The 57,671-nt window shown below is 71.5% G+C and carries 42 protein-coding genes and 1 pseudogene (1 of these 43 running past the window's edge); 26 read left to right on the forward strand and 17 right to left on the reverse strand.

Annotation, left to right across the window (positions count from 1 at the left end; translation table 11 throughout):
- Window positions 1-195: 195 nt before the first annotated feature.
- The 4 genes from ACGFWI_RS35505 to ACGFWI_RS35520 form a co-directional block, all read right to left on the reverse strand.
- Entirely contained in the window at window positions 196-504 is a 309-nt protein-coding gene (locus ACGFWI_RS35505) for a hypothetical protein (protein ID WP_393910190.1), read from the reverse strand.
- Between the two features lie 144 nt (window positions 505-648).
- The gene (locus ACGFWI_RS35510) at window positions 649-1,410 is read right to left on the reverse strand and encodes a phosphatase PAP2 family protein (protein ID WP_393910191.1); all 762 of its coding nucleotides are present in this window, start codon (window positions 1,408-1,410) and stop codon (window positions 649-651) included.
- Window positions 1,407-2,012 (reverse strand): phosphatase PAP2 family protein, encoded by a 606-nt coding sequence (locus tag ACGFWI_RS35515; protein ID WP_393910192.1) that lies wholly within the window; start codon window positions 2,010-2,012, stop codon window positions 1,407-1,409. The genes ACGFWI_RS35510 and ACGFWI_RS35515 overlap by 4 nt, the downstream gene beginning before the upstream one ends.
- 81 nt (window positions 2,013-2,093) lie before the next feature.
- Window positions 2,094-2,789: a DedA family protein gene (locus ACGFWI_RS35520; RefSeq protein ID WP_393910193.1), complete on the reverse strand. Its 696-nt coding sequence runs from the start codon at window positions 2,787-2,789 to the stop codon at window positions 2,094-2,096.
- A 115-nt stretch (window positions 2,790-2,904) separates the two neighbouring features.
- Here ACGFWI_RS35520 and ACGFWI_RS35525 point away from each other — a divergent pair, with 115 nt between their 5' ends.
- Both ACGFWI_RS35525 and ACGFWI_RS35530 read left to right on the forward strand, forming a co-directional pair.
- Window positions 2,905-3,330 (forward strand): BlaI/MecI/CopY family transcriptional regulator, encoded by a 426-nt coding sequence (locus ACGFWI_RS35525; protein ID WP_393910194.1) that lies wholly within the window; start codon window positions 2,905-2,907, stop codon window positions 3,328-3,330.
- Window positions 3,327-4,286, forward strand: a complete 960-nt coding sequence (locus ACGFWI_RS35530) for a M56 family metallopeptidase (protein ID WP_393910195.1) — start codon at window positions 3,327-3,329, stop codon at window positions 4,284-4,286. The genes ACGFWI_RS35525 and ACGFWI_RS35530 overlap by 4 nt, the downstream gene beginning before the upstream one ends.
- 317 nt (window positions 4,287-4,603) lie before the next feature.
- Here ACGFWI_RS35530 and ACGFWI_RS35535 read toward each other — a convergent pair whose 3' ends face one another.
- Together ACGFWI_RS35535 and ACGFWI_RS35540 are read right to left on the reverse strand one after the other, a co-directional pair.
- Entirely contained in the window at window positions 4,604-6,157 is a 1,554-nt protein-coding gene (locus ACGFWI_RS35535; RefSeq protein WP_393910196.1) for an ATP-binding protein, read from the reverse strand.
- A 1-nt stretch (window position 6,158) separates the two neighbouring features.
- A complete protein-coding gene (locus ACGFWI_RS35540) occupies window positions 6,159-6,929 on the reverse strand; it encodes a response regulator transcription factor (protein ID WP_393910197.1) in 771 nt (256 codons plus the stop codon).
- 236 nt (window positions 6,930-7,165) lie between these two features.
- Between ACGFWI_RS35540 and ACGFWI_RS35545 the strand changes: the two genes are divergently transcribed.
- The 5 genes from ACGFWI_RS35545 to dgt all read left to right on the forward strand — a co-directional run bounded on the left by ACGFWI_RS35545 (window position 7,166) and on the right by dgt (window position 12,242).
- Window positions 7,166-8,386, forward strand: a complete 1,221-nt coding sequence (locus ACGFWI_RS35545; RefSeq protein WP_393910198.1) for a glycosyltransferase family 4 protein — start codon at window positions 7,166-7,168, stop codon at window positions 8,384-8,386.
- Window positions 8,387-8,671: 285 nt separating this feature from the next.
- The gene (locus ACGFWI_RS35550) at window positions 8,672-9,226 is read left to right on the forward strand and encodes a GH25 family lysozyme (RefSeq protein WP_340490737.1); all 555 of its coding nucleotides are present in this window, start codon (window positions 8,672-8,674) and stop codon (window positions 9,224-9,226) included.
- A 137-nt stretch (window positions 9,227-9,363) separates the two neighbouring features.
- A complete protein-coding gene (gene nadE, locus ACGFWI_RS35555) occupies window positions 9,364-10,194 on the forward strand; it encodes an ammonia-dependent NAD(+) synthetase (protein ID WP_393910199.1) in 831 nt (276 codons plus the stop codon).
- Window positions 10,195-10,504: 310 nt separating this feature from the next.
- The gene (locus ACGFWI_RS35560; RefSeq protein WP_393910200.1) at window positions 10,505-10,858 is read left to right on the forward strand and encodes a hypothetical protein; all 354 of its coding nucleotides are present in this window, start codon (window positions 10,505-10,507) and stop codon (window positions 10,856-10,858) included.
- 58 nt (window positions 10,859-10,916) lie between these two features.
- The gene (gene dgt, locus ACGFWI_RS35565; RefSeq protein ID WP_393910201.1) at window positions 10,917-12,242 is read left to right on the forward strand and encodes a dGTP triphosphohydrolase; all 1,326 of its coding nucleotides are present in this window, start codon (window positions 10,917-10,919) and stop codon (window positions 12,240-12,242) included.
- Window positions 12,243-12,364: 122 nt separating this feature from the next.
- Here dgt and ACGFWI_RS35570 read toward each other — a convergent pair whose 3' ends face one another.
- From ACGFWI_RS35570 to ACGFWI_RS35600, 7 genes are all read right to left on the reverse strand, one after another.
- Entirely contained in the window at window positions 12,365-13,267 is a 903-nt protein-coding gene (locus ACGFWI_RS35570) for a cytochrome c biogenesis CcdA family protein (RefSeq protein ID WP_393910202.1), read from the reverse strand.
- Window positions 13,264-14,049, reverse strand: a complete 786-nt coding sequence (locus tag ACGFWI_RS35575) for a DsbA family protein (RefSeq protein WP_393910203.1) — start codon at window positions 14,047-14,049, stop codon at window positions 13,264-13,266. The genes ACGFWI_RS35570 and ACGFWI_RS35575 overlap by 4 nt, the downstream gene beginning before the upstream one ends.
- Window positions 14,050-14,106: 57 nt before the next feature.
- Window positions 14,107-14,583: a hypothetical protein gene (locus tag ACGFWI_RS35580; RefSeq protein ID WP_393910204.1), complete on the reverse strand. Its 477-nt coding sequence runs from the start codon at window positions 14,581-14,583 to the stop codon at window positions 14,107-14,109.
- 131 nt (window positions 14,584-14,714) lie between these two features.
- On the reverse strand, window positions 14,715-15,242 hold the full coding sequence (locus ACGFWI_RS35585) for an ATP-binding protein (RefSeq protein WP_393910205.1): 528 nt from the start codon (window positions 15,240-15,242) through the stop codon (window positions 14,715-14,717).
- Between the two features lie 277 nt (window positions 15,243-15,519).
- Window positions 15,520-16,287, reverse strand: a complete 768-nt coding sequence (locus tag ACGFWI_RS35590; RefSeq protein ID WP_393910206.1) for an enoyl-CoA hydratase/isomerase family protein — start codon at window positions 16,285-16,287, stop codon at window positions 15,520-15,522.
- 83 nt (window positions 16,288-16,370) lie between these two features.
- Entirely contained in the window at window positions 16,371-17,609 is a 1,239-nt protein-coding gene (locus tag ACGFWI_RS35595; RefSeq protein ID WP_393910207.1) for an Ig-like domain-containing protein, read from the reverse strand.
- A 184-nt stretch (window positions 17,610-17,793) separates the two neighbouring features.
- Window positions 17,794-19,122: an Ig-like domain-containing protein gene (locus ACGFWI_RS35600; protein WP_393910208.1), complete on the reverse strand. Its 1,329-nt coding sequence runs from the start codon at window positions 19,120-19,122 to the stop codon at window positions 17,794-17,796.
- A gap of 245 nt (window positions 19,123-19,367) precedes the next feature.
- Here ACGFWI_RS35600 and glgX point away from each other — a divergent pair, with 245 nt between their 5' ends.
- From glgX to ACGFWI_RS35615, 3 genes are all read left to right on the forward strand, one after another.
- On the forward strand, window positions 19,368-21,623 hold the full coding sequence (glgX, locus tag ACGFWI_RS35605; protein ID WP_393910209.1) for a glycogen debranching protein GlgX: 2,256 nt from the start codon (window positions 19,368-19,370) through the stop codon (window positions 21,621-21,623).
- Window positions 21,624-21,805: 182 nt separating this feature from the next.
- Entirely contained in the window at window positions 21,806-23,818 is a 2,013-nt protein-coding gene (locus tag ACGFWI_RS35610; RefSeq protein WP_393910210.1) for an ABC transporter transmembrane domain-containing protein, read from the forward strand.
- Window positions 23,815-25,716, forward strand: coding sequence for an ABC transporter ATP-binding protein (locus ACGFWI_RS35615; protein ID WP_393910211.1), 1,902 nt, complete (start codon window positions 23,815-23,817; stop codon window positions 25,714-25,716). The genes ACGFWI_RS35610 and ACGFWI_RS35615 overlap by 4 nt, the downstream gene beginning before the upstream one ends.
- 207 nt (window positions 25,717-25,923) lie before the next feature.
- Here the strand turns inward: ACGFWI_RS35615 and ACGFWI_RS35620 are convergent.
- The 3 genes and pseudogenes from ACGFWI_RS35620 to ACGFWI_RS35630 all read right to left on the reverse strand — a co-directional run.
- A pseudogene (locus ACGFWI_RS35620) lies at window positions 25,924-26,100 on the reverse strand (VOC family protein); the annotation flags it as partial.
- Window positions 26,101-26,583: 483 nt separating this feature from the next.
- Window positions 26,584-29,010: an NACHT domain-containing protein gene (locus ACGFWI_RS35625; RefSeq protein ID WP_393910212.1), complete on the reverse strand. Its 2,427-nt coding sequence runs from the start codon at window positions 29,008-29,010 to the stop codon at window positions 26,584-26,586.
- A complete protein-coding gene (locus ACGFWI_RS35630) occupies window positions 28,994-29,164 on the reverse strand; it encodes a hypothetical protein (protein ID WP_393910213.1) in 171 nt (56 codons plus the stop codon). Before ACGFWI_RS35630 ends, ACGFWI_RS35625 begins: the two co-directional genes overlap by 17 nt.
- Window positions 29,165-29,570: 406 nt before the next feature.
- On the opposite strand from ACGFWI_RS35630, the gene ACGFWI_RS35635 reads away from it, so the two are divergent.
- The 8 genes from ACGFWI_RS35635 (at window position 29,571) to glgB (ending at window position 47,344) form a co-directional block, all read left to right on the forward strand.
- On the forward strand, window positions 29,571-31,457 hold the full coding sequence (locus ACGFWI_RS35635; RefSeq protein WP_393910214.1) for an ABC transporter transmembrane domain-containing protein: 1,887 nt from the start codon (window positions 29,571-29,573) through the stop codon (window positions 31,455-31,457).
- Window positions 31,454-33,316 carry an ABC transporter ATP-binding protein gene (locus tag ACGFWI_RS35640; protein WP_393910215.1) on the forward strand — a complete coding sequence of 621 codons (1,863 nt, stop codon included), beginning with the start codon at window positions 31,454-31,456 and terminating at the stop codon, window positions 33,314-33,316. Before ACGFWI_RS35635 ends, ACGFWI_RS35640 begins: the two co-directional genes overlap by 4 nt.
- A 514-nt stretch (window positions 33,317-33,830) precedes the next feature.
- Window positions 33,831-36,110 carry a M4 family metallopeptidase gene (locus ACGFWI_RS35645; protein WP_393910216.1) on the forward strand — a complete coding sequence of 760 codons (2,280 nt, stop codon included), beginning with the start codon at window positions 33,831-33,833 and terminating at the stop codon, window positions 36,108-36,110.
- Window positions 36,111-36,398: 288 nt separating this feature from the next.
- Window positions 36,399-38,030 (forward strand): M4 family metallopeptidase, encoded by a 1,632-nt coding sequence (locus ACGFWI_RS35650; RefSeq protein WP_393910217.1) that lies wholly within the window; start codon window positions 36,399-36,401, stop codon window positions 38,028-38,030.
- Between the two features lie 1,163 nt (window positions 38,031-39,193).
- Complete coding sequence (locus tag ACGFWI_RS35655; protein ID WP_393910218.1) at window positions 39,194-41,197, forward strand: maltotransferase domain-containing protein; 2,004 nt, start codon at window positions 39,194-39,196, stop codon at window positions 41,195-41,197.
- Entirely contained in the window at window positions 41,194-42,912 is a 1,719-nt protein-coding gene (treS, locus tag ACGFWI_RS35660) for a maltose alpha-D-glucosyltransferase (protein WP_393910219.1), read from the forward strand. The genes ACGFWI_RS35655 and treS overlap by 4 nt, the downstream gene beginning before the upstream one ends.
- Window positions 42,913-43,267: 355 nt before the next feature.
- A complete protein-coding gene (locus ACGFWI_RS35665) occupies window positions 43,268-44,794 on the forward strand; it encodes a maltokinase (RefSeq protein WP_393910220.1) in 1,527 nt (508 codons plus the stop codon).
- An 81-nt stretch (window positions 44,795-44,875) separates the two neighbouring features.
- Window positions 44,876-47,344: a 1,4-alpha-glucan branching enzyme gene (gene glgB, locus ACGFWI_RS35670; RefSeq protein WP_393910221.1), complete on the forward strand. Its 2,469-nt coding sequence runs from the start codon at window positions 44,876-44,878 to the stop codon at window positions 47,342-47,344.
- Between the two features lie 320 nt (window positions 47,345-47,664).
- Here the strand turns inward: glgB and ACGFWI_RS35675 are convergent, their stop codons facing one another.
- Window positions 47,665-49,071 (reverse strand): cation:dicarboxylate symporter family transporter, encoded by a 1,407-nt coding sequence (locus tag ACGFWI_RS35675; protein ID WP_393910222.1) that lies wholly within the window; start codon window positions 49,069-49,071, stop codon window positions 47,665-47,667.
- A gap of 166 nt (window positions 49,072-49,237) precedes the next feature.
- Between ACGFWI_RS35675 and ACGFWI_RS35680 the strand changes: the two genes are divergently transcribed.
- The 8 genes from ACGFWI_RS35680 to ACGFWI_RS35715 form a co-directional block, all read left to right on the forward strand.
- Window positions 49,238-50,899 carry an ATP-binding protein gene (locus ACGFWI_RS35680; protein WP_393910223.1) on the forward strand — a complete coding sequence of 554 codons (1,662 nt, stop codon included), beginning with the start codon at window positions 49,238-49,240 and terminating at the stop codon, window positions 50,897-50,899.
- A gap of 37 nt (window positions 50,900-50,936) precedes the next feature.
- On the forward strand, window positions 50,937-51,626 hold the full coding sequence (locus ACGFWI_RS35685) for a response regulator (protein WP_393910224.1): 690 nt from the start codon (window positions 50,937-50,939) through the stop codon (window positions 51,624-51,626).
- 63 nt (window positions 51,627-51,689) lie between these two features.
- Window positions 51,690-53,054 carry an extracellular solute-binding protein gene (locus ACGFWI_RS35690; protein ID WP_393910225.1) on the forward strand — a complete coding sequence of 455 codons (1,365 nt, stop codon included), beginning with the start codon at window positions 51,690-51,692 and terminating at the stop codon, window positions 53,052-53,054.
- On the forward strand, window positions 53,051-53,968 hold the full coding sequence (locus ACGFWI_RS35695) for a carbohydrate ABC transporter permease (RefSeq protein WP_393910226.1): 918 nt from the start codon (window positions 53,051-53,053) through the stop codon (window positions 53,966-53,968). Before ACGFWI_RS35690 ends, ACGFWI_RS35695 begins: the two co-directional genes overlap by 4 nt.
- Window positions 53,969-53,977: 9 nt before the next feature.
- Entirely contained in the window at window positions 53,978-54,841 is an 864-nt protein-coding gene (locus ACGFWI_RS35700; RefSeq protein ID WP_393910234.1) for a carbohydrate ABC transporter permease, read from the forward strand.
- Between the two features lie 122 nt (window positions 54,842-54,963).
- Window positions 54,964-55,674: a helix-turn-helix domain-containing protein gene (locus tag ACGFWI_RS35705; RefSeq protein ID WP_393910227.1), complete on the forward strand. Its 711-nt coding sequence runs from the start codon at window positions 54,964-54,966 to the stop codon at window positions 55,672-55,674.
- A 192-nt stretch (window positions 55,675-55,866) separates the two neighbouring features.
- Entirely contained in the window at window positions 55,867-56,661 is a 795-nt protein-coding gene (locus ACGFWI_RS35710) for an ABC transporter ATP-binding protein (protein ID WP_393910228.1), read from the forward strand.
- Window positions 56,662-56,735: 74 nt separating this feature from the next.
- Window positions 56,736-57,671: the beginning of an ABC transporter permease gene (locus ACGFWI_RS35715; RefSeq protein ID WP_393910229.1), read on the forward strand. 1,617 nt of this gene lie beyond the right edge of the window; only the first 936 of its 2,553 coding nucleotides appear in the window; its start codon is at window positions 56,736-56,738; the stop codon falls past the right edge of the window.

Here is a 57,671-nt window from a genome sequence, read left to right on the forward strand (position 1 = left end):
ATCAAGACCATGAAGGACACCGGCGCCGACATGAGCGTCAAATACAAGGAAACCGCACGCGGCGGACTCGCCGTCAACATCATCGAGTGCTGAGGCAGGGATAGCGGACGAGGTCCGGGGCGGCGCCCTCCGTCCGCCGAGGGTGACCGCCGAGGTGATCCGCCGGTCCGCGGACGCTCGCGCCCGACGGGTCGGCTATCGGCCGATCTCCCAGGCGAAGGGCGGGAGTTCACGGGCCCGGGAGTAGATGTCCAGGGCCTGGTTCGCGGGGACGAAGGGGTGGACGCGGGCGCCTTCGAGGCCGGCCAGCAGGCGGGCGCAGTGGTGGACGCAGCCGGCGGCCTCCCTGCCCTGGCGGTCGACGATGGTGGCGGCGTCCTGCGGGCCCTCGCACTGGGTGGGGTCCTTGGCGGCGGCGGCCGGGCAGCGGCCATGGGGGGCGGCGGACGCGGCGGTCCCCCCGGCTGACGGGCGCGGCGGCGAGGCGTCGAGTGGCTCGTTCATCGGTGTGTCCCCCTGGTGCCGCGGTGGTACGTGCCGTGAGGGCGCCCTGGTGGCATCGCTTCCGCCGTCCCGGCACCCAGGACAGTGCTGCTCGGCGCGGGACGCGTCCATGCCGCCTTGGGAAAGATCTGGTCCGATCGTCAGCTATTCATGGGAATGCGCGCTTTGGGGGCTCGCACCGGCCGGGGCCGGGCGGTCCCGGCCGGGGAGGGCGAACGGTTCCAGGAGCAGCGCGAGGGCGAGCAGGGTGGCCGCCAGCAGCCAGCCGCCGAGGACATCGCCCGGCCAGTGGACGCTCAGGTAGACGCGGGTGAGGCCGACCCCGACGGCCCAGAGGGCGAGCACCACGCACCAGGTGCGGGCCACGGCGGGGCGGGCGCGCCGGGCGATGCCCCAGGCCAGGATCCCGGCCGCCAGCGCCGAGGTGGTGGCATGGCCGGAGGGGAACGCATGGCCGGAGGCGTGCCCGGCCCAGTCGGCGGCCGGCGGGCGGGGGCGGGCGATCAGCTCCATCAGGCCGTAACGGATCGCCTGGCCGACGGCGAGGACGGCGACGGCGCAGATCACCGCGCGCAGCCGGCCCGCCGCACTCCGGCCGGCCAACAGGCCGGCGAGCACCGCCAGCAGATAGGGAACCGGGCCGCTGCCGGTGGCGGTCAGTGCGCGGGCCATGGAGCGCAGCGGCTCCCCGTGGTGTGCCGTGGACCAGTGGATGGCGGCCTGTTCGGGGGCGAGCGGGGCTCCGTGCCGTACGGACACGGTGACCAGCACGGCGGTGAAGAGCGCGGCGCAGACCGCGGCGACGGTGAGGAGGGGGACGGCAGCGGGACGTCGCCACGTCCCAAGGCGCGGGACCGGCTCCGGGTCCGGCCGTGGCCGCTGTGGTCCCGGCTCGGGCGCCGTCACCGCGCGGCCACCAGGGGGCGCAGCCGGGTGTCCCGGATCCGGTCGACGGCGGGGGCCGCGCGGCGGGCGAGCGGGGTGAGCCCCCGTGCCACGACGGCGCCGGCGATCAGGCCGACGGCGACGTCGTGCGGGTAGTGCGCACCGACCCAGACGCGTGAGGCCGCCATGAGGAACGCGGCCGCCACGGCGATCCGGCCCAGTTGCCGGTCGCACAGCAGCAGGGCGACCGCGGCCGCCGCGGCGATGGCGGAGTGGTTGCTGGGGAAGGACCAGTCGCCGGGCCCGGGACAGGCCTCGACGGTGACGGTGTGGAGCGTCTGGCAGGGCCGCTGTTCGTCGAAGAAGGTCTTGACGAGGTCGTTGACGAGGAAGGCGGCGACCACGACGACGGGGGTGGCCAGCGCCGTCGCCATGGCGCCGGAAGTGCCGTTCCGCGCCCGCCACCAGCCGATCAGCATCAGGGCGGCGAAGAGGGCGAGGCCGTAATCGGTCCAGTAGGAGAGGAGGGCGTTCAGGTCGTGCGGGGCACGCTGGGCGAGCGCGGTGATCCGGGTGTACAGGCCGCCGTCGATCGAGGCTCCCCCGAAGGCGAGGTGGTTCACAGGGTTCTCCTTGGCGGCTCGGGGCTCGACGGCCGGCGGCTGGGTGCGGTGGTGGCGGAGGGGGCGGACGGCTGGGGTGGTTCAGGCGCCGGGCGGCGGTGTGGGGCCGGGCGTCGTTTCCGGGCGCCTGCGGGAGCGGAGCAGTTCGACGGCGAGCGGGGCCAGCGACACCAGCACCACCAGGGCGACCAGCGGCAGCAGATAGCGGTCCACGTTCGGTACGGACGCCCCCAGTCCGTATCCGGCGAGGGTGAGGCCGAGCGTCCAGAGCAGGCCGCCGGTGATCTGCCAGAGGGCGAACGTGCGGGCGGGCACGCCGAGGGCGCCGGCCAGCGGGTTCAGTACGGTGCGGACGACGGGGACGAAGCGGGCGAGGACGATGGCCTTGCCGTGGCCGTAGCGGGTGAGGAACTCCTCGGCGCGGGCGGCGCCCTCGTGCAGCCGGCGGGCTCGGCTGCGGGCCAGCAGGGCGCGGCCACCGCGCCGGCCGATCCAGTAGCCGGTCTGGGATCCGGCGAGCGCACCGACGGCGGCGGCCGTGAGCACCTGCGGCAGCGCGAGGTGTACGGCGCCGCCGGTGCCCGGGGCGCACAGCAGCCCGGCGGTGAACAGCAGCGAGTCGCCGGGCAGGAAGAAGCCGACGAGCAGCCCGGTCTCGGCGAACAGCACGACGGCGACGCCCAGCGCGCCGAACGCGGCCAGCAGGGATCCGGCGTCGAGTACGTTCACAGCCTGGGTGACCGCTGTCACCTGCGGAAATGCGGCGGCTACAGACATGTCGGCGGCCCCTCCCATAATGGGTTGCGGGCCTGCCCTCCGGTCGGCCCGGCCGACTACAGTTACGTAGACGGTCTACGGAACTGTAGACGACGGAAAAGGTGAAGGGCGTTCCATGTCGGAGACCTCACCCGTGCAGCGGCGCCCCGCCGGCGAGCTGGAGGCGAGCGTGCTCGCGGCGCTCTGGGCGGCCGAGGGGGCACTGAGCCCCATCGAGGTGCAGAGCGCACTGGGCGGCAGGCTCGCGCGGACCACCGTCACCACGATCCTCACTCGCCTGCACGACAAGGGGGCGGTCTCCCGCTCCCGGGCCGGCCGCGGTTTCGTGTACTCCCCCATACAGGACTCCGCGGGGCTGACCGCCCGGCGGATGCGCAGCGAACTCGACAAGCAGGACGACCGCGGTACCGCGCTCGCCCGCTTCGTCTCGCAGCTGACCAACGAGGACGAGCAGTTGCTGCGGTCTCTTCTGGAGGGCGCGGACGACGCCCCCGAGGGACCGGGAGCCGACCCGCAGCCCGGCCCCGGGGCCGCACCATGATCTTCGCCGTATGGATTCCCCTGCTGATGCCGCTGCTCGCGGTGCCGGCCGCCCGCCGCCTGGCGGAGTCGCTGCCGCCGCGCGCCGCGGCCTGGCTGCTGACCGGCTGCGCGGTCGCGCTGGCCGCCTGTACGACCTCGGCGCTGGGCCTGCTGCTGACCGCCGGGGCGCTGCAACTGCCTCCGGTCGCCGCCCTGGGCCATCTCTCCCTGCCGCTGCTCGGCGACGATCCGGCCGTGTCGCTCCCCGCTGCCGCCGCCGCCGCCGGTCTGCTCACCGCCGGTGCCCTCGCCGTCGTCCACCGCGCCCGCCGCCACCACACCGAAATCCGCACCGCCCGGCTCACCTCCGATGCCCACCCCACCTCCGGCGATCTGTGCGTCCTGCCGGACTCCGCGCCCGATGCGTACGCCCTGCCGGGACGGCCGGGCCGGGTGGTGGTCACGGCCGGGATGCTGCGGGCGCTGCCCCCGGACGAGCGGGAGGCGCTGTTCGCCCATGAGCGCGCCCATCTCGCGGGCCGGCACCATCTCTTCCTGCTCACGGTCGCGCTGGCCGCAGTCTGCCATCCGCTGCTCCGGTCCCTGCGCGCACCCCTGGCGTACGCCCTGGAGCGCTGGGCCGACGAATCCGCCGCGTCCCGGGTGGGCGACCGCCGAGTGACGGCCCGCGCCATCGGCCGCGCCGCGCTGGCCGCCCGTCCCGCTGCCCCGGCGTCGCACCGCCCCGGCACCGTCCTCGCCGCGACGACCGGCCCGGTACCCCGCCGGGTCGCCGCCCTGCTGACCCCCGAGCGGTCCTCGGGCCACCCTCCGCCACGCACCGGCGTGCACGGCCGCCGGCTGATCGCCGCGGCCCTGCTCGCCTGTGTCACCTTCTCCGCGGCCGCCGCCCTGGACGCCGCGGCCGATCTGCACGAGACGGTGGAAGTGGCCCAGGGGGAGACCGCGCACTGACGGGCCGGAACCGGGAAGGGGCAGGTCCGCCCGGTAGGCGGCTGGGCGCCGGTGCGTACGGCGCGCGGGAGGGCGGGGAGAGCAGGTATCCCGCGGGCGGTGCATCGCCGGAGGACCGGGTGAGCAAGCGCCCCGCGGGCGGTACGCCGGGAAGCACCGGAGGGTAAACACCCTGCGGCTGGTACGCCGGGAAGCACGGGAGAGCAAACACTCGCCGCCCGTACGCCGGGAAGCACCGGAGACCAAACACCCCGCCGCCGGTGCACCCCAAGCCCCGGGAGGCCCGGAAGCGCAGGCCCTTAAGTCCCCTAAATCCCCTAAGCCCCCGACCCCGACCCCGACCCCGTATGTGCCCCGGCTCCCCTGCCGCCGTCCTTTCCCGTGCCGACCGCGAAGCCCAGGGTGGCGCCGCCGCCGGGGCGGCGGGTGGCGAAGGCATGGCCGCCGTGGGCGGTGGCGATCTCGCGGACGATGGCGAGGCCGAGGCCGGAGCCGGGCAGGCCACGGGCGGCCGCGGCCCGGTAGAAGCGGTCGAAGACCCGGGTCAGGTCGGCGTCCGCGATACCGGGGCCACGGTCGAGGACCTCGATGCGGGCACCGGTCACGACGACCTCGATCGGCGCCGTCCCGCCCGCGTCGAATTTGGCGGCGTTCTCCAGCAGATTGGTCAGCGCACGGTGCAGTGCGGCGGAGCGGCCCTCGACCACCGCCGGGCGAACGGTCCGTACGGTGATCTCCCGGCCGGTGCGGCGGCGGGCCGAGGCGGTCGCCTTCTCCGCGACATCGGCCAGGTTCACCTCGGAGAGCGGGTCGTCGTCGCGCTGCCCGGCCGCCAGATCCACCAGCTCATTGACCAGGTCGCTGAGTTCACGGGCCTCGCCCGCCAGATCGGTCAACAGCTCGTCGCGGGCGTCCGGCGGCAGTTCCTCGAACCGCTTCAGCAGCGAGATGTTCGTCCGGAGCGAGGTCAGCGGGGTGCGCAGCTCATGGCCGGCGTCCTGGACGAGGCGCTGCTGGTCCTGGACGGCGCTGGCCAGCCGGCCGAGCATGTCGTCGAAGGCCCGCCCCAGCCGGGCGACCTCGTCCCGCCCCACCACCGGGACCGGGACGTCCAGCCGTCCGTGCTCCGCCACGTTCTCGGCGACCGAGGTCAGCCGCACCAGCCGGCCGGTGATCCGGCGCGCCAGCCACCAGCCGCCCGCACCGGACAGCGCGATGACCGCGGCGGCCAGCAGGGCGGTGCGCTTCTGGAGCGCGGAGAGCAGATCCTCGGTCTCGCTGAACTTCTGCGCGACCTGCACGGCACCGCGGCCATCGCCGAGCGCCACGGTCGCGACGTGGTACTCCTCGTCGCCGACGTCCGCCTCCCGCTCGGCAAGGTGGCCGGCGCGCTCGTCGGCGGCCACCCGGCGCTCCTCGGTACCGGCCGGGAGGGCCGGGCGCCCCAGCTCCACGATCCGGCCGCCGGCGCCCAGGATCTGCACATCGGTACGGGTGGGCCGGGTGAGCTCGTCGCGCGGCCCGTCGTGGTCGGGGTCGGAGCTCGCGTAATCGGCGGGCATGAACGGCTTTTCCTGCACCTGGGTGCGCAGATCCCGTACGACCTGCGAGAACACCGACTTCTCGTCGACCCGTACCAGCCGGGCCGCCGCGTCGTAGCTGAGGAACCCGACGAGGACGGTCACCGCGGCGGCCCCGGTGGCGAACGCCACCGCGAAAGCGGTACGCAGGCTGGCGGGCCTACGGGTGCGCAGCCAGGCGGCGGACCCGCCGCTGCGCCAGGAGCTCGTCCAGGCCCGCAGCCGGGCGCGCAGCCGACGGCCGGGCCGGGTGCGCGGCCCGGTCCCGGCGCGGTCACGGGGCCTGGGCATCTCAGTCCTCCCGCAGTACGTAACCGACGCCACGCACCGTGTGGATCAGCGGGCGGCTGCCCGGGACATCGACCTTGCGCCGCAGATAGCCCACGTACACCGCGAGGTTCTTCGAGCCCGGCCCGAAGTCGTACCCCCAGATCCGGTCGTAGATCGTCGAATGGTCCAGGACGATCCCGGCGTTGCGGGCCAGCAGCTCCAGCAGCTCGAATTCGGTCCGGGTCAGCTCCAGTTCCCGCTCTCCGCGCCAGGCGCGGCGCGAGGGCCCGTCGATCCGCAGATCCGCCGCCTCGACGACGCCGCTGTCCGCCGCTCGGGCGTCGTACGCCCACTCGGCCCCGTCGGCCTCGTCCGTCACACCGGGACCGGCGCCCGCACCGCCCTCTTCCGACGCCGGCGCCTCCGACGTCGTCCGCCGCAGCAGCGCCCGCAGCCGGGCGAAGACCTCCTCGACCTCGAACGGCTTGACCACATAGTCGTCCGCACCGGCGTCCAGGCCGGCGATCCGGTCCGCCGTCTCGACCCGGGCGGTGAGCATCAGGATCGGGGTGCGGTCCTGCTCGGCCCGCAGCACCTGGCACACCTGCAGCCCGTCGATCCCCGGCATCATCACGTCCAGCAGGATCACATCGGGCCGCTCGCGGTGCGCGGCGGCGAGCGCCTGGATACCGTCGGCGACCGCGGTGACCTGGTACCCCTCCAGGGTCAGGGCACGCTCCAGCGCGGTGCGGATGGGACGGTCGTCCTCGGCGAGCAGTACGGAATGGGTCACCCGGCAAGTCTGCCAAGGGTCCGGAGGTGCTCCGGCGGGCGGCCGGTCCTGCGGTGGCTTTCTTACCCGGATCTCACCCGTGGTTCTTACCGGGCTCTCACCCTCGCCACGCCATCGGCTTACCCCTTACCGCCACGGTGGCCCGGTGCCGGACGGGCCGGTCGCGGTGACCGGGCCGCGAGCGTACCGGCCGGTCGGAACGACTCGGCACATCTCGGGGAAGAGCACGACACCGTATGAAGATCACCCTCCTGCTGCACAACGCCTACGCCATCGGCGGCACCATCCGCACCACCTTCAACCTCGCCGCCGCGCTCGCCGACCGGCATGACGTCGAGATCGTCTCGATGCTGCGGCACCGCGAGGTCCCACGGTTCACGGTGGACCCCCGGGTGCGGCTGGTGCCGCTGGTGGACACCCGCGTCGGCAGCGAGGACATGGCCGATCCGCTGTTCGGTGAGCCCGCGCAGGACTTCCCGCTCGCCGAGAAGCGGCACCACCAGTACAGCCGGCTGGTCGACGTCCGTGTCGCGGAGTTTCTGCGCACCACCGACGCGGATGTGCTGATCGGCACCCGGCCCGGCATCAATGTCTACCTGGCGCGGTTCGGCCCCCGCCGGGCGCTGCGGATCGCCCAGGAACACCTCCGGCACGACGCCCACAGCAAGCGGCTGCGGGCCGAACTCGCCCGCCATTACCGGACGCTGGACGCCCTGGTCACCACCACCGAGGCGGATGCGTCCGTCTACCGCGCGCGGATGCCGCTGCCCGGCGTACGGGTCCTGGCGGTGCCCAACATCGTGCCCGCACCGGCCGGGCCGCCGTCCCAGGGCACCGCGAAGGTGATCGCGGCGGCCGGCCGGCTGGTCCGCGGCAAGCGCTTCGACCTGCTGATCGAGGCGTTCTCCGCGGTCTCCGCCAAGCACCCCGACTGGCGGCTGCGGATACACGGCGGCGGCGCCGAGCGCGCCCAGCTCCAGGGGCTGATCGACGGGCTCGGGCTGAACGAGCGGGCGGAGCTGACCGGGCCGCGTTCCCCGATAGAGGCGGAGTTCGCCAAGGCGTCGATCGTCGCCTCGGCCTCGGACGCCGAGTCCTTCGGCATGACCCTCGTCGAGGCGATGCGCTGCGGCGTTCCGGTCGTCAGCACGGACTGCCCGCTGGGCCCGGCCGAGATCATTCACCACGGTACGGACGGGCTGCTGGTGCCGCGCGGCGACGGCCGGGCGCTGGCCACCGCTCTCCTGAGGCTCATCGAGGACCCGCAGCGCCGCCGCAAGATGGCCGAGACCGCGCTGGAGAGCTCGCACCGCTACGACCCGGAGCCGATCGCCGAACGCTATGAACTCCTCTTCAAGGAGCTGCGGTCGACGCGCACCGGCCGGGCCCTGCGCCGCGTCCTCGGCCGCGCCCGTGCCCGCGCGCGGCGGCTGGTGCGACGGGCCCGGCGGCGCTGAAGCCGACCCTCCCGGCCGGCGGGGCCGGTCCGGTCGGCGAAACCGGCCCCGCCTCAACTTGACCGCGGCACAAGGAACTTCCCCACCACGATCTGGCGTCCCCGGTAGCAAACATGCTGAACTGCTGGAACAAGACTGCCTCGCACGCGGGGAACGCGGGCTCGCAGGGACACCCGATCACCGGAACGCAGGAAACGCAGGAACGCCCGGAACCTCTGCAACGCAGTTGACGCTTCGAGCAGTTGACGCTTCGAATCCGCAGGTCCGATCGGCAGGAGGCCGTTCATGCTGCATGGTGTCGATGTCAGCTCCTACAACACCTCGTATTCCGCCGAGGGGCTGGACTTCGTTTTCGTCAAGGCCACCGAAGGCCGCTCCTACATCAATCCGCACCAGTCCGCGCAGGCATCAAAGGCCCGTAAAGCGGGCTGTGTCGTCGGTTTCTACCACTTTCTGTGGCCGGGAAATATCGCCGCCCAGGCGAAATACTTCGTCGAGAAATGCGCATCGGTCCAGGGCGACCTCCTCGCCTGCGACTGGGAGCGCACCGGCGAGGGGACCTATGCGAGCAATGCGCAGAAGGACCAGTTCCTGGTCGAGGTGAAGAAGCTGCGCCCCACCCACCGGGTGATGCTCTACTGCAACCGCGATTTCTGGCTCAACCACGACACCACGTCCTACGCGGCCGACGGCCTGTGGATCGCCGATTACGTCTCCGCCGGGCATCCGCGTATCAAGGCGAAGTGGCGCATCCATCAGTACACCGACCGGCCCCTGGACAAGGACGTCGCGGACTTCTCGACCAAGGCCGCCCTCAAGAAGTGGGCGCACCCGGCATAAGGTTTCCTACCGGCGCGCCTTTCCGCGTCGCCAGAAACCGCGCCTACGCGGAGAAGAAGAACGCCACGTAGGCGTCGGAGAGCAATGCGTCACCACCAGCACCGCGCGACGCGGCACGAGAACAACGAGGAGCAGCCGTGACCGACCCGGCGTCCAAGGCCCTGCAGCAGGAGATCGCCCGGGATCTCCAGGTGACCGCGTCCTTCGACGCCGAGCAGGAGATCGAGCGCCGGGTGGCCTTCCTCACGAACCGGCTGACCTCCACGGGCCTGCGCTCGCTGGTCCTGGGGATCAGCGGCGGCGTCGACTCCACGACCACGGGCCGGCTCTGCCAGCTCGCCGTGGAGCGGGCCCGCGCCGCCGGGCACGAGACGACGTTCTACGCGATGCGGCTGCCGTACGGCGTCCAGGCGGACGAGAAGGACGCCCAGCGGGCGCTGGAGTTCATCCGCGCGGACCGGGAGCTGACCGTCGACATCCGCCCGGCGAGCGATGCGGCGCTGCAGGCGGCGGTGGACGGCGGGCTCACCTTCCGCGACGCCCACCACCGGGATTTCGTCCAGGGCAACATCAAGGCGCGCCAGCGCATGATCGCGCAGTACGCGGTCGCGGGCGCCCATGACGGCCTGGTCGTGGGTACCGACCACGCGGCCGAGGCGGTCTCCGGCTTCTTCACGAAGTTCGGTGACGGCGCGGCCGATGTGGTGCCGCTGACGGGGCTGACCAAGCGCCGGGTGCGCGCGGTGTCGGCGGCGCTGGGCGCCCCTGAGGAGCTGGTGCACAAGGTGCCGACGGCCGACCTGGAGACGCTCGACCCGGGCAAGCCGGACGAGGACGCGCTCGGTGTGAGCTACGACCAGATCGACGACTACCTGGAGGGCAAGCCGGTCGACGCCGCGGCGGCCCACGCCATCGTCCGCCGCTACCGCCTCACCGACCACAAGCGGGCACTGCCGATCGCTCCCTGAGGGGAGGAGCGGGGAGGCGCGGCTTCGGGGGCGAAGGCGGGAAGCGTCGGGAAGAACGGGCGCCCGCCGGGGGCTGCCGTGGCTGTGGATGCTGCCGCGGCGGCCCGGCAGATCGGCGGCGGTCCTGGAGACTGCTCGCGCCGGCTGCCCCCTCGCCCGCCCCCAACCCCCTCCCGTCATGGACCGGCCAGGCGGCCGTCACCGTCCCGGTGCTAAATCGTGGGCGGGAGCGGGCATGCATCCGGCCATGGGAAGCCGCGAAGTGCGATCGGAAGATCAACTGTCAGTGGGGCCGCCTACGCTCCGAGGCATGGGCTACGCAAACCTGCGCGAACTCCAGACCGCGCTGACCACCGCCTCCGACCTTGCCTCCGCCCTGCAGTCCGCGCCGACCCGGCGCGACGCAGACCAGCTCGTCGACGTCCTCCGGCAGGCGCTGACCGCTGCCGGCTCGCTGGGCGCGGAGACCGGCCCGACCGGCTGCGCCATACATCCCCACGGCGCGGTCGACCCGTTGTACGGCGATCCGGAAGATCCCCTTCCGCCGGGCTACGGAAAGTGCCTGCTCTGCAACGACCGCCGGCGCCGGGCGGACGCCCACCCCGCGCATGCGCGCCCGCACGCCCGTCCGCATCCGCGCTGGCGGCGTCGGCTGAACGCCTAGCGGGCGAGACCTGCCCACCGGCCGGACCCCGGCAAGCGGGGCCGACTACCATCCGCGCATGCGACCTGCCACATACAGCGATGAGGACCTAGAGCAGCACTCCCTCCGGCGACGGGTGCCCGACGACGGGCAGCGGTCCGGCTTCGAGCATGACGTCGACCGGATTCTGTATTCGACCCAGTGGCGGGCACTGGCCGGCAAGAGCCAGGTGGTGGCGAGCGCCGAGCTGGGCGCCTACCACACCCGGCTGACCCACTCGATGAAGGTGGCTCAGCTCGGCCGGCGGATGGCGGAGCGGCTGGAGCGCCGGTACGGCGGGCCGAATCCGGCGCTCGTCGAGGCGGCGTGCATGGCCCACGACATCGGCCATCCGCCCTTCGGGCACGCGGGTGAGCTGGCGCTGCGCGCCACGATGGACGAGCTGCACTTCGCGGACGGTGTGCTGGACAGCTTCGAGGGCAACGCACAGACCCTGCGGGTGCTGACCTTTCTCGCCGCCCACAAATACCCGGGCCATCGCGGACTGCATCTGACCCGCGCCTGTCTGGACGCCGCCACCAAATACCCGTGGGAGCGAGCACCCGTCGACCAGGACCCGGCGCGGCATGTGAAGTGGGGGGTGTACGTCGCCGACCGGGAGGCGTTCTCCTGGGTGCGGGCCGGCCGTACGGACACCGCCGTACCGGTCGAGGAGCAGGTCATGGACTGGGCGGACGATGTCACCTACGCCTGCCATGACGTCGAGGACTTCTACCGTACGGGCCTGATTCCGCTGGCCGCGCTGTTCCCGCCGGACGGTGCCGCCGGCGCCGACACCGAGCGGGAGATCAGCCGCTTCCTGGACTACGTCCAGGCCAAGCGGGCGCGGGAGGGCGAGACCTTCGACCGTGCGGCGGCGCTGGTGATGATGGCGGACATCGGCAAGCGGCTGGCGGTGCCCGCCCCGTACAGCGGCAGCCATGAGGACGCGGTCGCGGTCAATCGCCGCACCGCCGATCTGATCTCGTACTTCACCCGTGGGATCGAGCTGGAGGTGAGCGGCGAGGCGGCGATCCGCTACGGCGCGCAGCTGGTGATCCCGGCGGAGCGGCGGGCCGCCTGCGATCTGCTCAAGGAGCTGGTGTGGTGCTACGTCATCGACCGCCCCGCGCTGGCCACCCAGCAGCACGGCAAGCGGCGGGTGGTGAGCGAGCTGCTGCGCTGGACCCATGACGCACCCGAGCTGCTGCCGCCGGACCGCGCCGAGGAGCTCACGCTGCACGGCGACCGGCTGCGCGCCGCCGCGGACCATGTCGCCTCGCTGACCGAGGACCAGGCGCTGGCCCTGCACCGGCGGCTGTCCGGCACCGGCCTGGGGTCGGTCAACGACAACGTGTGGCTGTGAGCCCGGGGGCGGGAGCCCGGTGCCGTCCATCGACGGCCCGGCCCCGCCCCCCCCGGCGGCCACTCACTCCCGCCCCGCGGCTCCTCGGCGCCACCCCACGGCGACGTGCCTTCGCCCCGCCGCTATTCGGACCCGCCCCGCCGTTGATCGGCCCCTTCCCGCGGCCCTGTTGTCCCGCCCGACGACGGATCGGCCCCGTCCCGCGGCTTCTTCTCCGGCCGCAGCGCGATACGGCCGAGCACCGCCGCGACGATCAGCGCGGCCACCGCGATCAGTGCAGGGTCGGGTACGGCGTTCCCGACCCGCGTCGCCCATTCCTCGGCCCGGAATTCGGCGTCGGCGTCGAGAATTCCGGGCAGCGCACTGGTCCCGTTGAAGCGCAGGAAAAGCACGCCGATGCCGATGAAGAACACCCCGGACAGCACCGAGGTGGTGTGCAGCCGCAGCCTTCCGAGGGCGAATTCCCGGCCCCGCAGCCAGCCCCGGGTGCCGAGCCGGAAGCGCTCCCACAGCAGCGCCAGCACGAACAGCGGCAGCGCCATGCCCAGCGCGTAGACGGCGAGCATCGAGGCGCCGTACGCCGGTGAACCGCTGACCGCCGTCACCGTCAGCACCGCGCCGAGGATCGGGCCCGCGCAGAAGCCGGCCAGCCCGTAGACACAGCCGAGCAGAAAGGTGGAGACGGCCGACCGCGGGGTGATCCTCGCGGCGGCGGCCTGGGCACGCCGGGAGGCGAAGCCCAGACCGAGGATCTGGGCGAGGCCCATCGCGATGACGACCCAGCCGCCGACGGCGATCAGCAGATCGCGGTGGCCGTTGAACAGCCGGCTTGCCGCCGTACTGGCAGCCCCGAGCGGCACCAGCATCGTGGCCAGCCCCAGATAGAACACCCCGGTACGGGCCACCAGCCGGCCAGGCGTCGAGAGGGAGTACGCGAAGAACGCCGGCAGCAGCAGCGCGCTGCACGGGCTGAGCAGCGCCAGCGCACCGCCCAGGAAGGCCGCGAGGTAGCCGATGTCGTTCATTCCCCGGCCCCCTTGGCCGCCGGCGCGTTCTTGGCCGCCCGCGCCGCGGCTTCCTGGATGGCCTGTGCGAAGACCTCGGCGGGCTGGGCCCCGGCGACCGGCCGGCCGTTGATGAGGAAGGACGGCGTGGACTGCACCCCGAGCTGGAAACCCTCGTCCTGATCCTTCTTCAGCGCCCGCTCGGCGCCCGCGCTCTTCATGTCCGCACGGAACTTCTCGATATCGGCCACCCCGCTCGTGCGGGCCAGCTCGACGAGCTTGTCCTCGGCAAGCGCCCGGCCCTTGCGGGTCTTGGCGTACAGCGCGTCGTGGAGCTGCCAGAACTTGCCCTGTTGTCCGGCGGCCCAGGAGGCGCGGGCGGCCCGCTCGGAGTCGGCGCCGAAGACGGTGAAGTTGCGGAATTCGAGGCGCAGGGTGCCCGCGTCGACGAACTTCTTGATCAGTGCGGGCTGGGTCTCGCGGGTGAAGCGGCCGCAGAACGAGCACTGGTAGTCGGCGTATTCGACCAGGACCACCGGGGCGTTCTTCCTGCCGACGGCCAGCGGGTCGCCGTCCTGGCGCCGGCTGGTCCGCTGGGCGAGGTCGTCGAACATCTTCTGCTGTGCGGGGTCCTCCTCGGGCTCGACGGAGGCGGCGGCTTCGGGGGCGCCGGTGCGGCCGGTGCCGCGATCGCCCTCGACGGACGTGCCGACGGCGACCCCGATGGCGATGACAGCCACGACGAGGGCGATGACCGCGCCGATCGCGGCCAGTTTGCGGGTGGGAGAGGCGGATTTGGGCATGCGGAAGCTCCAGACGTACAAAGGGGAATTTCAGGCCGTGTGCGTCGGGGCAGCGGCCTATATCCGCAGTACGGGCAGGAGCGCGGTGCGGTCGTGGGCGGGCGCGCTGTCGGTCGGCGGCCGGGCGAGCGCGAACTGCGCCGGGAGGTCAGCGGCGAGCGGCCCCGGGCCGGTGGTGGCGGGGGCGAGGGGCTCACCGCGGTGCGGTGAGGGCAGCGGGGCGGACTCGGCGGGCCCCGGGGCGTGCCGGTCCGAGCACCTCTTGGGCGCGTGGGCAACGGCGATCGGGGCGTCGCGGTCGAGCCGCGGGCCGCTGCCGGCGGCGGCCGGCCGGGCCGGTGCGTCCCCGTCCGCCGGGCTCGCGGCATCCGGGGTGGCCGCCGAAGCACCGTCGGCCCGCCATGCCGCCGCGACCGTCGCCGCCCGGCCTGCCGACCAGGCCTGATCGCCGCCGATGCGGCACAGCAGCGGCCCGAAGGTGACGGCGAGGAGGAGCAGCAGCGTCAGCGTGGCCGACCGGCGCACGTGGTGCATGTCCCCTCCTCTCCGTACCTGCGCGAGCATGAACAACCCATCCTACGGATCGTCACCGCGCGAGCGGAGCACCGACCGGGCCTCAGGGACGTCGGGGCACACCGGGCCGGGCCGGGGCGGGAAACCGGTCCTCAGCGGTCGGCGATCCGCATCTCGAACCAGGTCGTCTTGCCGCGGGGCAGCAGATCCACGCCCCAGCGGTCGGAGAGCTTGTCGACGAGGAAGAGGCCGCGGCCGCTGGTGTCCATCTCCTGGACCGGCATCAGACAGGGCAGGCCGCGGGACGGGTCGCGCACCTCGATACGGATCCAGCCACGACGGCGGAGCATCCGCAGCCCGAACGTGCGGGCGCCGGTGTGCCGTACGGCGTTGCCGACGAGCTCGGAGACCAGCAGCACGGCGTGCTCGGCGAGCTGGGGCGTCAGGGACCACTGCTTGAGGAGTACGGAGGCGGTCAGCCGGCGGGCGATGCCGGCGGACTGGGGACGCGAGGGCAGCCGGACCTCGCCGAGGGTCGGATCGCCGACCAGATCGAGTGCCGCGGAGACCGGTGCGCGGGGTGCCGGTGCGGTGTCTGCTTCCGGACCGGGGATGCCCCATCGTGCGGCGGCCGGATCGCTCCGCGGCCGCGGCTGCTCCATTCCTTCGAGGCCCGCCATGTCTCCCATCATGGCGGCTGCGTGGCGCCCACGGGGGCGGAACCGACGGAATCGATTGTCCGGAATCGTCGGTTCCAGGCCCCCGGTGAGACATATGCCAACGGCAGTTAAGGCTCCGGTACATCCTGGCTGACCTGCGACGACGCCGGGCCTACCGGGGAGGCTGCCGGGCGGGTCGACAAGGTTGCCTTAAGGCGCAATTAAGCCTTCCCTCGTTCGCCCACACGAGGCATTGCACCCGGGTCAAACCTCAGTTTCCCCGCCAACACCAGCTGTTTCAGCGGAACTTGGCCTTGCCCGGCCCTTCCTCGACGAAGCTGCGCATGCCGGTCTCCCGGTCCTCGGTCGCGAACAGCCCCGCGAACCAGTTGCGTTCAATCGTCAGGCCGGTGTCGATGTCGGTCTCCAGACCCGCGTCGACGGACTCCTTGGCGGCCCGCAGCGCCAGCGCGGGACCGGCCGCCAGCCGTGCCGCCCAGGCGTGCGCCTGCTCGTAGACCTCGGCGGCCGGCACCACCCGGTCGACCAGGCCGAGGGCGAGCGCCTCGTCGGCCTTCACCTGACGGCCGGTGAAGATCAGGTCCTTGGCCTTGGACGGGCCCACCAGCCGCGCCAGCCGCTGGGTGCCGCCGGCCCCCGGGATGAGGCCCAGCAGGATCTCCGGCTGGCCGAGCTTGGCGTTGTCGGCCGCGATCCGGAAGTCGGCACAGAGCGCCAACTCGCAGCCCCCGCCCAGCGCGTAGCCGGTGACCGCGGCGACCACCGGCTTGGGGATGCGGGCCACGGCGGTGAAGGAGTCCTGCAGGGCCTTGGAGCGCACCACCATGGCCGGGTGGTCCATGGCCTGCATCTCCTTGATGTCCGCGCCGGCCGCGAACACCTTCTCGCCGCCCCAGATGACGACGGCACGCACCTCGTCGCGGCGGGTGACCTCCTCGGCCAGCTCGCGCAGCCGGTCCTGGGTGGCGATGTCCAGTGCGTTCATCGGCGGACGGTCCAGGCGGATGGTGCCGACGCCGTCGGCGACCTCGAGATTCACAGTCATGCGGGAAGGTTAGTACGCGTTAACGACATCGGGCCCGGTGCACTCCGTCACAGTGCACCGGGCCCGTTCGCCTTCCGGCCGCTCTACTGGGCGGCCTTCCACTTCTCCCAGGAGAGGTTCCAGTCGCTGAAACCGTTGTCCGGCTGGATCGTTTCGTCGTGCGAGTTCTTGACGATGACCACATCGCCCACGACGGAGTTGCGGAAGAACCACGCCGCCGGTGTGGAGCTGTCGCCGCCACCGCGCTGGTCGAAGAGGCCCACACAGCCGTGGCTGGCGTTGCGGGTGCCGAACGTCGGACGGCCGGACCAGTAGTTGCCGTGGATGAACGTGCCGGAGTTGCTCAGCCGCATCGCATGCGGGACGTCCTTGATGTCGTACTCCCCGCCGAAGCCGACGGTGTCGCCGTTCATCCGCGTCACGAGATGCTTCTCGCTGATCACCATCTTGCCGTTGTACGTCTCGGTGCCCGGCGCGCCCGAGGTGATCGGGATGGTCTTGATCTTCTTGCCGTCGCGGACCACGGTCATCTTCTTCGAGTCTGCGTCGACCGTGCTGACCTGGCTGCGGCCGACGGTGAACGAGACCTCCTTGGCCTGGGTGCCGTAGACACCGGGCCGGCCCTCGACACCGTTGAGGTCGAGCTTGAGGGTGACCTTGGTGCCGGCCGCCCAGTACTTCTCGGGGCGGAAGTCGAGCCGGTCGTTGCCGAACCAGTGGCTCTCGACCGGGACCGACGGCTTCGCGCTGACCTTGATGGCGTCCTCGACGGCCTTGGGGTCGGTGATGCCGCGGGTGAAGTGGATCGAGACCGGCATCCCGGCGCCGACCTGCTGGCCGTTCTCGGGGCTGTACTGGCCGATGAAGGTGTTCTTGGGGACGAGTGTGGTGAAGCTGGAGTGCTCGGCGGCCTCCCGGCCCTGGCCGTCCACCGCTATCGCGTCGACGGTGTACTCCGTCGAGGCGCCCAGGTGGCCGCTCGGCTGCCACAGGGCGCCGCTGCCCGCTGTCTTCCCGTCGACCTCGTTGCCCTTGCCGTCCTTGACCTTGACGGACTTGAGCTTGCCCTTCTGGGCGGTGACCTTCAGCGCGCCGCTGGTGGCGACGTCGTGCGCGCCGTCCTTGGGCGCTATCGTCACGGCCGCCCGCGAGGCGTCCTTGTCCCCGTCGGCCTTGCCGGCCGGTTTGTCGCCGTCGCCGTCACCGCCGCACGCGGTCACCAGCAGCAGCATCGCACCGAGCAGCAGGGCGAGCGGGCCCCCGCCCTTGTGCGGCCACCGACGCCGGCGAGCCGGCACCCCCGAATTCGGCTGGACGTTCACGACTGGCCCCTTTTCCCCTCGCACGGCCCGCGGTCCCCCGCGCGCGGAAACACGGACAGCCGCGCGCTTGCCGTTAGATAACCACACCGCGGTGACAGTGAACTCCCCGTGAACGTCACCGTTTAGTCCCAAGTGCGGGGGTGGTGCGGAGGCAGGGGCGGACGGCCGCCGGGCCGGCTCCCGGTCAGCCCAGCGCGGACCCGGCCCGCCACAGCTCCCACGGCATGTTCCAGCCGCCGAGACCGTTGTCCGGCGCGACCGTGCGCTCCGGGGAGTGGTCCACCACGACGGTGTCGCCGACGATCGAGCGGTCGAAGAACCAGCCGGCCGGGGTGTGGGGGCCGCCGCCCTTGATGTCCTTCAGCCCGACGCAGCCATGGCTGGTGTTGAGGCCGCCGAAGACCTCGGGCGGCGCCCAGTAGTTGCCGTGCAGGAAGGTCCCCGATCTGGTGAGACGCATGGCGTGCGGCACGTCGGGGATGTCGTACTCGCGGCCGAAGCCGACGGTGTCGCCGTCCATCCGCGTCACCGAATGCCGCTCCAGGATCACCATCCTGCCGTTGTAGGTGGGGTTCTCGTCGTCGCCCGCGGTGACCGGCAGCACCGCCACCACCCGGCCGGCCTGGCGCACCGTCATGGTGTGCCGGGCGGCATCGATGGTGCTGACCTGGTCCCGGCCCACCCGGTAGTGGACGGTCCTGCGCTGCGTCCCGTAGGCGCCCGGTCCGGCCTTCACCCCGCGCAGCCGCAGATCCACGGTGATCTCGGTGCCCGGCCGCCAGCGCTCACGGGGCCGGAAGTCCAGCCGGCGGTGGCCGAACCAGTGGGCGGCGATCTCGACGGCGGGGCGGGCGCTGACCTTGACGGCGCGTTCGACGGCCGCGCGGTCGGCGATCGGCCGGTTGAAGGCCAGCGAGAAGATCAGGCCGGTGCCGACCGTGGCATCGCCCTGCGGCGAGAAGTGGCCGGTGAAGCGGCGGGTGGGCACGGAGGTGGTGAAGGTGGTGTGGCGGGCCGAGCGATGGCCCGCGCCGTCCAGCGCCACCGCGTCGACGGTGTATTTCGCGCCGAGTTGGAGGCGCGCGGGCACCGGCCGCCAGGTCATGCCGTCCGGGGAGAGCCGCCCGGCGACGGGACGGCGGCCGGCGTCCCCGGTCCGGCTGACCTCGACCCGCTCCAGCCGCCCTTCGGGCACCCGGACCTCGAACCGCCCGTCGGCCCGTACGCCGTGCGCGCCGTTGTGCGGGACGACCCTGATCGTCTCTTCCGGGGAGTGCGGTTTACCGGCGTCGAACACCTCCGCCTCCCCGCAGCCGGCCAGCGCCACCGCCCCGGCCAGCCCGGCCACGGCAGCGAGGACGACACGGGTACGGCGGGCCACCCGCACCGCCGCCCCACGGCCCGCCCGGCCCCGCGCCCGGTCCGGCACCCAGCCCCGCACCCGGCCCCGCACCCGGACTCCCCCACGGCTCTTCGCTCGGTACCCTGCTCGGTCCTGCTGATGGGCGGTCATATACCTAATTGTGACGGATGATGCCTGCATGGGGAGGTATGCCGCGTAACGGAATGTCACGGACACTGCGGGGCAGAACAATGAGCCCTCACCGCGGGAAGCGTGAGGCAACGCCTGGTTGCGGGAAGAACAACAGGGAGGGCGGGGACACCTGCACGGCCGGGACTCCCTCCAGCTGACGCTGGGAGGTACCCCCATGCCGGGGACGCCGCCCGACCGAGCCATGAGCCGCAGGAGGCCGGCACGTGTCGAGCGCACCCGAGCAGGAGGCGGTGGCGGATGAACCACTCGCCCCACCCGCGGACATCCGCCCCGGCAGCCCCACACCACTGGGGGCCCGATACCGCACCGGACCCGACGGCATCGCCGGCACCAACTTCGCCCTGTGGGCGGGCGGCGCCGAGGCCGTGGAACTCTGTCTCTTCGACGACGCGGAGCGCGAGACGCGCCATGCGCTGACCGAGCTCACCCATGAGATCTGGCACGGCTTTCTGCCCGGTGTCCACCCCGGCCAGCGCTACGGCTACCGGGTGCACGGCCGCTGGGACCCCTGGACCGGCGCCCGCTGGAATCCGGCGAAGCTGCTGCTCGACCCGTATGCCAGGGCGGTGGACGGCGACTTCGGCACCCGTACGGAGCCGTCCGGCGCGGGGCTCGCGCTGCCGGCCCAGCTCTACGGTCATGTCCGTGACTGGCCGCAGCAGCAGGCCGCCGACACCGTGCGCGACGACCGGGACTCGGCGCCGTACGTCCCCAAGGGCGTCGTGGTCGGCGAGGACACCGGGGACGAGGGCGGCGTCGACGAATGGCAGGACGACCGCCGGCCCAAGACGCCCTGGCCGGATTCCGTTCTCTACGAACTGCATGTGCGCGGCTTCACGATGCGTCATCCCGGTATCCCGGAGCGGCTGCGCGGCACCTATGCGGGGCTCGCGCACCCCGCCGCGCTGGAACACCTCGTCCGGCTCGGCGTCACCGCCGTCGAGCTGCTGCCCGTCCACCAGTTCGCGCACGAGGACCACCTGGTGCGCCGGGGGCTGCGCAACTACTGGGGCTACAACTCCATCGGCTACTTCGCGCCACATGCCGGATATGCCGCCACGGGTACCCGGGGGCAGCAGGTCGGCGAGTTCAAGCGGATGGTGCGGGCGCTGCACGACGCCGGCATCGAGGTGATCCTCGACGTCGTCTACAACCACACCGCGGAGGCCGGCGAGCTGGGCCCGACGCTCTCCCTGCGGGGCATCGACAACCGCGGCTACTACCGCCTGGCGGGCGAGGCCCGCCGCTACGCCGACTACACCGGCTGCGGCAACACCCTGCATGTCGTCCAGCCCCATGTGCTGCGGCTGATCACCGATTCACTGCGCTACTGGGTCACCGAGATGGGCGTGGACGGCTTCCGCTTCGATCTGGCGGCCGCGCTGGCCCGTTCCATGCACGACGTCGACATGCTCTCCCCGTTCCTCGCGGTGATCGCCCAGGACCCGGTGCTGCGCCGGGTCAAGCTGATCGCCGAGCCCTGGGACGTGGGCTCCGGCGGCTATCAGGTGGGCGCCTTCCCGCCGTTGTGGACGGAGTGGAACGACCGCTACCGCGACACCGTCCGCGACTTCTGGCGCGGCGCCCAGCACGATGTACGCGACCTGGGCTACCGGCTCTCCGGATCGAGCGACCTCTACGCCTGGGGCGGGCGCCGCCCCTACGCCTCGGTCAATTTCATCACCGCGCACGACGGTTTCACCCTCCGCGACCTGGTCAGCTACGAGCGCAAACGCAATGCGGACAACGGGGAGGGCAACCGCGACGGCACCCACGACAACCGGTCCTGGAACTGCGGTGCCGAGGGCGAGACCGACGACCAGGAGGTGGCCGCGCTGCGCCGCCGCCAGCTGCGCAATCTGCTGACCACCCTGCTGCTGTCGACGGGCGTGCCGATGCTGGTCGCCGGCGACGAGATGGGCCGCACCCAGCACGGCAACAACAACGCCTACTGCCAGGACAACGCGACCAGTTGGCTCGACTGGTCACTGCTGGAGGACCCGCAGTGGCGCCCGCTGGCCGACCTCGCCGCCCGCCTCATCGCCCTGCGCCGCGCGCACCCCGTGCTCCGCCGCCGGGCGTTCTTCTCCGGGCGGCCGCATCAGCAGGGCGGTCTGCGCGATCTCGCCTGGTTCACCGCGGACGGTACGGAGATGACCGAACAGGACTGGTACACCCCGGGAGCCACGCTGGGCATGTACCTCTCCGGGAACGACATCTCCCAACGCGACGCCCGGGGCATCCACATCGTCGACGACAGCTTCCTGGCCGTGCTCCACGCCGCCGACCGGCCCCGCCCGTTCACCCTCCCCGGACCGCCCTGGGCCCGCGCCTACGAACTCCTCGTCGACACGGCGCGGGAGGACCAGCCGGGGGCGGCGGAACCTCCGTACGCGGCGGGCGGTTCGCTCACGCTGGCCGGGCGGTCGGTGCTGCTGTTCCGGGCCGTGCCGGGCTGAGGGAGGCGGCGGGACGGCGGCGGGCGCACCTCGGCCGGCGGGGCGGCCGGGCGGCGGCACGGGCCCGTCGGCCGCAGGACGGCGGGCCCGGCGGGCCATCGGCGTGCGGCTCGGAACAGCGGGCCGGCCGGCCGGGAAAACCACATGAGCGTTGTCAGTGACGCGCCTTACGCTCGCGAGTGATGGCCGATACCGCGCACACCTCGCCCCCGACCGACCGGACCGCCTTACCTCAGCACTCCGCAGTGCGCTCGCTGTTGCGCCTGTGGCCGTTCGCCCGGCCCGTGCGGGCGCGCTTGTTCACCGCCGCGTTCGTGGCCGTACTCGCCTCGTGCATCAGCCTGGTCATTCCGCTGGTGCTCAAGTGGCTGGTGGACGGGCCGGTGGCCGAGCGCGACCCCGGCGGGGTGTGGCTCGGTGGCGCCTGTCTCCTGCTGCTCGGGGTCGCGGAGGCCTTGCTGTTCGGGCTGCGGCGGCGGCTGGTGGCGCGTCCGCTGGCCGGGGTGGAGGCGGCGATGCGCGAGGCGCTGTACCACCATCTGCAGCGGCTCCCGGTCGCCTTCCACGATCGCTGGTCATCCGGCCAGTTGTTGTCGCGCGGCACGACCGACCTTCAGCTGCTGCGCCTGTTTCTCGCCTTCCCCCTGACCTTTCTGCTGGTCAACGCCACGACCATCCTGGTGGGCGCGGTGCTCCTGCTGGTCCAGCGGTGGTCGCTGGGGCTGGTGCTGTTGGCGCCGGTGCTGCCGCTGATGGTGCTGTGCTCGGTCTTCGAGGCGAAGTACGGGCGCGCCGCGCGCCGGACCCAGGACCAGCTCGGCGATCTGACGACGGTGGTCGAGGAGTCGGTGCTCGGTATCCGCATCATCAAGGGCTTCGGTCGCCATCGCAGCCAGGCGCGGGCCTTCCGGCAGCTGACGCATGCGCTGCGTACGTCCGAACTCCGCAAGGCACGGCTGCTGGCCTGGATCCTGGGCTTCAACACCACGCTGCCGGAGATCGCGATCGGCGGCGCTCTGGTGCTCGGCACGCTCCAGGTGGCCGACGGCGTGCTGTCCGCGGGCACCCTCGTCGCCTTCCTGTCGGCCGCGCTGGCGCTGCGCTGGCCGGTGGAGTCGATGGGCTTCCTGCTGGCCATGAGCAACGAGGCCGCGGCGGCCACCGACCGGTACTTCGAGGTCATGGACGAGCCGGCGGTGGACGAATCGGGGACGGACGCACGGGTGGTCGCCGACGAACCGGCGACGGACGCACGAGCCGCCGATGTGCCGTCCCGGCACACACCGGCGCCGGACGCACCGGCCCGACGTGAACCGGTCCGGCATGAGCCCGCCCGACATGAGCCCGCCCAACATGAGCCGGTCCGGCATGAGCCCGTCCGGCATGAGCCCGCCGCGCGGAAACGCGCCACACAGGACGCGGCCCGGGAGATACCGGCGCCGTCCGGGACCGGCGGGCTGGCCTTCTCCGGCGTCGAGTTCCGCTACCCCGATGCGCCGCCGGACGCCCCGCCCCTCCTCAAGGACATCACCCTGCACATCCGGCCCGGCGAGACGATGGCGCTGGTCGGGGCGACGGGCAGCGGGAAGACCACGCTCACGGCGCTGGTGCCGCGGCTGTACGACCCGACCGCCGGCCGGATCAGCCTCGACGGACGCGATCTGGCGACCCTCAGCCGGAACGAGGCCCGTGCGCTGGTCGCGGTGGCTTTCGAGGAGCCGACGCTCTTCTCGGCGACCGCCGCGGAGAATGTGCTGATGGGCGGTGAAAGCGCCCAAGAGAGCGACCTCCGGCGGGCGTTGGCGGTGGCGCAGGCCGAGGGATTCGTCGGCGCCCTCCCCGAGGGCAGCGCGACCCAGGTCGGGGAGCAGGGGCTGAGCCTGTCCGGCGGGCAGCGACAGCGGCTCGCCCTGGCCCGTGCCGTCGTGGCCCGGCCGCGCTTCCTGATTCTCGACGACCCGCTCTCCGCCCTCGATGTGCACACCGAGGCGCTGGTGGAGGCGGCGCTGCGCCGGGTCCTGGCGACCACCACCGCCCTGGTCGTCGCCCACCGGCCGTCCACGGTCCTGCTCGCCGACCGGGTGGCGCTGCTGTCCGGCGGCCGGATCGCCGCCGTCGGCACCCACCACCAACTGCTCCGGGGCAACCCCGAGTACGCCACCCTGATGTCCGGCGAGGGAGAGGGCGCCCGATGACCACCACCGCAACCGGCCTCCCGTCCGACGACCCCGAGGACCGCCCCGGCCCGCAGCAACGGCCGCCTTCCCCACCGCACCCCCCGAAGGCCGAGGGCTCCCCCGCCACCGACGCCTTCGCTCATGATGCGCCCCCCACCCCCAAGGGCGCCTCGCGCGCCCTGCTGGCCTCCCTGCTTGCGCCGCACCGGCGCCGGGTCTGGGCGGTGGCCCTTTCGCTGCTGCTCCAGCAGGCCGCCGTGCAGGCCGGTCCGCTGCTGGTCGCCTACACGCTCGACCGCGCGGTGCCGGCGCTGCGGGCGGGCGATCACGGGCCGCTGATCGCCGTGGCGGTGGCGGCGGTGGTGTGCGCGGTGGCGTCCGGCGGGCTGCAGTTCGGCTTCATCCAGCTCTCCGCGCGGGTCAGCCAGGACGTGCTGCTCGACCTCCGCGGCCGGATCTTCCGACATGCACAGGCGCTGAGCCTGGACTTCCACGAGCGCTATACGTCCGGCCGGCTGATCTCCCGCGCCACCACGGACGTGGAGTCGCTGCGCGAACTCCTGGAGGAGGGGTTCCAGGAGCTGATCACGATCGTTCTCTCGACGGTCTACATCACCGCCACCCTGGTCTTTCTGGACTGGGGCTTCGGCGCGGCCGCCCTCGCCTCCGCCGGGCCGCTCGCCCTCCTCGTACGCTCCTTCCGGCACCGTTCGCACCGGATCTACAGCGCGAAGTCCACGGCGATGGCGGGCGTCATCGTGAAGTTCACCGAGACCCTCAACGGCATCCGCCCGGTGCAGGCGTTCCGCCGCGAGCGGCAGAACGACGCCGCGTTCTCACGGCTGAACCACGACCACGCCCGGATCAACGGCGACACCTTCCTGGAGATGGCGCGCTATGTCGTCCTCTCCCGGCTGGTGGCCAATACCGCGGTCGCCGCGATCGTCCTGTGGGGCGCCTACCGCGTGGCCACGGGAGGCCTGGCGCTCGGCGTGCTGGCCGCCGGGGTGCTCTATCTGCGGCGGCTGTACGACCCCATCGACCGGCTCGGAATGTTCCTCAACTCCTATGAGTCCGCGGCCGCTTCGCTCCAGAAGATCGCCGGACTGCTCGCCCGGCGCCCCGGTGTCCCGGAGCCGGATGTACCCGCCACGCTGCCGGCCGTCGCGGCCGCCCGGCCGGGCCGCGAGGTCACCTTCCGCGACGTCCGCTTCGCCTACCGCACGGGCGGCGAGGTGCTGCCCCGCTTCGATCTGACCCTCGCGGCGGGCACGACAGTCGCCGTGGTGGGCTCGACCGGCGCCGGCAAGTCCACCCTCGCCAAGCTGCTGGCCCGCTTCTACGACCCCACCGAGGGCCGGGTGCTGCTCGACGGCGTCGATCTGCGGGCGTTGTCCACCACCACGCTGCGCCGCGGCGTCGTCATGGTCACCCAGGAGGCGTTCCTGTTCTCCGGCACCGTCGCCGACAACATCGCCCTGGGCCGCCCGGACGCCACCCGCGAGGAGATCGAGCGCGCCGCGAAGGCCATCGGCGCCCATGACTTCATCACCGCGCTGCCGGACGGCTACGACACCGACGTCCGCAAGCGCGGCGGCCGTATCTCCGCCGGTCAGCGCCAACTGGTCGGCTTCGCCCGCGCCCTGCTCGCCGACCCCGCCGTCCTCATCCTCGACGAGGCCACCAGTTCGCTGGACATCCCCGGCGAACGCGCGGTGCAGCGCGCCATGACCACGGTGCTGCAGGGCCGTACGGCCCTGGTGATCGCGCATCGCCTCTCGACCGTCGAGATCGCCGACCGGGTCCTGGTCATGGCCGACGGCCGGATCGTCGAGGACGGCCCGCCCAAGCAACTCATCGCCGGCCGGGGCCGGTTCGCCGAGCTGCATCAGGCCTGGCGGGACAGTGTGGGGTAGGGGCGGACGGTGTAGGTTCCGCGTTCCGATGGACAACAGACCCATCAATTGGGCAATGGATGAGCAATTTCACCGGTTCCGTGGTCACTGACTGCTCTCAGTAACTACGGTCCTCCGCAGGGCGTCCCGCCCACCGCTCATATCACCGACCCCGTCCCGCCCGGACGGGACATGAGCCATTGCTCTGGATTCCGCGTCGCTCCACCGTCACTCGGGCAGGTTCAGTTGCCAGGAGACGCCGAAGCGGTCGTTCACCCAGCCGAACTTGGCGCTGAAGCCGTACGAACCCAGCGGCATGAGCTCCGTGCCCTGTTCGGCAAGGGCGCCGTAGAGGCGATCGAGCTCGGCCTCGGTATCGCACTCGACGAGCAGGGATACCGCCGGAGTGAACCCGCCTTCCGGGTGCTGGCGTCAGTCCTTCGAGGACGAGGCTAGGACCTACCTCTGACACCGGCCCCACGGACACCACAGGCCTTCTCCTTCTGATCTTGTCGATTGAGCCCGCGGCCAACCCGCCCATCGCAGCGATCTCTCTGCGGTCCGCTGGAACGAGGACGGGTGCGGTCAGGACGAGGCGTGCGGGCTGGACGAATACGGCCTCATCGCTTGATCGCCTTGGTCGGAACCGCCGGTCGGGCCGCCTACGGCGCGGCGGGCCGCACCTGCTGCGCACTGAATGCGCAATTCCGGCCCTGAGGGCGCAATGACTCCGAACAGACAGCCCCCCACCCCTCGTCGTCCGGTCCGAAATGCGCTGCGCCACAACACCGGCGGCCCCCGCAAACCGGCGCGATCGTCGAGGCCGGCTGCAGTGGTGCTCTCCCCTTTCGATCACGGCCGGCTCATATGAAGCCCGCCGCGATCTCTTCACTCTGAGGGATCGGGCTGGAGTGGCAGAGCATCTCCAGCCGGAGGAGTTTCCAGCGTAGGCGAGCCTTTTCTGGCTCGCACCATATCGGCTTCCGCACGGATCATGTCCGCATTTGCCCGGGTCCGCTCCGCATCAGCCTGCCCACGAGCCTGCACGTATTTCGAGAGTCCCGTAAGTGTCCCCCCTACCAAGGCGCCGATAGCCGTAGCCAGAGAGACGATTGTGGTGACGACGATAGGCGCGTCAGAGGGCCCTAGACTGCCGTAATTTTGGAGTTTTGCAAGTATGTCGCGAGTGCCTGCCCAGGAGAGGAGCAGGAGTAGTGCAACTACAGCGGACAGGATTACCCAGGGGGGCGTCCTTTTAAGGATGGCCATCCTGCTTTTCGTCACCTCTTCCTCATTTTGACGCACTTGGTATTGAGCTGAAAAGTGGTCTTGAAGTTGAGCGTGGCGGAATTGGTAGACCGCGCCGGACTGGCGCAGAACACCCCGCCGGCAGGCGTCATCGAGGAAAGTGATCAGCGCCCAGGGCAACCGTCCGGTCAGTGGCAACCACATTCGCGAGAGGGCCACCCACCGTCCCCAAGCGGTCAAACTGAGCCCGCACCCGAGCCCACCGCCGATCCCGAAAACGAGCCCGGCCAAGAGTCCGCGAAGGGGCCCGGACATGAGCCCGAGGGCGAGCCCGGCCGGGAACCCGATAACCAGCATCCACACGAGCATCTGGAAGACCACGTTTTTGCGGTTGGTGCTCAACAGGTCCGCGGCGCTGACCGCAGAGCTGGTGTCCATGGGAGCTTCCAGCCAGGCCATGATGCCGAACGCGAGCCCGGCCCCGAGCCCGACCTCGAGCGGGAACAGGAGCGCGCCCATGAGCCCGCCGTCCAGTCCGTCGTCGAACCCCAGCGGAGCGACCACGAACCTGTCCACGAGCACCAGCACGAGCGCAGCCGGGAGCCCGACCCCCAGCCCCCGCAGGAGCATGGGGACGACCTTGGCACGCCTCTGCCTGGTCGCGCCGAAGGTATGTATGTGTACGCGCGACGGTTCACATGGCGCGCCCCCGGACGCGAACCCGCACACGAGCCCGAAGACCAGCCCGACGACGAGCCCGTGCAGGAGCCCGACCAGGAGCCCTCGACCGAGCGCGAACCCGAGCCCCTGCTCGGTCGCGACCAGGTCCACGGGCAGGTTCCCGATCCCGGTCGTGACCCCGAAGGCCAGTGCGGCCAGGAACCCGACCACGAGCATGCGCGAAGAACGGCGCATGGTGGTGCCCAGTTCCCACCAGGCCAGGTCGCGGGTGCCGAGCTCCTGCAGGTGCGCGGCGAGGTAGCCGAGCCAGCGCTGGGCACGTTCGGGGTGCCACTGACGGCGATGGCCGGTGCCGCGGCCGGTCGGTGTGGGGTCGTAGACGGCGGGGAGGAAGGCTGCCAGGAGATGGTCCTGCAGGGCTTCGGGGGAGGCGAACTGCCCGGTGTCCAGAAGATCTGCGGGGGCGTGCCCGGGAGCGTCGCTGAAGAGAGTGCGGGCCAGGCCGACCATCAGTGGGGTGGCGAGCACCTTGGCGACGTTCTCCGCGCCCGGACTGCGCGGCTCCTCGCGCAGCCGGGCCAGGACCGGTTCCCACCCGCTACTGTCCTCGCCGCCGTCTCTGACCGGTCGGCTGCCCCGGTGCAGGTAGTCGGCGTAGTCGTCCACGCTGAGGTACTCCAGCTCAATGACGGCGGCTTCCGTCAGCACGCAGGTGTTCTCCACGGCGCGGCTGTACTCCGTGGGGCGGCTGGTGAGCAGCAGCGGCGTGGTGGTGCGGTTGAGCGCTCGCAGCGCCGCACCGTGCAGGCCGCCGGCGATCTCGTCGAAGCCGTCGAGAACAGGAAGGATCTTGTCCTCACCGAGCAGCAGAGCGGCCAGATTTCCTCCGTTCCCGGCGGGAGCTGCCAGGAAGGGGTAGTCGCGCACCAGTTGGCTGCACAGCCAGTCATCGAGTGAGATGGTGGCCGGATCCCAGGAACCCAGACCGAAAATCACCGGTACCCGGTCGCCGGCGGCACTGGCCCTCAGCCGGTCGAGGACGAAGCACAGGGTCAGGATCGTCTTGCCGGACCCGCCCTCACCCAGCACCACCAGCCGACGGGACGGAATGGACTCATATACCTCTACGATCCGGTCGAGCTGACCGTCCAGCGGGAGGGGCGCCGAGTGTGTCCCGGGCGGGAGTTGGCGGATATTGGCCCAGTGATCGAACACATCCCGGCCGGTGCACCCGAAGCGCACGGCGAGCGGGAACGGGTCCCCAACGCGCCGCCACTGCCCCTCGCGATGCCATTGCCCGTACACATCGCGGGCGAGTCGCTCGGCCGCCTCTCCCGGTCCGGCTCGAACACCCCGCCGGCTGCGGCGCTCATCGCTCGTGCGCATCGGCGGGCCCGGAAGCGAACAGCGGGTTGCTCGACCCGGTCAGGGGCGGCTGCAACGCCGACTTGATGCGCTGGGTCGAGGTGGTGCCCACCGCCGCGTCCGCACCGGACTCCACCGCCCGCAGATCCCTGATCACACTGGCTAACCCGATCACGCCACGCCCCCTTTGCCGAGCTCACCGGTCACCCGGGACTGTAGACCCCTGATGCCTCTCTGACCGCTGGGCCGGCGGATCTCTGGTGGGGATCCCGGCAGCAAAGGGCCGTTGACGGCAACGTCAGGCGCAGCTACTCCTGCCCTGACCGAGCAGACCGCGCCCGGTGTCTCGGAGGCAAAGGCCGTACGCCCGGAGCGGCCATGGCCGTCTGGCCGCCGGGGGCTGTCCATGGCCGGTGAATCCCGGTTAGCGGAACCGGAGTTCACCGAGACGTTTCCGCAGGACGCGGTGCTCACGAATGCGCGGCCGCACTACAGGACGGCAGGTCCGGGCAAAGGGGCGAACGCACTCATGAGGCAGCGGACGGCATGATGGCGAAGACCATCTGAGGGGGGGACGGCACATGACGGACACCACGAGCGGCCAGGGGATTCCCGGCCATCGCACTGCCGGTCGGTATCTGTGGTGGCTGGTGGCCGGCCAACGGGGGCGGGTGGCGGCGGGCGCCTCGTACGGGAGCCTGTGGATGGTGGGGCTGATGCTGCCGCCGTATGTGCTGTCACGGGCCATCGACGGCGGGCTGGTCCCGGGCCGGATGCCGGTGCTGCTCGGCTGGGTGGCGGTGCTGCTCGGGGTCGGGGTGCTGAACGCCTGGCTGGCGGTCATGCGGCATCGCACGATGACCCGCATCCGGATGGACGCCACCTTCCGTACGGTGCGCGCCGTTGTGGCGCAGACGCTGCGGCTGGGGGCGGCGCTGCCCCACAAGGTGACGGCCGGGGAGGTCGTCACGATCGGGATCGGCGATGTGGCGGTGATCAGCCGGACGCTGACGATGACCGGGCCCGGCGTCGGCGGGGTGCTGGCGTATGCGGTCGTCGCCGTACTGCTGCTGGCCGTCTCGCCGCTGCTGGCCGTGGTGGTGCTGCTGGGTGTGCCGCTGCTCGCGGTGCTGGTCGGACCGCTGCTGGGGCGGCTGCAGGGCGCGGAGACGCGGTATCGCGAGCGGCAGAGCGGGCTGGCGGCGCGGCTGACGGACCTGGTCGGCGGACTGCGGGTGCTCAACGGCCTGGGCGGGAAAGAGGTGTTCGCCGGCCGCTACCGGCGCGCGTCGCAGGCGCTGCGCGGCGAGGGGTACCGCGTCGGTGCGGTGACGAGCTGGGTGCAGGCGCTCGGGATCGGCCTGCCGACGCTGTTCCTGGCCGCGGTGACCTGGCCGGCGGCGCGGATGGCGGCCCAAGGCACCCTCACCGTGGGCGAGTTGGTGGCGGTCTACGGCTATGCGGCGGCGCTGGTGGTGCCGGTGTCGTTCTTCGTCGAGGGCGGCTATGACCTCACCCGGGGGCTGGTGGCCGCCCGTCGCGTCGTACGGTTCCTGGCGCTGGAGCCGGACCGCACATACCCCGCGGACCGCAACGACCCCGCGGACCGCACGGGGGACACCGGCGCGGCGCAGGACGCTCCCGCCGTCGCATCCGCGCTGTGTGATCCGGCGTCGGGCGTCGAGGTGGTTCCCGGACTGTTGACCGCGGTGACCGCCGCCCGCCCGGCCGAGTCGCAGGCGGTGGTCGACCGCCTCGGCCGGTTCGCGGGTTCGGCCGCGACCTGGGGCACGGTACGTCTCGACGAGATGGCGCCACGGCAGCTCCGCGACCGGATCCTGGTGGCGGACAACGAAGCGGATCTGTTCGCCGGGACGCTGCGCGAGGTGGTCGGCGGGCGACGGGACCGGGCCGAGGAGGCGATCGACCGCGCCGTCCGTACGGCCATGGCCGACGACATCGTCCACGGTCTGCCGGACGGGCTCGACGCACCGGTCGAGGCGCAGGGCCGCAATCTCTCCGGCGGGCAGCGGCAGCGGCTGCGCCTGGTGCGGGCGCTGCTGGCCGACCCCGAGGTGCTGCTCGCCGTCGAACCGACCTCGGCGGTCGACGCGCACACCGAGGCGGGTATCGCGACCCGGCTGCACACCGCCCGTGCGGGCCGTACCACGGTGGTCACCAGCACCTCGCCCCTGCTGCTCGACCGGGCCGACCGGGTGTACTTCCTCGTCGACGGCACGGTCGCGGCCGTCGGCAGTCATCGTGAACTCCTCGACGGGCAGCCCGGATACCGCCGCCTGGTCTCCCGGGGCGAGGACGAGGACGACGGGGGCGAGAGCGAGCGCGATGACAGGGACGGGGACGGGGACAAGGGTGGGGACGGGGACAGGAACGGGGACGGGGAAGGCGACGGCACCCACACCGTGAGGACTCCCGAGGTGTCCGTGGCAAAGGAGGACGTGCGATGACGGCGACCACCACCCGGCCCGGACGGACCGACGACGACGGGCTGCCGGACGGCGCGGCGCTGCCGGTGGCCGATCGGGCCACCACCCGGCGGGCGGCGCTCCGGCTGATCCGGCGGGACGGCCGGGCCTTCGCCCTGATGCTCGCGCTGAACGCACTGGCCGCCGGCGCCGGACTGGCCGGCCCCTGGCTGCTCGGCCGGCTCGTGGACGCGGTGCGGGACGGCGACGGGGTGCACACGGTGGACCGGCTGGCGCTGGTCCTCCTGGTGTGCGCGGCGGCACAGCTGCTGCTGGCGCGGTACGCCCGGTTCGTCGGGCACCGCTTCGGGGAGCGGACCGTGGCGCGGATCCGCGAGGAGTTCGTCGACCGGGCGCTGGCGCTGCCCGCCGCGACGGTGGAGCGGGCGGGTACCGGCGATCTGACGGCCCGTGGCACGTCGGACGTCACCTCGGTCGCGCAGACGCTGCGGGACGCCGCGCCGGAGGTGTTCATCGCCGTGTCGCAGGCCCTGTTCCTGCTGGCTGCGGTGGTGGTGCTCGATCCGCTGCTCGGCGCCTGCGGGCTGGGGATGCTGTGCGGCCTGGCCGCGGTCCGGTGGTATCTGCGCCGGGCACACACCGCGTATCTGGCGGAGGGTGCGGCGACCTCGGCGCTCGCCGAGCTGCTGGCGGCCACCGCGGCGGGCGCCCGGACCGTCGAGGCCCTGGGGCTCGAGGAGCGCCGGACGGCTGCGAGCGAGCAGGCCATCGAGCGGTGCCGCCGTACCCGTACCCGTACGCTCTTCCTGCGCAGCGTGCTGCTGCCCGCCGTGGATGCCTCGTACGTCCTCCCGGTGGTCGGCGTTCTGCTGGTCGGCGGGGCGCTGCAGGGGCAGGGCGGGATCAGCCTGGGCGTGGTGGTTTCCGCGGCGCTGTATCTGCGGCAGCTGTCCGGGCCGCTGGAGACGATCATGCTCTGGATCGAGCAACTGCAGAGCAGCGGCGCCGCGTTCGCCCGTGTCGAGGGCCTGGGCGCGGCGCCCCGGACCACCGGCGCCGCCCTCCTGCCCCGCCCTTCCCCGGAACCATCCCTCGCGGCACCCGCCACACCTGCCGACGACCGCATCGACGTCACCGCCGTCCACTACGCCTACGACACCGGGGACGACGGCCCGCGCACCGCCGCACCTCGCGACGTCCTGCACGGCGTGGACCTGACCGTCCGCCCCGGCGAACGCCTCGCCGTGGTCGGCCCCTCGGGAGCCGGCAAGTCCACCCTGGGGCGGCTGCTGGCCGGTATCGACGCACCCCGCAGCGGCTCGGTGACGGTCGGCCGGGTGCCCATCGCCGCGCTGGATCCGGAGACGCTGCGCCGGCAGGTCGTCCTCGTGACACAGGAGCACCACGTCTTCCTCGGCACCGTCCGGGACAATCTGCAGATCGCCGCGCCCGACGCGGACGACGTCACGCTGCGCGCCGCGCTGGCCGCCGTCGGCGCCGACTGGGCCGAGGAACTGCCGGCCGGCCTGGACACCGAACTGGGCGCCGGCGGCCACCGCCCCGACGGCGCGCAGTCCCAGCAACTGGCCCTGGCCCGTGTGGTGCTGGCGGATCCGCACACCCTGATCCTGGACGAGGCGACGGCGCTGCTCGACCCCCGTACGGCGCGGCACACGGAGCGCGCCCTGGCCGCCGTCCTGAAGGGCCGTACGGTCATCGCCATCGCGCACCGTCTGCACACCGCTCACGACGCGGACCGGGTGGCCGTCATGGAGGCCGGCCGACTGTCCGAACTCGGCACGCACGACGAGCTGGTGGCGGCGAACGGCGCGTATGCCGCCCTGTGGCACTCCTGGCACGGCCAGGGGGTGTCCGGCTGACCGGCCCGACGCCACCGCGGACGGCGGCTCGCGGTGGCATGCGCTCCGGGCGGAGCGGGCGGTGCGGGCGCCGGTATGTCTCCGGAGCCCGCCGAGGGGCCGTGGAGGCGGATCTTCCTGGGACGGGATCCGGACGGCTATGAGCTGCTGTTCCCGCGGTTTTCGGAGGTTTGAAAGGGCGGGACGGGATCGCGCGGCCGATCACGGGCCGTCCGCCTTCCGGACACCGATTTCGCGCAACGGACGGTTTCCGGCCAATTCATTGAACGGTGCCTGACAACAAGCCACTTGCGGTGGGACTCTTCCCCGCAACCGCCGCACGGATCCCCACAGCACCCCATCCCGCGGTCGCAGGTTCCACCTGCTCCACCCGTACCACCCGTACGTCCAGCACCTCCGTACGTCTCCCCCCACACGCTCCAGAGTTCTGCCTCGCTCTGCCCGGACGGCCGCTTCGCCGCCCGGTCCCCCTCGGCCGCACCGCTCCACAGCGGCCACCGCAGAAGGAGTCAGTGTGAGACGCACCCCCCATGGACGCGCCGTTGCGACCGGCGCACTCGTCGCCGTCACGGCGATGCTGGCAGTCGGCGTTCAGGCCGGTACCGGCACGGCGGCCGCCCCGCGGCCGGGCACCACACATGCCACCCCCGATCCCGGCGCACTGCCCGCCAAGCTGTCCCCGTCCCAGCGTGCGGAGCTGATACGGGCAGCCGGCGCCACCACCGCCGAGACCGCGCGGCAGCTGAAGCTCGGCGCGAAGGAGAAGCTCGTCGTCAAGGACGTCTCGAAGGACGTCGACGGCACCGTCCACACCCGCTACGAGCGCACCTACGACGGGCTGCCCGTCCTCGGCGGCGACCTCGTGGTGCACGAGAGCAAGGGCGGCACCCTCAAGGGCGTCACCAAGGCCGTACGCTCCCAGCTCAAGGTCGCCGGCACCACCGCGAAGGTGAAGCCGGCCGCGGCCGAGGCGAAGGCCGTCAAGTCGGCGCAGGCGCTCGGGTCGAAGAAGACCGAGGCCGCGAAGGCACCGCGCAAGGTGGTCTGGGTCGCCGACGGCAAGCCGCTGCTGGCGTACGAGACGGTGGTCGGCGGGCTGCAGGACGACGGCACCCCCAACCAGCTGCACGTCATCACGGATGCCACGACCGGCGCCAAGATCTTCGAGTACCAGGGGATCGAGAAGGGCGTCGGCAACAGCGAGTACAGCGGCAAGGTCACCATCGGGACCTCGGGCTCGGCCCCGAACTTCTCGATGACCGACGCCACTCGCGGCAACCACAAGACCTACGACCTCAAGCACGGGTCGTCCGGGACCGGCACGCTGTTCACCGACGCGGACGACACCTGGGGCGACGGCACGACGCAGAACGCGCAGACGGCCGGCGTCGACGCGGCCTACGGCGCGCAGGAGACCTGGGACTACTACAAGAACGTGCACGGCCGCAGCGGCATCCGCGGTGACGGCGTGGGCGCCTACTCCCGCGTGCACTACGGCAACAGCTACGTCAACGCCTTCTGGGACGACGGCTGCTTCTGCATGACGTACGGCGACGGCAGCGGCAACGCCGACCCGCTGACCGCCATCGACGTGGCCGGCCACGAGATGTCGCACGGTGTCACCGCGGCCACCGCCAACCTCACCTACAGCGGTGAGTCCGGCGGCCTCAACGAGGCGACCTCGGACATCTTCGGCACCTCCGTCGAGTTCTACGCCAACAACGCCGCCGACCCCGGTGACTACCTCATCGGCGAGAAGATCGACATCAATGGCGACGGCACCCCGCTGCGCTACATGGACAAGCCGTCCAAGGACGGTGCGTCGGCCGACTACTGGTCGAGCAACGTCGGCAACAAGGACGTGCACTACTCGTCCGGTGTCGCCAACCACTTCTTCTACCTGCTGTCCGAGGGCAGCGGCCCGAAGGACATCGGCGGCGTCCACTACGACAGCCCGACCTCCGACGGTCTGCCCGTCCCGGGCATCGGCCGGGCCAACGCCGAGAAGGTCTGGTTCAAGGCACTCAGCCAGTACATGAGCGCCAACACCAACTACGCCGGCGCCCGTACCGCGACCCTGCAGGCCGCGGCGGACCTGTTCGGCCAGGGCAGCGCGTCGTACAACACGGTCGCCAACACCTGGGCGGCGGTCAACGTCGGCGCCCGCGTCCCGGACGGCGGCGGGGTCACCGTCACCAACCCGGGCAACCAGAGCAGCACCGTGGGCCAGCCGGCCAGCCTGCAGATCAAGGCGACCAGCGGCACCGCGGGCGCACTCTCGTACGCGGCGACCGGCCTGCCCGCCGGGCTGTCGCTCAACGCGACATCCGGTCTGATCTCCGGTACGCCGACCACGGCCGCCACCAGCAATGTGACGGTCACGGTCACCGACGCCGCGAAGAAGACGGGTACGGCCGCCTTCACCTGGACGGTCAGCACCTCCGGCGGCGGCAGCGTCTTCGAGAACACCGACGACGTGGCGATTCCGGACGCGGGCGCTGCGGTCACCTCACCGATCAATGTGGGCCGCACCGGCGATGCGCCGAGCACCCTCAAGGTCGCGGTGGACATCGTGCACACCTACCGCGGTGACCTGGTCGTGGACCTGATCGCCCCGGACGGAACGGCCTACCGGCTGAAGAACTCCAGCGCGTTCGACTCGGCGGCCAACGTGAAGACGACCTACACCGTCAACGCCTCCTCGGAGAAGGCGAGCGGGACTTGGAAGCTGCGGGTTCAGGACGTCTACTCTCAGGACTCCGGCTACATCAACGGCTGGAAGCTGACGTTCTGATCGGCCCTCGGCACGTAGCCGTCACCCTCGTGTGACATAGGCGGGTCGGCGGATCACCGCACTTGACAACTGACCTGCTGGGCAAACCCGTTGGGCGTCACTCCCGGATCTCCGGGGGTGGCGCCCAGCTCCGTTATACGAACAGCGATCACCTCTCTACGGACAATTTTCAGCCAAACTCCGAACACCCTCCTGACATGCACGCGTTCGAATGGCAGTCTTCCCGAACGCACGTCACACCCGCATCGCTTTGCACCCCCACCACTTGGCAAAGTTGAAGGAGCACGCGTGACCCCCCACATGTCCCGTAAGACCCGTGTCGCCGGTACCGCAATCGCGGCGGCGGCCCTCCTGGCCGCCGGCATCACCGCAGGTACCGCCGGCGCCTCCTCCGTCCAGGCCCCCACCGCGGACGGTTCTCCCCTCAAGCTGAGCGCCTCGCACCGCGCGGAACTGCTGCGCGACGCGAGCACCACCAAGGCGCAGACCGCCAAGGAACTCGGTCTGGGCGCGCAGGAGAAGCTGGTCGTCAAGGACGTCATCAAGGACGCCGACGGCACCACGCACACCCGCTACGACCGCACCTACGCCGGACTTCCGGTCCTCGGCGGCGACCTGGTCGTGCACACCGCCAAGGGCGGCGCGATCAAGAGCACCACCAAGTCGACCGGCAAGTCGGTCAAGGTGGCCTCCACCACGGCGAAGATAGCCCCGACCGCCGCCGCGCAGTCGGCGCAGGGCACCGCCGCGAAGTCGCTCAGCGCGAAGAAGGCCGACGCGCAGGCGCCCAAGAAGGTCGTCTGGGCCGCCTCCGGCACGCCCGTCCTCGCCTACGACACCATCGTCAAGGGCGTCAAGAAGGACGGCACCCCCAGCCGGATGCACATCATCACCGACGCCGACAGCGGCAAGAAGCTGTTCCAGTACGACGAGATCCGTACCGGCAAGGGCGAGAGCGAGTTCAGCGGCAGCGTCGACCTGGGCACCACCAAGGAGGGCAGCGGCTTCACGCTGACCGACAAGGAGCGCGGCGGTCACAAGACCACCGACCTGGGCAACAGCGAGTCCGGTGACGGCAAGGCCTTCACGGACGAGGACGACAAGTGGGGCACCGGCAAGCCCGACAACCCGCAGACCGCGGCCGTCGACGCGCACTACGGTGCCGCCGAGACCTGGGACTACTACAAGACCGTCCACGGCCGCAGCGGCATCAAGGGCGACGGCAAGGGTGCCTCCTCGCGCGTCCACTACGGCAACAACTACGTCAACGCCTTCTGGGACGACAGCTGCTTCTGCATGACGTACGGCGACGGCGAGGGCAACAAGGCCCCGCTCACCGCCATCGACGTCGCGGCGCACGAGATGTCGCACGGTGTCACCTCCGCCACCGCCAACCTCACCTACAGCGGTGAGTCCGGCGGCCTGAACGAGGGCACCTCGGACATCTTCGGTACCTCGGTCGAGTTCTACGCCAAGAACGACAAGGACCCGGGCGACTACCTCATCGGCGAGAAGATCGACATCAACGGTGACGGCACGCCGCTGCGCTACATGGACAAGCCGTCCAAGGACGGTCAGTCGAAGGACTTCTGGGACTCCAGCACCGGTGGTCTCGACCCGCACTACTCCTCGGGTGTCGCCAACCACTTCTTCTACCTGCTGTCCGAGGGCAGCGGCCCGAAGGAGATCGGTGGCGTCAAGTACGACAGCCCGACGGCGGACAACTCCAAGGTCGAGGGCATCGGCCGGGACAAGGCCGAGAAGATCTGGTTCAAGGCCCTGACCGAGTACATGACCTCGAACACCGACTACAAGGCCGCCCGCGAGGCGACCATCAAGGCAGCCACCGACCTGTACAAGGCCGGCAGCCCCGAGGTCAAGGGTGTCGAGGCCGCCTGGACCGGTGTCGCCGTCAAGTGACGCACCGAGCGGGAACGTGCTGAACGTCCCGGGGTGAACCACCCCGGAGCGGGCGGTGTCCGGAGAGAGTTTCTCCGGGCACCGCTTTCGCGTGTCACGGAGAGGGTCGGCGCCGATCGCCGCGGCGAGGAACTCCGCGCAGGCGACCAGCGGTTCGCCCGCGTACTCCTTGTAGAGCGCGGGCGCGCCCGCCCGGTCCCCCGAGATCAGCAGTTTCGGCCACGGGGCCGCCGCCAGTGGCGCCATCGGGATGTCGGCGTCCCAGCAGGGGCGCTCGGCCATCGACGCGGCGGCGGCCCGCAGCCGCTGCGGGGTCGGCTCCGGCGCGGCCAGGCCCAGCGCCTCGGTGCAGGTCCGCAGAAAGCCCTCCGACGCGACGTCCTCGGGCAGGGGCGCGACGGCGGCACGGGCCCGCTCCAGGGCGGCCGCGACCACCGGGTGCGCGGGCCGCGGGCCGTAGCGCGCCCGGCTGGACGAGGGCGAGGGAGCGCACCCGATCGGGCCGCCGTACGGCGGCGACCAGCGCACTCACCCCGCCGTAGGCAGGCCCGACCAGATGGCCGCCGTCGCCGAGCAGCCGGATCAGGTCGTCGGCGTCGTGCCCGAAAGCGCAGTTCGCCGACTCTCCGCAGTCGGCACCCCTCCCGCCCCCCGCGTCCACCGATATGGCCGATTCCACCCCCTCATGCACTCTTGTACGGACTCCCTCCTGGGGGGAGGCTGCGTGTGGCGCCAATGGGACCCCGGCGCGGCACCGGACATCCGCACACCGCAACTCCGCTGTGATCACACCGAGTTGAGGAGGCGAACGCCGACCGTGTCAGCGCAGTGCCGCAGCCTCCCGCGAGGGGGCGGCAGTGTGTCCGCCGGGTCACGGCGGGTCCGTGACTACGCACCAGTAGTTAACCTTCCGCCGGACTGCCCGGCCGCCGCCCGCGGGAAGGCTCACCGGGTACGCCCTTCCTCACCCGCGTCGCACACCTGCACCGGATCCACCGGGGGAACCACCGACCGGAGGCCGGGGGAGCGCCGACCCGCCCCGCCGCGCCACCGCCAACCGAGTGAAAGCGGACAGGAGCGCCCATGCCCGCACCCGGCCCCGTAGCCGTGGAGCGGATACAAAGGACAAAACCCCGCAAAGCGTCACAAGCCCAGGTGAGCCCATGATCGGTCGCATTCCTGTTCTGGACATCCGCCCGCAGATCGATTGCGGCCGCCGCCCGGCGAAGGCGGTGGTGGGTGAGACCTTCGAGGTCTCGGCCACCGTCTTCCGCGAAGGGCATGACGCCGTCGCGGCCAATGTGGTGCTGCGTAATCCGGCCGGCCGCTGCGGTCCCTGGACCCCGATGCGGGAACGGGCCCCCGGCAGCGACCGGTGGAGCGCCGAGGTCACCCCCGGCATCGAGGGCCGCTGGTCGTTCACCGTCGAGGCCTGGTCCGATCCGGTCGCCACCTGGCGGCACCACGCCGCCGTGAAGATCCCGGCGGGCATCGACACCGAGCTGGTGCTCGCCGAGGGTGCCGAGCTCCATGAGCGGGCGGCCTCGGAGGTCCCCAAGAGCGACGGCCGGGAATCGGTGCTCAGCGCCGTGGATACGCTGCGCAACCCCGAGCTGCCCGCCGCGACCCGGCTCGCCGCGGCGCTCTCCCCCCAGGTCACCGCGGCGCTGGACCGCCATCCGCTGCGCGAGCTGCTCACCGTCTCGCGCCCGATGCCGCTGGTCGTCGAGCGCCGACGGGCCCTGTACGGCTCGTGGTACGAGCTCTTCCCCCGCTCCGAGGGCGCCACCGTCACCCCGGACGGCACCGCCGTCAGCGGGACCCTGCGCACCGCCGCCGCCCGGCTGCCGGCTGTCGCCGCGATGGGCTTCGACGTGGTCTATCTGCCGCCGGTCCACCCCATCGGCACCTCTTTCCGCAAGGGCCCCAACAATGCGCTGTCGGCCGGCCCGGAGGATGTCGGCTCCCCCTGGGCCATCGGCTCGCCGGCCGGCGGCCATGACGCCCTCCACCCGGACCTGGGCACCTTCGAGGACTTCGACCACTTCGTCCGCACCGCCCGCGATCTGCGGATGGAGGTGGCCCTGGACTTCGCGCTGCAGTGCTCCCCCGACCACCCGTGGGTCACCCTGCACCCCCAGTGGTTCCACCGCCGCGCGGACGGCTCGGTCGCCTACGCCGAGAACCCGCCGAAGAAGTACCAGGACATCTACCCGCTCGCCTTCGACGCCGACTTCCGCGGGCTGGTCCGCGAGACCGAACGCCTGCTGCGCTTCTGGATGGCCAAGGGCGTACGGATCTTCCGGGTGGACAACCCCCACACCAAGCCGCTGGCCTTCTGGGAGAAGGTGATCGGCGAGATCAACCGCACCGACCCGGACGTGCTCTTCCTGGCCGAGGCCTTCACCCGCCCCGCCATGCTGCACACCCTCGCCCGGATCGGCTTCCACCAGTCGTACACCTACTTCACCTGGCGTAACACCAAGCAGGAGCTGACCGCCTACCTGACCGAGCTGTGCGACGACAGCGCCAGCTATCTGCGGCCCAACTTCTTCGTGAACACGCCGGACATCCTGCACGCCTACCTCCAGGAGGGCGGCCGCCCCGCCTTCGAGGTGCGCGCCGTCCTGGCCGCCACCCTCTCCCCCACCTGGGGCGTCTATGCGGGATACGAGCTCTGCGAGTCGACGCCGGTACGCCGCGGCAGCGAGGAGTACGTCGACTCGGAGAAGTACCAACTGAGGCCGCGCGACTGGGATGCGGCGGCCAGAGAGGGGCGCAGCATCGCCCCCCTGATCACGACGCTCAACCGCATCCGCCGCCGCCACCCTGCCCTGCAGCAACTGCGCAATCTGCGCTTCCACCACGTCGACAACGACGCCGTCCTCGCCTTCTCCAAGCACGACGGGCACGGCGACCGGGCCGACACGGTGCTCACGGTGGTCAACCTCGACCCGCACCACACCCACGAGGCGACGGTGTCGTTGGACATGCCGGAACTCGGCCTCGGCCGGCACGAGTCCATTCCGGTGCGCGATGAGCTCACCGGCGACACCTACCACTGGGGCAGGGACAACTATGTGCGCCTGGAGCCGGGCCGCTCACTGGCGCCCGCCCATGTGCTGTCGCTGCGACCGTCCTCACCGATCGGAGGGTCACCCAATTGATCGTCAATGAGCCTGTCCCCGACACTTTCGAGGACACCCCGGCAAAGGACCGCGATCCCGACTGGTTCAAACGGGCCGTCTTCTACGAAGTCCTGGTGCGTTCCTTCCAGGACAGCAATGGCGATGGCATCGGCGACCTCAAGGGCATCACGGCGAAGCTCGATTATCTGCAATGGCTGGGGGTGGACTGTCTCTGGCTGCCGCCGTTCTTCAAATCTCCCCTGCGGGACGGCGGTTACGATGTCGCCGACTACACCGCGGTGCTTCCCGAATTCGGCGATCTGGCCGACTTCGTGGAATTCGTGGACGCCGCACACCATCGCGGTATGCGGGTGATCATCGACATGGTGATGAACCACACCAGCGACCAGCACCCGTGGTTCCAGGAGTCGCGCACCGACCCCGAGGGCCCGTACGGCGACTACTACGTCTGGGCCGACGACGACAAGCAGTACGCGGACGCCCGCATCATCTTCGTCGACACCGAGGCCTCCAACTGGACCTTCGACCCGGTCCGCAAGCAGTACTTCTGGCACCGCTTCTTCTCCCACCAGCCGGACCTCAACTACGAGAACCCGGCGGTCCAGGAGGAGATGATCTCCTCCCTGCGGTTCTGGCTCGACCTGGGGATCGACGGCTTCCGGCTGGACGCGGTGCCGTATCTCTACGCCGAGGAGGGCACCAACTGCGAGAATCTGCCCGCCTCGCACGCCTTCCTCAAGCGGGTCCGCGCGGAGATCGATGCGCACTATCCGGACACCGTGCTGCTGGCCGAGGCCAATCAATGGCCGGAGGACGTCGTCGACTACTTCGGCGATTACGGCGTCGGCGGCGACGAATGCCATATGGCCTTCCACTTCCCGGTCATGCCGCGCATCTTCATGGCGGTGCGGCGCGAATCGCGCTATCCGGTCTCGGAAATTCTCGCCAAGACCCCGGCGATTCCGTCCGGCTGCCAGTGGGGCGTTTTCCTGCGTAACCACGACGAGCTCACCCTCGAAATGGTCACGGACGAAGAACGCGACTACATGTACGCGGAGTACGCCAAGGACCCGCGGATGCGCGCCAATATCGGCATTCGCCGGCGGCTGGCCCCGCTGCTCGACAACGACCGCAATCAGATCGAGCTCTTCACGGCCCTGCTGCTGTCGCTGCCGGGTTCGCCGATTCTCTATTACGGCGACGAGATCGGCATGGGCGACAACATCTGGCTCGGGGACCGCGACGCGGTGCGTACCCCGATGCAGTGGACACCGGACCGCAACGCCGGATTCTCCTCCTGCGACCCGGGCCGGCTCTCCCTGCCGACGATCATGGATCCGGTCTACGGATACCAGGTCACCAATGTCGAGGCGGCGATGAGTTCGCCCTCCTCGCTGCTGCACTGGACCCGCCGGATGATCGAGATCCGGAAGCAGAACCCGGCGTTCGGACTCGGCAGCTATACCGAGCTGTCCTCCACCAACCCGGCGGTGCTGGCCTTCCTGCGGGAGTCGCCGGGCGCCGGTGCCGCGGACGACGACCTGGTGCTGTGCGTGCACAACTTCTCGCGCTTCGCCCAGCCCACGGAGCTGGACCTGCGGGCGTTCAGCGGCCGCCATCCGGTGGAACTCATCGGCGGCGTCCGCTTCCCGGCCATCGGGGAGCTGCCGTATCTGCTGACCCTCGCGGGCCACGGCTTCTACTGGTTCCGGCTGCGCAGAAACTCCGGCTAGCGTCCGGCGCCCTGACCGGGCACGGGTGCCGGAAACACGCCCGTACGCGGCCGCATGGCGCGTACGGGCGTTTTTTGACCTTTCGCTCGGGCAGCCTCCCTATTACCGCTCGGGCCGGGTGAGCCACCGTCGGTCCCCCGGTTCGGGAGAGGCACCGCCGCGCAGCGGACAGGCACGCCGGATTCGCCGCTGCCGTACGGACGAGCTCGCCCGGTGCCCGCTCCCGTACTCCGTCCGGGGGCACCACCGCCAGCCTCCGTCTGGGGGTACCCCCACCGCGCCATCGCACAGTCAAGGCCGCATTCCGGGACACTTTGCCCTATATGTCGTGTGCCCGGGGAAAGGACGCGACGCCATGTCGGACACCGCCTCGACCCGTGCCACCCGAAACACCCCTGATCACCGCCCGCTCGTCGCCGCACCCGATCTGCTCTCCTCGCTGGCGCCCCTGCTCGCCGAATGGGTACCACGCCAGCGCTGGTTCGCCGGCAAGGGACGGCTGATCACCGGCTTCACGCTGCTCTCGGCGACCGAGCTGCTGCCGTGCACCGACGGCAGCGCACCCGGCCTGCTGCTCCTGCTCGTCCGCACCCAGCAAGCCGCACCACCGAGCCGTACGCCGGCCGGCGACGACTGCTACCAACTCCTGCTGGGGGTGCATCCGGCGCTGCCGCCGCAGCTGGCGCCCGCGGTGATCGGCCGTCCGGGCGGCGGTCCGCTGCGCGGTCGCACCGTCTATGACGCGCTGCTCGACAACCGGCTGTGCGGGCTGCTGCTGGAACGGCTGCGGGTGCCGGGCCGGCTCGGTACGCTGCGCTTTTGCCGGGAGCCCGATGCCGACATCCCCTCCGGGCTGGCGGGCCGGCCGATCGCCGTCGAACAGTCCAACTCCTCGATCGTCTACGGGGATTCCTTCATCCTGAAGATCTTCCGGCGGATCGAGCCGGGCATCAATCCGGATCTGGAGCTGCCGCGGGCGCTGGCGGACGCCAAGTGCGCGCGGGTGCCCGCGCCCGCCGCATGGTACGAGTCGGCGGCCGCCGAGGAGGGCGGCGAGGCGACGACGCTGGGCGTGCTGCAGCCGTTCCTGCCCGGCTCGGCGGACGGCTGGCAGCTGGCGCTCCATGCGCTGGCGGTCCGCGCCGACTTCACCGGCTCGGCGCGTGCCCTCGGCCACGCCACCGCCGAGGTGCACACCGCGCTCGCCCAGACGCTGCCGACCACCGAACTGCGCCGCGCGCAGCTCGCTGTGATCGCCGCCCAGATGAACGAACGGCTGGAGGCCACCGCCCGCGCCGTGCCCGTACTGCAGCCCTACCGTGCCCGGCTGCGCACCGCCTTCGACGCGCTGACCACGATCGGCCACGACGGCCGCAGCTGGGCGGCCCAGCGCATCCACGGCGATCTGCACCTGGGCCAGACGCTGCGCTCCGCCGACGAGGGCCGCTGGTCGCTGATCGACTTCGAGGGCGAACCGGCCCGCCCGCTGGCCGAGCGGCGCCGGCCGCAGCCGGCGGTGCGTGATATCGCGGCGATGCTGCGGTCCTTCGACTACGCCGCGCGCAGCGGCCCGGCGGGCGGGGACCCCTGGTCGCTGGAGTGGGCGCGGCGGACCCGTGACGCCTACTGCCTGGGCTATGCGGAGGCGGGCGGACTCGATCCGCGCTCGGCACCCGAACTGATGCGCGCCTACGAGACCGACAAGGCGGTCTACGAGGTGCTCTACGAGGCCCGGCACCGGCCCGACTGGCTGTCCGTCCCGATGGCCGCCGTCCGGCGGCTGGCGGCTGGCGGCGAACCGGCCGTGGGGGCGGACGGGCCCGGCCCGTCCGGCTCCGCCGGCTCCGCCGGGTCCGCCGGGTCCGACAACGGCCGGGGGTGAGGGGCCGCAGACGAACCGCCGATCCGCCGCCCGTACGCCCTCTGAGATCCGACCGACGCCCCGCCCCGAGGAGGCCTTCTCGTGACCGCCCGCCCGCCGTCCCGTCCCACCACTCCCGACCCCGCACCCGCTCCGGGCGCGACCGACGACAGCGCGGCGGGGCGGTCCGGCCACCCGGCGACGCCCCGGCCGCCGGCCGGCGAATCCGCGGTGGCCGCGAGGGGCACCTTCGCCGGCCCCACGGCCGGTGCCTCCCCCATCCGGCCGTTCACCCCCCGGGAGGTGGCGGCGCCCGGCCGGGCTGCCGCGCCCGCGGGCCCTGCGCGGGCAACGCAGTCGGGGGCCGGCAGCCATGGGGTCCGGTCCGCCGCCCCGCTGTCCGACGAGGACCGCGGCCGGCTCCTGGACGGCACCCATCACGACCCGCACGGGCTGCTCGGCGCCCACCCCGTGCGCAGCGGGCTGCTCATCCGGGTCCTGCGGCCGTCCGCCAAGGGCGTTACCGTCCTGGCGAAGGGGCTGCGCGCCGACCTGCCCTGCGAGGGCGACGGACTGTTCGCCGGGGTGCTGCCGCTGCGCACCGTCCCGGACTACGAGCTGCTCGTCGACTACGGCGACAACGCCTGGACCGTGCAGGACCCCTACCGCTTTCTGCCCGCGCTCGGCGAGCTGGATCTGCATCTGCTCGGCGAGGGCCGGCACGAGCAGCTGTGGCAGGCGCTCGGTGCGCGGATCATGGACCACCAGGGCGTGACCGGCACCCGCTTCACGGTCTGGGCGCCCAACGCCCAGGGCGTCCGGGTCGTCGGCGACTTCAACTACTGGGACGGCACCGGCCACCCGATGCGCTCGCTGGGCTCCTCGGGCGTCTGGGAGCTCTTCGTCCCGGGCATCGGCGAGGGCGAGCTCTACAAGTTCGAGATCACCCGGCCGGACGGCTCGCGGACCCTGCGCGCCGACCCGATGGCCCGGCGGACCGAGTGCCCGCCCGCCAACGCCTCGGTCGTGGACGCCTCGCACCACAGCTGGACGGACGCCGACTGGATGTCCCGGCGCGGCGAACGGCCCGTGCACGAGGCGCCGCTCTCCGTCTACGAGATGCACCTCGCCTCCTGGCGCCCCGGCCTCACCTACCGCCAGCTCGCGGTCCAACTCCCCGCATACGTCAAGGACCTGGGCTTCACCCACGTCGAGTTCATGCCGGTCCCCGAGCACCCCTTCGGCGGCTCCTGGGGCTACCAGGTGACCGGGTTCTATGCGCCCACCGCCAGGATGGGCACCCCGGACGACTTCAAGTTCCTGATCGACGCACTGCACCGGGCCGGGATCGGCGTGCTGATGGACTGGGTGCCGGCGCACTTCCCGCGGGACGACTGGGCGCTGGCGGAGTTCGACGGCCGGCCGCTCTACGAGCCGCAGGACCCGGCACGGGCCGCGCACCCGGACTGGGGCACCCTGGAATTCGACTACGGCCGCACCGAGGTCCGTAACTTCCTGGTCGCCAACGCCGTCTACTGGTGCGAGGAGTTCCATATCGACGGCCTGCGTGTGGATGCCGTCGCCTCGATGCTCTACCTCGACTACTCGCGCGAGGACGGCGGCTGGACCCCGAACATCCACGGCGGCCGGGAGAACCTCGATGCGGTCGCCTTCCTCCAGGAGATGAATGCGACGGTCTACCGCCGCTGCCCAGGCGTCGTCACCATCGCCGAGGAGTCCACGGCCTGGGACGGCGTCACCCGCGCCACACACCACATCGGCCCCGGCGGCTTCGGCGGTCTGGGCTTCGGGCTGAAGTGGAACATGGGCTGGATGCACGACTCCCTCGGCTATGTGTCCAAGGAGCCGGTGCACCGCAAGTACCACCACGGCGAGATGACCTTCTCCATGATCTACGCCTACTCCGAGAACTATGTGCTGCCGATCTCCCACGACGAGGTGGTGCACGGCAAGCGCGCACTGGTGTCGAAGATGCCCGGTGACTGGTGGCAGCAGCGCGCCAACCACCGGGCCTACCTCGGATTCATGTGGGCCCACCCGGGCAAGCAACTCCTCTTCATGGGGCAGGAGTTCGCCCAGGGCGCGGAGTGGGCGGAGAGTCATGGCCCGGACTGGTGGCTGCTCGACCCGTCGTACGAGGCCGAGCCGGACCACCGGGGCGTACGCGATCTCGTCCGCGAACTGAACCGCCGGTACGCCGCCACACCCGCGCTGTGGGAGCGCGACACCGACCCGGCCGGCTTCTCCTGGATCGACGGCGACGCGAGCGAGGACAACGTCTTCTCCTTCCTGCGCTTCGCCGCCGACGGCTCTCCGCTGATCTCGGTCACCAACTTCTCCCCCGTCGTCCGCCATGCCTACCGGCTCGGTGTCCCCGACACGGTCCCCGCCTGGCGGGAGGTCCTGAACACCGACGACCCGCGCTACGGCGGCAGCGGCATCAGCAACCCCGACCCGCTCAAGGCCGAACCGACCCCCTGGAACGGCCGCCCCGCTTCCGTCTCCCCCGTCCTCCCCCCGCTGGCCACCCTCTGGCTACGACCGTCCTGACCACCTCACGGCTGATGGTTGTCGGACCCTTCTCCCGCAACTGCGGCACCCCCGCCGAACAGATCCGTCCGCCACGTCGCTATGGCCCGTTCCTCCTTGTTCGTGCCCCCACGCAACCGGCCGCGGCCGACCGCGTTTTCCCTGTCCCTCACATGGTGTCAGGGGGCACTGACAATCGGTCCGGGCCAAGAAAACCGCAGGTCAGAAGGGCCTGGGAGGGACGTGTGGCGCCGGTCGCGCGGTAGCCCGCCGCCCGGTCACGCCGAAGGGGCGGGTGCCGCATCCGGCACCCGCCCCTTCTCTCCTCCTACGGTCCGGGATCAGACCTTGGCGGACGTCTTCTCCGCCTCGCCGTCCCGCGGCTCGATGACCGTCGCGGCAACCGGCTCCGCTGAGGCGTCGTCGCCCAGCGTCTTCTCGTCGAAGGGCAACCGGCCGGCCAGCACCTCCGTCACCCGGGCCTTGTCGATCTCCTTGGTCCAGGTGCCGATGAGGACGGTGGCCACCGCGTTGCCGGCGAAGTTGGTCAGGGCCCGCGCCTCGCTCATGAAGCGGTCGATGCCGACGATCAGGCCGACGCCGTCGACCAGTTCGGGACGGTGCGACTGCAGGCCGCCGGCCAGTGTCGCCAGGCCGGCGCCGGTGACGCCCGCCGCGCCCTTCGACGCGATGACCATGAACACCAGCAGCGAGATCTGCTGGCCGAGCGGCAGCGGCTTGCCCATCGCCTCGGCCACGAACAGCGAGGACATCGTCAGATAGATGGCGGTGCCGTCGAGGTTGAAGCTGTAGCCGGTGGGGACCGTGATGCCGACCACCGGCCTGCTGACGCCCAGGTGCTCCATCTTCGCGATCAGCCGGGGCAGCGCCGACTCGGAGGAGGAGGTGGACAGGATCAGCAGGAGTTCCCGGGCGAGGTACTTCAGCAGCTGGAAGATGTTGACCCCGGCGACCAGCCGGAGCAGCGCGCCGAGCACCACGATCACGAACAGCAGACAGGTGGTGTAGAAGCCGAACATGATGACGGCCAGCGACTTCAGCGCGCCCAGGCCGGTCTCGCCGACCACCGCCGCGATGGCGCCGAACGCACCCACCGGCGCCGCCCACATGATCATGGACAGCACCCGGAAGACCAGCTTCTGGAGGTGCCCGACACCGCGCAGCACCGGCTCGCCCGCCGAGCCCAGCGCCTGCAGCCCGAAGCCGACCAGCAGCGCCACCAGCAGCGTCTGGAGCACCTCACCCTGGGTGAAGGCGGAGACCAGCGTGGTGGGGATCATGCCGAGCAGGAAGTCGGGCAGCGACTCCCCGCCGCCTCCGGTCTGGGCATGGCCCGCGTGCCGGACGGTCTCGGTCAGATGGAGGCCGGACCCGGGGTCCAGCAGGTTGCCGACGACCAGGCCGATGGCCAGCGCGACGGTGGACATCACCATGAAGTAGCCGAGGGCCAGCCCGCCGACCGCGCCGACCTTGGCGGCCTTCCGCACCGAGCCGACGCCCAGCACGATGGTGCAGAAGATGACCGGCGAAATCATCATCTTGATCAGGTTCACGAACCCGGTGCCGAGCGGCTTGAGCTGGACGGCGACACCGGGGGCGGCGAAGCCCACGATGATGCCGAGCAGCACCGCCCCGATCACGGCGATATAGAGGAAGTGTGTCCGGTCCCGCTTCACCGGCGCGGTCTCCTGGGTGGTGCCCCCGGACGGCGGGGTCTGTGCAGCCACGGCTGTCTCCTCGGTCTACGGCTGTGCGCTGATCTGCGGCTCTGTCACACAACAAGTCCCGGCGACTATGCACGCCGCTGTGGCGCCCGTCACCCTTACGTACATTTCGTTCACGTAAAAGTGACCGCAGGGACGGTTCCGAAACTGACCGTGCAGACTGTTCTGTATGCGACTCCCCCGACCCCGGCCGTCCCGGCGGCTGCGCGGTCCCCGCAGCCTCGCCGGGCAGCTCTTCGCCATGCAGGTCGTGCTGGTGGCGGTGGTCGTCCTGGGCTGCGCGCTCTTCGCGTACGCCAGCGCCGGCCGGCAGGCGGAGGAGACCGCACGGCGGCAGGCGACCGCGGCGGCCACCGCCGTCGCCGACTCCCCGGCGGTGGTGGCGGCGGCGCGCACCAAGGACCCGACGGCCGCGCTCCAGCCGTACAGCGAGCGGCTGCGGCGCGATGCCGGTGTCGACTTCGTGGTGGTGATGGCCCCGGACGGGACCCGCTGGACGCACCCCGAGCCGTCCGCGATCGGCAAGAAGTACCTGGGACACATCGGCCCGGCGCTGCACGGCAAGGTCTTCCCGGAGACGCACCTGGGCGTGCTCGGGCCGTCGGTACGGGTCGTCGCACCGGTCCGTGATCCGCAGCGCGGCGGCCGGATCACGGCCCTGGTCAGCTCCGGGATCACCATCGAGACGATCAGTGAGCAGCTGCGTGACCAGGTCCTCGCGCTGGTCGGCGTGGCCGCCGCGGCGCTGGCGCTCGGCGGCCTGGGGACGTATGTGATCAACGCCCGACTGCGGCGGCACACCCACGGGATGAACGCGGCGGAGCTCGGCCGGATGCACGAGTACCACCAGGCCGCGCTGCACGCCGTACGCGAGGGGCTCCTGATGCTCGACGGGCAGCGCCGGGTCGCCCTGATCAACGACGGCGGGCGGGAGCTGCTGGGGCTGTCGGAGGACGCGGTGGGCCGCCTCGTCACGGAGCTGGGGCTGCCGGAGCCGCTGACCGAGGTGCTGCTGGCGCCCGGCCGACGGGTCGACGAGCTGCAGCTGACCCGTGAGCGGGTGCTGGTCGTCAACTCCGCGCCGGTCTCCGGCGGGGAGCAGCGCGGCAGCGTCGTCACCCTTCGCGACCACACCGAACTCCAGGCGCTCTCGGGGGAGTTGGACTCGGTACGCGGCTTCACCGAGGCGCTGCGCTCCCAGGCCCACGAGGCCGCCAACCGGCTGCACACCGTGGTCTCGCTGATCGAGCTGGGCCGGGCCGAGGAGGCCGTGGAGTTCGCGACCGCGGAGCTGGAGCTGGCCCAGGCGCTGACCGATCAGGTGGTCGGCGCGGTCGCCGAGCCGGTGCTCGCCGCGCTGCTGCTCGGCAAGGCCGCGCAGGCCAATGAGCGCGGCGTCGAACTGACCCTGACCCCCGACAGCCGGATCGACGACGGGCTGCTGCCGCCCGGTCTGGCGGCCCGCGACCTGGTGACGGTGCTGGGCAATCTCCTCGACAACGCCCTCGACGCCGCCGCACCCACCCAGGAGCACACCGCCGCCGAGCCGCCACGGGTGCACGTCACCGCGCGGGCGGACGGCGACGAGCTGCTGTTGCGGGTGGCGGACAACGGCCCCGGGGTGTCCGCGGACGCCGCCGAGGAGATCTTCCGGCGGGGCTGGAGCACCAAGCGGAGCGCGCCCGCGCCCGCCCCGGGCCGCGGTCTGGGCCTGGCCCTGGTCCAGCAGGCGGTACGCCGCAACGGCGGCACCGTCACCCTGGACCGGGCGCCCGGGGGCGGCGCGCAGTTCACCGTACGGCTGCCGCTGCGGACGGAGGCCAGGAGATGAGCGGGGCGACCGGCGCGGCCCGGCCGGGCACGAGAGGATGCGCCCGGTGACCCCCTCCGACATCCGGGTCCTCGTCGTCGAGGACGATCCGGTCGCCGCCGACGCACACGCCCTGTACGTGGGGCGGGTGCCCGGCTTCACGGTCTCCGGCACCGTGCACTCCGGCGGCGACGCCCGCCGCCATCTCGAAACGCACGCCGTCGATCTGCTGCTGCTCGATCTCTATCTGCCTGACGGCCACGGGCTGCAGCTGGTGCGGACGCTGCGCGCGGCCGGCCACACCGCCGACATCATCGCGGTCACCTCCGCCCGGGATCTGGCGATGGTGCGCGAGGGGGTCTCGCTCGGTGTGGTGCAGTACGTGCTGAAGCCGTTCACCTTCGCCACCCTGCGCGACCGGCTCACCCGCTATGCGGAGTTCCGCGCCACCACGGGCGAGGCCAGCGGGCAGGACGAGGTGGACCGGGCGATCGCCGCACTGCGCGCACCGCGTCCGGCCGCGCTGCCCAAGGGGCTGACCGCGGCCACCCTGCGGGCGGTGACCGATGTGCTGCGGTCCGCCGGGAGCGGGCTGACGGCGACCGAGGCGGCCGCCGACGTGGGCATCTCCCGGATCACCGCCCGCCGCTACCTCGAACATCTCGTGGAGAGCGGCCGGGCCGCCCGCGCCCCCCAGTACGGCCAGGTCGGCCGCCCCGAATTGCGTTATCGATGGTCGGGCCATTGACCGGTTGTGGTCGGTGACTTACTTTCAGCGGGCAGCCCGCCGTGGTTAGTTGGAGGTCGTGCCGTGCGCCCCACCGCCCCGCTGATTCTTCTCACCGCCGCCGTCGTGGCCGCCGGCACGCTCACCGCCTGCGGCAGCGGGTCCGGCAGCGACAAGAACACCGTCAAGGTCGCCTTCATCAAGGACACCAACGGCAAGGTCACCGTCCGGGACGACTATGTCCGCCTGGTGGCCCGGCAGTTCGAGAAGAGCAATCCCGGCAAGAAGGTCCGGCTGATCCCGATCCAGGCGTCGGAGAACGACTACTACACCAAGATCCAGCAGATGATGCGCTCCCCGCGGACCGCACCGGACGTGGTCTACGAGGACACCTTCCTGGTCAACTCCGACATCAAGGCGGGCCTGTTGCGTCCGCTGGACGCCTACCTCCGCACCTGGGACGGCTGGCGGCAGTTCGAGCCGGCCGCGAAGACCGCGGCCAAGGGGCAGGACGGCAAGACCTACGGCGTCCCGGACGGCACGGACACCCGCGGGCTGTGGTTCAACAAGAAGATCTTCAAGAAGGCCGGGCTGCCGGCCGACTGGCGGCCAAAGAACTGGGCCGAGGTGCTGGACGCGGCCCGGACCGTCAAGCGCAAGGTCCCCGGCGTCATCCCGCTGAATGTCTTCACCGGCAAGGGAGCGGGCGAGGCCGCCGTGATGCAGGGCTTCGAGATGCTGTTGTACGGCACCGGCGCGCACCAGCTCTACGACCCGTCGGCCAAGAAGTGGGTCACCGGCACCAAGGGCTTCAAGGACAGCCTGAGCTTCCTCGACACGGTCTACAAGGAGAAGCTCGGGCCCGACGTCTCCGATGCGCTCAGCCCCAACATCCAGACCAATGTGGCCGCCGAGCTGCTGCCCGAGGAGAAGCTCGCCATCGACCTCGACGGCTCGTGGCTGGGCCAGCAGTGGCAGAAGACGGGCGGCGGCAACCCCTGGCCCGCCTGGTCGACCACGCTCGGCCAGGCACCGTTCCCCACCCAGCACGGCACCCCGCCCGGCAGGGTCAGCCTGGCCGGCGGCTGGACCTGGTCGGTGCCGCAGCGGGCCCAGCAGCCCGAGCTGGCCTGGAAGCTGATCAAGACCTTCCAGTCGAAGCCGAACGCCCTGGAATGGTGCGTACGGGGCGCCCAGATCGCGGTGCGCAAGGACGTCGCGGCCGACCCGCGCTACCGGACCTCGGTGCCCGGCATCGGCTTCTTCACCGGGCTGGTCAAGATCAGCCAGTACCGGCCCGCACTGCCCGAATACCCCAGGGTCGCCTCGGCGATCGGCGAGGCGATGGAGGCGGTCACCTCCGGTGACTCCGCACCGGCCGACGCGGCCAAGGACTACGACACGGCGCTGACGTCCCTCGTCGGCGGCCGGACCGTCGCCAAGCCATGACCGTCGCCGGAACCGCGGCCCGGGTCCAAAGGCCCGGCGCCGCCGCGGCGGGCCGCGTCCGCACCCGTCTGCTGCGCTGGTCCCCGCTCGTCCCGGCCACCGTCCTGCTGCTGCTCTTTCTCGTCGGCCCCATCGGCTACTGCGTCTTCATCGCCTTCACCGACACCCAGCTCACCGGCCAGGAGTCCGCGTCCTTCGTCGGCCTGGCCAACTTCCGGCACGCCTTCGGCGATCCGGCCTTCCGCAACGCCGTGGTGCTGACCCTGGTGTTCACCGTGATCTCCTCGATCCTCGGGCAGAACACCCTGGGCCTTGCGCTGGCCGTCCTGATGCGCCGCGCCTCGCGGCCCGTACGGTCGCTGACCGGCGCGACGGTGATCTGCGCCTGGGTGCTCCCGGAGATCGTCGCGGGCTTTCTGCTCTACACCTTCTTCGAGCGGCGCGGCACCCTCAACGCCCTCCTGGAGTGGCTCCGTCTGCCCGCCCAGAACTGGCTGTTCACCCTGCCCATCCTGGCCGTGTCGTTCGCCAACGTCTGGCGCGGTACGGCGTTCTCGATGCTGATCTACTCCGCGGCGCTCTCCGAGATCCCCCAGGAGGTCACCGAGTCGGCGGAGGTCGACGGGGCGGGCGGGCTGCGGCGGCTGTGGCACATCACGCTGCCGATGATCCGCCGCTCCATCAGCACCAACCTGATGCTCAACACCCTGCAGACCCTCTCCGTCTTCGGGCTGATCTGGGCGATGACGCGGGGCGGTCCGGGCAATCGCAGCCAGACCCTGCCGGTGTTCATGTACGACCAGGCGTTCCTGAAGTCCCTGATCGGCTACGGCACCGCGGTGGCGCTGCTGTTGCTGCTGGTGGGCGCGCTGTTCTCGGCGGTCTATCTGCGCCTGATGCGCGAGGAGGTCTGAGCCGTGCCGCTGCTCCGCCGCCGTCTCCCCCACGCGCTCCGACGGGCCCCGGGCAGGGGGAGCCGCCATCGGCTGGCCGCCGACGCCGGGCTGCTGGCCGTCGCGGTGGCGTTCGCGATTCCGCTGGTCTGGCTGGTGCTGTCGTCGCTGGACACGGAGGCGACGCTGCGGGTGCGGCTGCCGAAGTCCCCGTCGCTGCACAACTTCTCGGCGGTGCTGACCGACGAGATCACCTTCACCCCGATGCTCAACAGCCTGCTGATCTGCGGTGGTGCGACCGTGCTCACGGTGGTCTGCGCGGCGCTCGCCGCCTATCCGCTGTCCCGCTTCCGCTCGCGCTTCTCCCGCCCTTACCTGCTGACGATCCTGTTCTCCACCTGTCTGCCGATCACCGCGGTCATGGTCCCGGTCTACGGGCTGTTCGTGCAGGTCAATCTGATCGACACCCGGTACGGCACCGCGCTGTTCCTGGCCGCCGCCCAACTCCCGTTCGCCATCTGGCTGATGAAGAACTTCATGGACGGGGTGCCGAAGGTGCTGGAGGAGGCGGCCTGGACGGACGGCGCCTCCTGGCCGCAGACGCTGCTGCGGGTGATTCTGCCGCTGATGGGCCCCGGCGTCGCCGTCGTCGCGATCTACACCTTCATCATGATGTGGGGCAATTTCTTCGTGCCCTTCATGCTGCTGCTCTCCCCGGAGCAACTGCCCGCTTCGGTCAGCATTTTCAATTTCTTCGGCAATTACGGCGCCATTGCCTTCGGCGAACTGGCGGCATTCTCGATCCTGTACTCGACACCGGTCCTCGTGTTGTACATCCTTATCTCCCGACGGCTCGGCGGCGGCTTTGCGCTCGGTGGTGCCGTGAAGGGCTGAGCGAGGCTCATGTAGGGAAACCTGCAAGGTCGCACCGTAAAACCGGCCGGCTAGTAGCTTCCTACGACTTTCAGGCTTGGGTATCCACACGATAGGTGCGAAGCCCGGCCGTCACTTACCGTGTGCCGGTGAATACGCAAGCCGGGGAGCCCCGTAGACCACCTTTCAACGCCGAGGCCGCCCGCCGGCTCCGCGAGGCCCTCGGGATGACCCCTGCGCATGTCGCCTACGGAATGTGGTCCGCCTTCGGAATACAAATGGCGCCGGGGACGGTGGTGTCCTGGGAATGGGGGGAGAGCGTCCCCTCGGAGGCCGAACTGACCGCGCTGGCCGGCGCCCTGTGGTGCGCACCGGGCGAGCTGCTCGACGCACCGGGCACCCTGCGCGAATACCGTCTGACGCTCGGCCTCGCCCCGGCGGACCTCGCGCTGCGCATCGGCATGGACCGGGCCACGTACGAACGCCTGGAGGACGGCGGGAAGTGGAGCGGCAACGACCGGCAGGCCGCGGCGCTCGCCGAGGTGATGGATCTGCCGCTGCCCGCCCTGATCCGCTTCACCGGCCGGGACGAGAAGCTGACCGACCTGCTGACCAGCGCCGCCACCACCCGCTGGCAGGCCTACGTCCGGCCGGTCGGCAAGGTCGTACCGCTGTCCAAGCAGCAGCTCCAGCACGTCCTGCAGGAGCTGCACGGCGAGTATCAGGCGACCATGACCGCTACGCTCAACTGGGGCGGCTCGGACAGCGCCGAGGAGTCCGGCAGGGCGGGACGGGCCTTTCTCGACGGCATCCTGGCGGAATTCTGGACGCGGGTCGGCGCGCAGCAGCCCTGAAAACCCTCCCGCACCCCTGAGACGCCCCGTCGGCCGCAGGTCGGACGGCCGTCCGTCCAGAGAATGACGCCGGGCGCCGTGGTGGCACTTCCGGCCGGTGCGGCTTTCGGTCCTTGCGGCTGAGGTCGGCGCCGACCTGCGCATTCAAGAATGGGGATGTCGAAATCTTCCGTCCCCTCTCCAGGAGTCCCCGTGTCCCACGCGGCTGCCCTTCCGGGTTTTCCCGGTTCCCCCGCCCCCACTCGCGCCGCCGTCGCCGCCCGCGCCACGGATCTGAGCAAGGTCTACGGCCAGGGGGAGACCCGTGTGGTCGCGCTGGACTCCGTCTCGGTCGAGTTCGGCAAGGCCCGGTTCACCGCGATCATGGGCCCGTCCGGCTCCGGCAAGTCCACGCTGATGCACTGCATGGCGGGCCTGGACGCGATCTCCGCCGGCTCGGCCCGGATCGGCGACGTGGAGCTGGCGTCGCTGAACGACAAGCAGCTGACGCGGCTGCGCCGGGACAAGATCGGCTTCATCTTCCAGGCGTTCAACCTGCTGCCGACGCTGACCGCGCTGGAGAACATCACGCTGCCGATGGACATCGCCGGCCGTAAGCCCGACCGGGAGTGGCTCAACGCCGTCATCGAGACCGTCGGCCTGTCCGGGCGGCTCGCGCACCGGCCGGCCCAGCTCTCCGGCGGCCAGCAGCAGCGGGTCGCGGTCGCACGGGCGCTGGCCGCCCAGCCGGAGATCATCTTCGCGGACGAGCCGACCGGCAACCTCGACTCCCGCTCGGGCGCCGAAGTACTGGGCTTCCTGCGGGAGTCGGTGCGGGCGATGGAGCAGACGGTCGTGATGGTCACCCATGACCCGGTCGCCGCGGGCTATGCGGACCGGGTGGTCTTCCTCGCGGACGGCCGGATCGTCGAGGAGCTCCACGACCCGACCGCGGACACCGTCCTGGACCGGATGCGGCTGTTCGACGCCAAGGGCCGTACGCGCTGACGCCGGCGCACCACGCGCCGCCCCCCGGGGCACTGCCCCTCTCCCGAGCCACCGGACCCAGGACTGACACCACCATGCTGCGTACTGCCCTGCGCAATGTCCTTGCGCACAAAGCCCGATTGATGATGACCGCGCTCGCGGTGCTGCTCGGCGTCGCCTTCGTCGCCGGCACCCTCATCTTCAGTGACACCGTCGGCGAGGCCATCAAGAAGGCCTCCGCCAGGAACCTCTCGGGGGTGGCCGTCTCCGTCAAGGCCGTCGCCGACGACAACACCCCGGAGAACGGCAAGGACGGCAAGCGCACCACCGTCCTCGACGACAAGCTGGTGGACACCGTCCGCGCGCTGCCCGGCGTGCAGTCCGTCCGGCGCAACGTCACCGGCACGGCGACCCTCGCCGGCCCGGACGGCATCCCGATCGGCAACGGCTGGCAGAACATCGCCGCCAACTTCCAGCCGGACAAGGACGGCTATGACGCCCGCTACCCGCTGATGCAGGGCCGCGGACCGACCGCCGGGGACGAGATCGCGCTGGACGAGGCCACCGCGGAGGCGGCCGGCCACAAGATCGGCGACGCCGTGCGGTTCGCCACCGACGGCCCGGTGCTGACGAAGAAGCTGGTCGGCATCGTCACCACCGAGGACCCGCAGGTGACCGCGGGCGGCAGCCTCGCGCTCTTCGACACCGCCACCGCGCAGAAGATGTATCTGCACCCCGGTCAGTTCGACGAGCTGGTGGTGGGCGCCGCTCCCGGCACCGATCAGCAGGCGCTGACCGGCAAGGTCCGCGAGGTCCTGCCCAAGAACCGGGCCGAGGCGGCCAGCGGCACCGAACTCGCCGCCGAGCAGTCCCGGATGATCACCGCCGCGAACAAGTCCCTGAGCCAGACGCTGCTGGTCTTCGCCGGTATCGCGCTGTTCGTCGGCATCTTCATCATCGCCAACACCTTCACCATGCTGATCTCCCAGCGCAGCCGGGAGATCGCCCTGATGCGCGCGGTCGGCGCCTCC

The sequence above is a fragment of the Streptomyces sp. NPDC048434 genome (assembly GCF_043200375.1).
Taxonomy (GTDB): Bacteria; Actinomycetota; Actinomycetes; order Streptomycetales; family Streptomycetaceae; genus Streptomyces.

Coding starts and splice junctions, on each gene's coding strand:
- ACGFWI_RS35505 (WP_393910190.1), bottom strand. CDS start 504: ATGAACGAGCCACTCGACGCCTCGCCGCCGCGCCCGTCAGCCGGGGGG.
- ACGFWI_RS35520 (WP_393910193.1), bottom strand. CDS start 2,789: ATGTCTGTAGCCGCCGCATTTCCGCAGGTGACAGCGGTCACCCAGGCT.
- ACGFWI_RS35525 (WP_393910194.1), top strand. CDS start 2,905: ATGTCGGAGACCTCACCCGTGCAGCGGCGCCCCGCCGGCGAGCTGGAG.
- ACGFWI_RS35530 (WP_393910195.1), top strand. CDS start 3,327: ATGATCTTCGCCGTATGGATTCCCCTGCTGATGCCGCTGCTCGCGGTG.
- ACGFWI_RS35535 (WP_393910196.1), bottom strand. CDS start 6,157: ATGCCCAGGCCCCGTGACCGCGCCGGGACCGGGCCGCGCACCCGGCCC.
- ACGFWI_RS35545 (WP_393910198.1), top strand. CDS start 7,166: ATGAAGATCACCCTCCTGCTGCACAACGCCTACGCCATCGGCGGCACC.
- ACGFWI_RS35550 (WP_340490737.1), top strand. CDS start 8,672: ATGCTGCATGGTGTCGATGTCAGCTCCTACAACACCTCGTATTCCGCC.
- ACGFWI_RS35560 (WP_393910200.1), top strand. CDS start 10,505: ATGGGCTACGCAAACCTGCGCGAACTCCAGACCGCGCTGACCACCGCC.
- dgt (WP_393910201.1), top strand. CDS start 10,917: ATGCGACCTGCCACATACAGCGATGAGGACCTAGAGCAGCACTCCCTC.
- ACGFWI_RS35570 (WP_393910202.1), bottom strand. CDS start 13,267: ATGAACGACATCGGCTACCTCGCGGCCTTCCTGGGCGGTGCGCTGGCG.
- ACGFWI_RS35575 (WP_393910203.1), bottom strand. CDS start 14,049: ATGCCCAAATCCGCCTCTCCCACCCGCAAACTGGCCGCGATCGGCGCG.
- ACGFWI_RS35580 (WP_393910204.1), bottom strand. CDS start 14,583: ATGCACCACGTGCGCCGGTCGGCCACGCTGACGCTGCTGCTCCTCCTC.
- ACGFWI_RS35585 (WP_393910205.1), bottom strand. CDS start 15,242: ATGGCGGGCCTCGAAGGAATGGAGCAGCCGCGGCCGCGGAGCGATCCG.
- ACGFWI_RS35590 (WP_393910206.1), bottom strand. CDS start 16,287: ATGACTGTGAATCTCGAGGTCGCCGACGGCGTCGGCACCATCCGCCTG.
- ACGFWI_RS35600 (WP_393910208.1), bottom strand. CDS start 19,122: ATGACCGCCCATCAGCAGGACCGAGCAGGGTACCGAGCGAAGAGCCGT.
- ACGFWI_RS35610 (WP_393910210.1), top strand. CDS start 21,806: ATGGCCGATACCGCGCACACCTCGCCCCCGACCGACCGGACCGCCTTA.
- ACGFWI_RS35615 (WP_393910211.1), top strand. CDS start 23,815: ATGACCACCACCGCAACCGGCCTCCCGTCCGACGACCCCGAGGACCGC.
- ACGFWI_RS35625 (WP_393910212.1), bottom strand. CDS start 29,010: ATGCGCACGAGCGATGAGCGCCGCAGCCGGCGGGGTGTTCGAGCCGGA.
- ACGFWI_RS35635 (WP_393910214.1), top strand. CDS start 29,571: ATGACGGACACCACGAGCGGCCAGGGGATTCCCGGCCATCGCACTGCC.
- ACGFWI_RS35640 (WP_393910215.1), top strand. CDS start 31,454: ATGACGGCGACCACCACCCGGCCCGGACGGACCGACGACGACGGGCTG.
- ACGFWI_RS35655 (WP_393910218.1), top strand. CDS start 39,194: ATGATCGGTCGCATTCCTGTTCTGGACATCCGCCCGCAGATCGATTGC.
- ACGFWI_RS35665 (WP_393910220.1), top strand. CDS start 43,268: ATGTCGGACACCGCCTCGACCCGTGCCACCCGAAACACCCCTGATCAC.
- ACGFWI_RS35680 (WP_393910223.1), top strand. CDS start 49,238: ATGCGACTCCCCCGACCCCGGCCGTCCCGGCGGCTGCGCGGTCCCCGC.
- ACGFWI_RS35685 (WP_393910224.1), top strand. CDS start 50,937: ATGCGCCCGGTGACCCCCTCCGACATCCGGGTCCTCGTCGTCGAGGAC.
- ACGFWI_RS35695 (WP_393910226.1), top strand. CDS start 53,051: ATGACCGTCGCCGGAACCGCGGCCCGGGTCCAAAGGCCCGGCGCCGCC.